The sequence below is a fragment of the Mariniflexile sp. HNIBRBA6329 genome (assembly GCF_043558645.1).
Lineage (GTDB): Bacteria > Bacteroidota > Bacteroidia > Flavobacteriales > Flavobacteriaceae > Mariniflexile.
In genome coordinates this window covers 1-57,671 of the sequence record NZ_JBIFXS010000010.1, presented here as the reverse complement: position 1 = coordinate 57,671, position 57,671 = coordinate 1, and the positions used below count along the sequence as shown (strand labels likewise).

Annotated in this window: 57 protein-coding genes and 1 tRNA gene (1 of these 58 running past the window's edge); 23 read left to right on the top strand and 35 right to left on the bottom strand. The window is 33.5% G+C overall.

All coding sequences use genetic code 11. The annotated features are described in order from the left end of the window. The 3 genes from ACGK9U_RS11770 to ACGK9U_RS11760 all read right to left on the bottom strand — a co-directional run. On the bottom strand, window positions 1-1,585 hold the 5' portion of the coding sequence (locus ACGK9U_RS11770; RefSeq protein ID WP_394466577.1) for a tetratricopeptide repeat protein. Its footprint begins 332 nt before the window's first position; only the first 1,585 of its 1,917 coding nucleotides appear in the window; the start codon lies at window positions 1,583-1,585; the stop codon falls past the left edge of the window. Window positions 1,586-1,799: 214 nt separating this feature from the next. Next, entirely contained in the window at window positions 1,800-1,940 is a 141-nt protein-coding gene (locus ACGK9U_RS11765) for a hypothetical protein (RefSeq protein WP_394466576.1), read from the bottom strand. A 352-nt stretch (window positions 1,941-2,292) separates the two neighbouring features. Continuing rightward, window positions 2,293-3,297: a LacI family DNA-binding transcriptional regulator gene (locus ACGK9U_RS11760; protein ID WP_394466575.1), complete on the bottom strand. Its 1,005-nt coding sequence runs from the start codon at window positions 3,295-3,297 to the stop codon at window positions 2,293-2,295. 122 nt (window positions 3,298-3,419) lie between these two features. Between ACGK9U_RS11760 and ACGK9U_RS11755 the strand changes: the two genes are divergently transcribed. Further along, the gene (locus ACGK9U_RS11755) at window positions 3,420-4,271 is read left to right on the top strand and encodes an HAD family hydrolase (RefSeq protein ID WP_394466574.1); all 852 of its coding nucleotides are present in this window, start codon (window positions 3,420-3,422) and stop codon (window positions 4,269-4,271) included. A gap of 129 nt (window positions 4,272-4,400) precedes the next feature. Here the strand turns inward: ACGK9U_RS11755 and ACGK9U_RS11750 are convergent, their stop codons facing one another. Continuing rightward, entirely contained in the window at window positions 4,401-4,541 is a 141-nt protein-coding gene (locus ACGK9U_RS11750; protein ID WP_162880137.1) for a DUF5679 domain-containing protein, read from the bottom strand. Window positions 4,542-4,969: 428 nt separating this feature from the next. Next, window positions 4,970-5,398 (bottom strand): hypothetical protein, encoded by a 429-nt coding sequence (locus ACGK9U_RS11745; RefSeq protein WP_394466573.1) that lies wholly within the window; start codon window positions 5,396-5,398, stop codon window positions 4,970-4,972. Between the two features lie 348 nt (window positions 5,399-5,746). Between ACGK9U_RS11745 and ACGK9U_RS11740 the strand changes: the two genes are divergently transcribed. Continuing rightward, window positions 5,747-6,316 carry a CHRD domain-containing protein gene (locus ACGK9U_RS11740; protein ID WP_394466572.1) on the top strand — a complete coding sequence of 190 codons (570 nt, stop codon included), beginning with the start codon at window positions 5,747-5,749 and terminating at the stop codon, window positions 6,314-6,316. A 277-nt stretch (window positions 6,317-6,593) separates the two neighbouring features. Here ACGK9U_RS11740 and ACGK9U_RS11735 read toward each other — a convergent pair whose 3' ends face one another. Beyond that, a complete protein-coding gene (locus ACGK9U_RS11735; protein ID WP_394466571.1) occupies window positions 6,594-7,946 on the bottom strand; it encodes a toxin-antitoxin system YwqK family antitoxin in 1,353 nt (450 codons plus the stop codon). Between the two features lie 375 nt (window positions 7,947-8,321). After that, window positions 8,322-10,166, bottom strand: a complete 1,845-nt coding sequence (locus ACGK9U_RS11730) for a helix-turn-helix domain-containing protein (protein ID WP_394466570.1) — start codon at window positions 10,164-10,166, stop codon at window positions 8,322-8,324. 228 nt (window positions 10,167-10,394) lie between these two features. Here ACGK9U_RS11730 and ACGK9U_RS11725 point away from each other — a divergent pair, with 228 nt between their 5' ends. Then, the gene (locus ACGK9U_RS11725) at window positions 10,395-10,997 is read left to right on the top strand and encodes a hypothetical protein (protein ID WP_394466569.1); all 603 of its coding nucleotides are present in this window, start codon (window positions 10,395-10,397) and stop codon (window positions 10,995-10,997) included. 324 nt (window positions 10,998-11,321) lie between these two features. Here the strand turns inward: ACGK9U_RS11725 and ACGK9U_RS11720 are convergent. From ACGK9U_RS11720 to trxA, 4 genes are all read right to left on the bottom strand, one after another. After that, window positions 11,322-11,395 (bottom strand) — tRNA-Asp (locus ACGK9U_RS11720). 80 nt (window positions 11,396-11,475) lie between these two features. After that, window positions 11,476-12,405 carry a DUF58 domain-containing protein gene (locus tag ACGK9U_RS11715; RefSeq protein ID WP_394466568.1) on the bottom strand — a complete coding sequence of 310 codons (930 nt, stop codon included), beginning with the start codon at window positions 12,403-12,405 and terminating at the stop codon, window positions 11,476-11,478. Between the two features lie 114 nt (window positions 12,406-12,519). Further along, complete coding sequence (locus ACGK9U_RS11710) at window positions 12,520-13,062, bottom strand: ClpP family protease (RefSeq protein WP_394466567.1); 543 nt, start codon at window positions 13,060-13,062, stop codon at window positions 12,520-12,522. A gap of 80 nt (window positions 13,063-13,142) precedes the next feature. Then, window positions 13,143-13,460 (bottom strand): thioredoxin, encoded by a 318-nt coding sequence (gene trxA, locus ACGK9U_RS11705; RefSeq protein ID WP_209656912.1) that lies wholly within the window; start codon window positions 13,458-13,460, stop codon window positions 13,143-13,145. 517 nt (window positions 13,461-13,977) lie between these two features. Here trxA and ACGK9U_RS11700 point away from each other — a divergent pair. The 3 genes from ACGK9U_RS11700 to ACGK9U_RS11690 all read left to right on the top strand — a co-directional run bounded on the left by ACGK9U_RS11700 (window position 13,978) and on the right by ACGK9U_RS11690 (window position 15,331). Continuing rightward, window positions 13,978-14,211, top strand: a complete 234-nt coding sequence (locus ACGK9U_RS11700) for a thioredoxin family protein (RefSeq protein WP_394466566.1) — start codon at window positions 13,978-13,980, stop codon at window positions 14,209-14,211. A 76-nt stretch (window positions 14,212-14,287) separates the two neighbouring features. Then, window positions 14,288-14,551: a DUF2024 family protein gene (locus tag ACGK9U_RS11695; protein ID WP_394466565.1), complete on the top strand. Its 264-nt coding sequence runs from the start codon at window positions 14,288-14,290 to the stop codon at window positions 14,549-14,551. Window positions 14,552-14,728: 177 nt separating this feature from the next. Next, window positions 14,729-15,331: a MarR family winged helix-turn-helix transcriptional regulator gene (locus tag ACGK9U_RS11690; protein ID WP_394466564.1), complete on the top strand. Its 603-nt coding sequence runs from the start codon at window positions 14,729-14,731 to the stop codon at window positions 15,329-15,331. A gap of 63 nt (window positions 15,332-15,394) precedes the next feature. Here the strand turns inward: ACGK9U_RS11690 and ACGK9U_RS11685 are convergent, their stop codons facing one another. The 3 genes from ACGK9U_RS11685 to ACGK9U_RS11675 all read right to left on the bottom strand — a co-directional run bounded on the left by ACGK9U_RS11685 (window position 15,395) and on the right by ACGK9U_RS11675 (window position 21,879). Continuing rightward, complete coding sequence (locus tag ACGK9U_RS11685; RefSeq protein WP_394466563.1) at window positions 15,395-16,555, bottom strand: hypothetical protein; 1,161 nt, start codon at window positions 16,553-16,555, stop codon at window positions 15,395-15,397. Between the two features lie 326 nt (window positions 16,556-16,881). After that, a complete protein-coding gene (gene dnaE, locus ACGK9U_RS11680) occupies window positions 16,882-21,270 on the bottom strand; it encodes a DNA polymerase III subunit alpha (RefSeq protein WP_394466562.1) in 4,389 nt (1,462 codons plus the stop codon). 159 nt (window positions 21,271-21,429) lie between these two features. Further along, window positions 21,430-21,879 carry a PA2169 family four-helix-bundle protein gene (locus ACGK9U_RS11675; RefSeq protein ID WP_394466561.1) on the bottom strand — a complete coding sequence of 150 codons (450 nt, stop codon included), beginning with the start codon at window positions 21,877-21,879 and terminating at the stop codon, window positions 21,430-21,432. A 218-nt stretch (window positions 21,880-22,097) separates the two neighbouring features. On the opposite strand from ACGK9U_RS11675, the gene ACGK9U_RS11670 reads away from it, so the two are divergent. The 3 genes from ACGK9U_RS11670 (at window position 22,098) to rimM (ending at window position 24,469) form a co-directional block, all read left to right on the top strand. Further along, entirely contained in the window at window positions 22,098-23,159 is a 1,062-nt protein-coding gene (locus ACGK9U_RS11670) for a lactonase family protein (protein ID WP_394466560.1), read from the top strand. Window positions 23,160-23,254: 95 nt separating this feature from the next. Beyond that, the gene (locus ACGK9U_RS11665) at window positions 23,255-23,794 is read left to right on the top strand and encodes a 30S ribosomal protein S16 (protein ID WP_394466559.1); all 540 of its coding nucleotides are present in this window, start codon (window positions 23,255-23,257) and stop codon (window positions 23,792-23,794) included. 150 nt (window positions 23,795-23,944) lie between these two features. Then, window positions 23,945-24,469, top strand: coding sequence for a ribosome maturation factor RimM (rimM, locus tag ACGK9U_RS11660; RefSeq protein WP_394466558.1), 525 nt, complete (start codon window positions 23,945-23,947; stop codon window positions 24,467-24,469). Window positions 24,470-24,548: 79 nt separating this feature from the next. Here the strand turns inward: rimM and ACGK9U_RS11655 are convergent, their stop codons facing one another. Further along, entirely contained in the window at window positions 24,549-24,998 is a 450-nt protein-coding gene (locus ACGK9U_RS11655) for a DUF2383 domain-containing protein (protein WP_394466557.1), read from the bottom strand. A 180-nt stretch (window positions 24,999-25,178) separates the two neighbouring features. Between ACGK9U_RS11655 and ACGK9U_RS11650 the strand changes: the two genes are divergently transcribed. From ACGK9U_RS11650 to ACGK9U_RS11625, 6 genes are all read left to right on the top strand, one after another. Next, on the top strand, window positions 25,179-25,895 hold the full coding sequence (locus ACGK9U_RS11650; protein WP_394466556.1) for a tRNA1(Val) (adenine(37)-N6)-methyltransferase: 717 nt from the start codon (window positions 25,179-25,181) through the stop codon (window positions 25,893-25,895). Between the two features lie 164 nt (window positions 25,896-26,059). Then, window positions 26,060-27,238 carry an acyl-CoA dehydrogenase family protein gene (locus tag ACGK9U_RS11645; protein WP_394466555.1) on the top strand — a complete coding sequence of 393 codons (1,179 nt, stop codon included), beginning with the start codon at window positions 26,060-26,062 and terminating at the stop codon, window positions 27,236-27,238. Between the two features lie 250 nt (window positions 27,239-27,488). Further along, a complete protein-coding gene (locus tag ACGK9U_RS11640) occupies window positions 27,489-30,935 on the top strand; it encodes a hypothetical protein (RefSeq protein WP_394466554.1) in 3,447 nt (1,148 codons plus the stop codon). Between the two features lie 351 nt (window positions 30,936-31,286). Then, a complete protein-coding gene (locus ACGK9U_RS11635; RefSeq protein WP_394466553.1) occupies window positions 31,287-32,186 on the top strand; it encodes a serine/threonine protein phosphatase in 900 nt (299 codons plus the stop codon). A gap of 28 nt (window positions 32,187-32,214) precedes the next feature. Further along, window positions 32,215-33,009: a DUF1853 family protein gene (locus ACGK9U_RS11630; RefSeq protein WP_394466552.1), complete on the top strand. Its 795-nt coding sequence runs from the start codon at window positions 32,215-32,217 to the stop codon at window positions 33,007-33,009. A 99-nt stretch (window positions 33,010-33,108) separates the two neighbouring features. Further along, window positions 33,109-33,573 (top strand): hypothetical protein, encoded by a 465-nt coding sequence (locus tag ACGK9U_RS11625; RefSeq protein WP_394466551.1) that lies wholly within the window; start codon window positions 33,109-33,111, stop codon window positions 33,571-33,573. Between the two features lie 126 nt (window positions 33,574-33,699). Here the strand turns inward: ACGK9U_RS11625 and ACGK9U_RS11620 are convergent, their stop codons facing one another. The 4 genes from ACGK9U_RS11620 to ACGK9U_RS11605 form a co-directional block, all read right to left on the bottom strand. Further along, window positions 33,700-34,017 carry an HpaII family restriction endonuclease gene (locus tag ACGK9U_RS11620; RefSeq protein ID WP_394466623.1) on the bottom strand — a complete coding sequence of 106 codons (318 nt, stop codon included), beginning with the start codon at window positions 34,015-34,017 and terminating at the stop codon, window positions 33,700-33,702. A gap of 144 nt (window positions 34,018-34,161) precedes the next feature. Beyond that, window positions 34,162-34,410, bottom strand: a complete 249-nt coding sequence (locus tag ACGK9U_RS11615) for a hypothetical protein (RefSeq protein ID WP_394466550.1) — start codon at window positions 34,408-34,410, stop codon at window positions 34,162-34,164. Beyond that, complete coding sequence (locus ACGK9U_RS11610; RefSeq protein WP_394466549.1) at window positions 34,407-35,162, bottom strand: HNH endonuclease; 756 nt, start codon at window positions 35,160-35,162, stop codon at window positions 34,407-34,409. Before ACGK9U_RS11610 ends, ACGK9U_RS11615 begins: the two co-directional genes overlap by 4 nt. Then, window positions 35,162-36,067, bottom strand: coding sequence for a DNA cytosine methyltransferase (locus ACGK9U_RS11605; protein ID WP_394466548.1), 906 nt, complete (start codon window positions 36,065-36,067; stop codon window positions 35,162-35,164). Before ACGK9U_RS11605 ends, ACGK9U_RS11610 begins: the two co-directional genes overlap by 1 nt. Window positions 36,068-36,544: 477 nt before the next feature. Between ACGK9U_RS11605 and ACGK9U_RS11600 the strand changes: the two genes are divergently transcribed. After that, entirely contained in the window at window positions 36,545-36,709 is a 165-nt protein-coding gene (locus tag ACGK9U_RS11600; protein ID WP_394466547.1) for a hypothetical protein, read from the top strand. Here ACGK9U_RS11600 and ACGK9U_RS11595 read toward each other — a convergent pair. The 6 genes from ACGK9U_RS11595 to trmB all read right to left on the bottom strand — a co-directional run bounded on the left by ACGK9U_RS11595 (window position 36,706) and on the right by trmB (window position 40,465). Further along, entirely contained in the window at window positions 36,706-37,035 is a 330-nt protein-coding gene (locus ACGK9U_RS11595) for a ferredoxin (protein ID WP_394466546.1), read from the bottom strand. The genes ACGK9U_RS11600 and ACGK9U_RS11595 overlap by 4 nt on opposite strands. Before the next feature lie 111 nt (window positions 37,036-37,146). Continuing rightward, on the bottom strand, window positions 37,147-37,392 hold the full coding sequence (locus tag ACGK9U_RS11590; protein WP_394466545.1) for a NifU family protein: 246 nt from the start codon (window positions 37,390-37,392) through the stop codon (window positions 37,147-37,149). Then, the gene (locus tag ACGK9U_RS11585) at window positions 37,393-38,532 is read right to left on the bottom strand and encodes a P-loop NTPase (RefSeq protein WP_394466544.1); all 1,140 of its coding nucleotides are present in this window, start codon (window positions 38,530-38,532) and stop codon (window positions 37,393-37,395) included. A 293-nt stretch (window positions 38,533-38,825) separates the two neighbouring features. Next, the gene (locus ACGK9U_RS11580) at window positions 38,826-39,155 is read right to left on the bottom strand and encodes an MGMT family protein (protein ID WP_394466543.1); all 330 of its coding nucleotides are present in this window, start codon (window positions 39,153-39,155) and stop codon (window positions 38,826-38,828) included. 3 nt (window positions 39,156-39,158) lie between these two features. Continuing rightward, window positions 39,159-39,788 carry a LysE family translocator gene (locus tag ACGK9U_RS11575; protein WP_394466542.1) on the bottom strand — a complete coding sequence of 210 codons (630 nt, stop codon included), beginning with the start codon at window positions 39,786-39,788 and terminating at the stop codon, window positions 39,159-39,161. 2 nt (window positions 39,789-39,790) lie between these two features. Then, a complete protein-coding gene (trmB, locus tag ACGK9U_RS11570) occupies window positions 39,791-40,465 on the bottom strand; it encodes a tRNA (guanosine(46)-N7)-methyltransferase TrmB (RefSeq protein WP_394466541.1) in 675 nt (224 codons plus the stop codon). Between the two features lie 247 nt (window positions 40,466-40,712). Between trmB and ACGK9U_RS11565 the strand changes: the two genes are divergently transcribed. After that, window positions 40,713-41,759 (top strand): glycosyltransferase, encoded by a 1,047-nt coding sequence (locus ACGK9U_RS11565; protein WP_394466540.1) that lies wholly within the window; start codon window positions 40,713-40,715, stop codon window positions 41,757-41,759. Here ACGK9U_RS11565 and ACGK9U_RS11560 read toward each other — a convergent pair. Both ACGK9U_RS11560 and ACGK9U_RS11555 read right to left on the bottom strand, forming a co-directional pair. Next, on the bottom strand, window positions 41,742-42,785 hold the full coding sequence (locus tag ACGK9U_RS11560) for a sensor histidine kinase (protein ID WP_394466539.1): 1,044 nt from the start codon (window positions 42,783-42,785) through the stop codon (window positions 41,742-41,744). The two genes, ACGK9U_RS11565 and ACGK9U_RS11560, sit on opposite strands and share 18 nt — an antisense overlap. Continuing rightward, window positions 42,785-43,465 carry a response regulator transcription factor gene (locus ACGK9U_RS11555; protein WP_394466538.1) on the bottom strand — a complete coding sequence of 227 codons (681 nt, stop codon included), beginning with the start codon at window positions 43,463-43,465 and terminating at the stop codon, window positions 42,785-42,787. The genes ACGK9U_RS11560 and ACGK9U_RS11555 overlap by 1 nt, the downstream gene beginning before the upstream one ends. Before the next feature lie 202 nt (window positions 43,466-43,667). Here ACGK9U_RS11555 and ACGK9U_RS11550 point away from each other — a divergent pair, with 202 nt between their 5' ends. The 3 genes from ACGK9U_RS11550 (at window position 43,668) to ACGK9U_RS11540 (ending at window position 45,706) form a co-directional block, all read left to right on the top strand. Further along, window positions 43,668-44,012, top strand: coding sequence for a T9SS type A sorting domain-containing protein (locus tag ACGK9U_RS11550; protein WP_394466537.1), 345 nt, complete (start codon window positions 43,668-43,670; stop codon window positions 44,010-44,012). Between the two features lie 227 nt (window positions 44,013-44,239). Continuing rightward, on the top strand, window positions 44,240-45,220 hold the full coding sequence (locus ACGK9U_RS11545; protein ID WP_394466536.1) for an acyl transferase: 981 nt from the start codon (window positions 44,240-44,242) through the stop codon (window positions 45,218-45,220). Between the two features lie 39 nt (window positions 45,221-45,259). Next, window positions 45,260-45,706: a YHS domain-containing (seleno)protein gene (locus ACGK9U_RS11540; RefSeq protein WP_394466535.1), complete on the top strand. Its 447-nt coding sequence runs from the start codon at window positions 45,260-45,262 to the stop codon at window positions 45,704-45,706. A 124-nt stretch (window positions 45,707-45,830) separates the two neighbouring features. On the opposite strand, the gene tyrS is transcribed toward ACGK9U_RS11540, so the two are convergent. After that, window positions 45,831-47,126, bottom strand: a complete 1,296-nt coding sequence (gene tyrS, locus ACGK9U_RS11535; protein WP_394466534.1) for a tyrosine--tRNA ligase — start codon at window positions 47,124-47,126, stop codon at window positions 45,831-45,833. A 190-nt stretch (window positions 47,127-47,316) separates the two neighbouring features. Here tyrS and ACGK9U_RS11530 point away from each other — a divergent pair, with 190 nt between their 5' ends. Next, the gene (locus ACGK9U_RS11530; RefSeq protein WP_394466533.1) at window positions 47,317-48,324 is read left to right on the top strand and encodes an NAD-dependent epimerase/dehydratase family protein; all 1,008 of its coding nucleotides are present in this window, start codon (window positions 47,317-47,319) and stop codon (window positions 48,322-48,324) included. Here ACGK9U_RS11530 and ACGK9U_RS11525 read toward each other — a convergent pair. The 3 genes from ACGK9U_RS11525 to ACGK9U_RS11515 form a co-directional block, all read right to left on the bottom strand. Continuing rightward, complete coding sequence (locus tag ACGK9U_RS11525) at window positions 48,284-48,814, bottom strand: DUF4296 domain-containing protein (RefSeq protein ID WP_394466532.1); 531 nt, start codon at window positions 48,812-48,814, stop codon at window positions 48,284-48,286. The genes ACGK9U_RS11530 and ACGK9U_RS11525 overlap by 41 nt on opposite strands. Then, the gene (locus ACGK9U_RS11520; protein WP_394466531.1) at window positions 48,814-50,160 is read right to left on the bottom strand and encodes a dihydroorotase; all 1,347 of its coding nucleotides are present in this window, start codon (window positions 50,158-50,160) and stop codon (window positions 48,814-48,816) included. The genes ACGK9U_RS11525 and ACGK9U_RS11520 overlap by 1 nt, the downstream gene beginning before the upstream one ends. 95 nt (window positions 50,161-50,255) lie before the next feature. Continuing rightward, a complete protein-coding gene (locus ACGK9U_RS11515) occupies window positions 50,256-50,978 on the bottom strand; it encodes a polyprenol monophosphomannose synthase (RefSeq protein WP_394466530.1) in 723 nt (240 codons plus the stop codon). Between the two features lie 118 nt (window positions 50,979-51,096). Here ACGK9U_RS11515 and ACGK9U_RS11510 point away from each other — a divergent pair, with 118 nt between their 5' ends. Together ACGK9U_RS11510 and ACGK9U_RS11505 are read left to right on the top strand one after the other, a co-directional pair. After that, window positions 51,097-51,744 (top strand): DUF4271 domain-containing protein, encoded by a 648-nt coding sequence (locus ACGK9U_RS11510; RefSeq protein WP_394466529.1) that lies wholly within the window; start codon window positions 51,097-51,099, stop codon window positions 51,742-51,744. A gap of 21 nt (window positions 51,745-51,765) precedes the next feature. After that, a complete protein-coding gene (locus ACGK9U_RS11505; RefSeq protein WP_394466528.1) occupies window positions 51,766-52,515 on the top strand; it encodes a uroporphyrinogen-III synthase in 750 nt (249 codons plus the stop codon). 141 nt (window positions 52,516-52,656) lie between these two features. On the opposite strand, the gene eptA is transcribed toward ACGK9U_RS11505, so the two are convergent. The 4 genes from eptA to ACGK9U_RS11485 form a co-directional block, all read right to left on the bottom strand. Continuing rightward, window positions 52,657-54,177: a phosphoethanolamine--lipid A transferase EptA gene (eptA, locus tag ACGK9U_RS11500; RefSeq protein ID WP_394466527.1), complete on the bottom strand. Its 1,521-nt coding sequence runs from the start codon at window positions 54,175-54,177 to the stop codon at window positions 52,657-52,659. Next, window positions 54,164-55,033 carry a phosphatase PAP2 family protein gene (locus ACGK9U_RS11495; protein WP_394466526.1) on the bottom strand — a complete coding sequence of 290 codons (870 nt, stop codon included), beginning with the start codon at window positions 55,031-55,033 and terminating at the stop codon, window positions 54,164-54,166. Before ACGK9U_RS11495 ends, eptA begins: the two co-directional genes overlap by 14 nt. Before the next feature lie 338 nt (window positions 55,034-55,371). Beyond that, window positions 55,372-56,988: a phosphoenolpyruvate carboxykinase (ATP) gene (gene pckA, locus ACGK9U_RS11490; protein WP_394466525.1), complete on the bottom strand. Its 1,617-nt coding sequence runs from the start codon at window positions 56,986-56,988 to the stop codon at window positions 55,372-55,374. Between the two features lie 61 nt (window positions 56,989-57,049). Beyond that, window positions 57,050-57,436 carry a DUF423 domain-containing protein gene (locus ACGK9U_RS11485; RefSeq protein ID WP_394466524.1) on the bottom strand — a complete coding sequence of 129 codons (387 nt, stop codon included), beginning with the start codon at window positions 57,434-57,436 and terminating at the stop codon, window positions 57,050-57,052. Window positions 57,437-57,671 lie beyond the last annotated feature (235 nt).

Sequence of the window (57,671 nt, the reverse complement as noted above, 5' to 3'; positions counted from 1 at the left end):
ATTTATATGCTAGCTTATATACTGTTGCTTGAGTTTCTACTAATGTTTTTATAATATCTATAAAACCAGAACCTGAAACAAAGTCGGTATTTAATTCGTGTGATACTTTTCTAATATCTTCTTCAATTGTTTTAAGCTCTCCTATGTATTGTTCTCTAGTTTTAATAGCTTCTGTTGAGTTATTCATATTCAAACTATCTAAACTCAGCCTGGTTCCAAATAAACGCCCTAATACACCATCATGCAATTCCTCCGAAATACGCTTTTTCTCAACAGTTCTAGCTTCTTCTATTTTTTCATTTTGAGAAAGCATTAAGTTGTAAATTTCTTCGTTTGTTGCTTGTTGCTCTTGTATAAATTGTAATTCTTTATTTTTATTTCTTTGTCTAATTACAAGATACAATAAGAAAGATGCAATAATTAAAACTACTGAAATCACCAAAAGCCACAACCTTTCTTTTGCTATTTGAATATTTTCTTGCTCAATTTGGTCTGTTTCGTATTGGATTCTGGTGAATTTATTTCTTATAGCACGTTCATTTTTTATGAGACTATCATTTAATTTTATATAGGCATCATAGTGCTTTACGGCAACACTATCATCTTCAATTTTTGAAAGGACCAACAAGGATTCTAATAAAGCATCCGTATAATTTGGTTCTGAAATATTTTTTGCGCGATAGGCATAATATTTTGCTGAATCTATTTGTTTATTATCGAAATAATAGTCCGCTAAATGTTGATTGATTACAATAGAATTATATTTATCACCTATACTATCACAAATTTTAAGTGCTTTAAGAAATAGTTGTGGCAATTGTTTATGATTTTTGGATAGATACAAAGTATGTGCATAATTATCGAGTACTAACGCATAAAAATCCGGCCTTTCTTTAATCAAGTTTTTATTAGCTAAAATCTGGTTATAGTAATCTAATGCCAAATCATAATGCTCAGAATTTTTATAAACGTTTGCCAAATTATTCTTTTGATTATCAATTGTTTCTTTATTATTTCCCTTCAATTGACTTTTTAAATCAAGGGCTTTCAAATTGTATTTTATTGATTCATCAAATTGACTTAGCTCCTTAAAAACTAATCCAAGATTATTATATAAAAATGATTTGTACTTTTTTACTTGTTCAGTATCATCTAATTTATCCAATAATGACAGTGCAGTTATAGAAGTAATTTCACTTCCAGTATAATCCTTATCGCTTTTCTGAAGTAATGCAATATCTAAAAGGACAACTGCGGTTTTAAAATGATCTTTTAATTCCCTGTACAATTTCTCTGCTTTACTATCGTAATAATAAGCACTATCTACAGATTTATTATAATAATAATATCCCAAACTCCTATTAATTTCGGCTAATGAAGGTATGCTCTTTATCTTCTTGGCTAACTTTAATGCGGAATGACTATAATTTAAAAATAGAACATAATCATTGTTTTCCTCATATATAGATGCCAATGTAGTGTAGCTTTTAATTCTTAGCGAATCCACTTTAAACTTTTCCGAGAGTTCCTTCGCATACAAAGCATTGTCTAATCTAGACTTAAAACTATAGCCCGATTTATCCATTGATTTATTCAAACACAGTTGTATACTATCAATGGAAGAATTTCTGTTTTCTTGCGAGAAAGAAACTGAATAAAATAATAAGAATAGGATAAAAATTTTGAGATTCAATACATTTAAATATTTATATATCAAATGTATCTATAATTTTTTAATTTTCTTAAAAGACAAAGCCCTTATCCAAGGATAAGGGCTTTACATTTAAATATATATTAAATTATCTTTCATTTACATCGCCATCTTTATAATAGGCATTAGTATCCAATAAAACATCATCTTCATTCAAATCTTGTTTTGTACAAGAAGTTAATGACGCGAAAAATAATGCTACGATTAAAGTAATTTTTAAGGTTTTCATAATTATTTGATTTTAGGGTTAAATTATTTTTTTTCTAAATTTTTAAACAAAACAGTAACCAAGACTTTGATAAACAAAATCTGAGTTAGAGGGAAAAAATGGATAATTAACTTAAAATCAAATGCATACAAAAACGCACAGATTTTTAAAACACTATTTTGAGGGAATATGACCTTACAGTCAAAATGGATTAATGTTACTTAAACAGCAGAGGGAATTTTTGGGGCGCTTATTAAGTAGAGCTAAATTAGCATATAAAGGTTCAAGTAAAAAAATAAAATCGATGAAGTGACATATTTTATCGATTAAATGCGAATTTTGATTTAAATTTACATTAAAAATATAACATTTCTTACAAGGTAGATTTGCTTTTTATAAGCGTTGTTCTTACTATTTTGGTTTTAACATCTGCATCTGCCGATTTGTTCTGAAGTCTATTAATAAGCATTTGAGCTGAACTTGCGCCAATTTCTTTAGCATGCTGCCTTATGGTGGTTAATTGAGGGATGGTATGATAAGAATCCGATTTGCTGGCATAGCCAATTACCGATATGTTTTTTGGCACTTTCAAACCTAATTTTACCGCGGTATTTATAGCAATAATTCCAGAGCCACTATCTGCCGCAAGAACACCATCTATAGCTGGGTTTTTTTTGAAAAAAGACATGATTTTTTTTTGCTGGTCATCTTTCTTCTTAATCTTTAAAACTAAAGGTTCACAAACATTACTTTCTAATATAGCCTTTTTATAACCACGTTCTCTAAGTTTACCTACGCTTAAACCATCTAGTGTACTTATAAATGCTATGTTTTTTCGCTTTTCAGACAAAAGACTCATAGTTGCATTATATGTTCCATCAAAATCATCTACAATAACCTTATCACACAAAACATCATGCGCAACTCTATCAAACATTACAATAGGTAAACCTTGCGAAATAGTTTTCTTAAAATGTTCAACTTCATTTTTAACCTGGGTTTCTTCTGATAAAGACAAAATAAATCCATCTACACTTCCATTTGCCAACAGTCTAAGACTTTCTTTTTCCTGTTCTAAAGATTCGTTAGAAATACAGGTTATTATATTATATCCATACTTAGCAGCCTCTCTTTCAATACCAAAAAGCACTTTTGCCAAAAAATGATTTAATATATCAGGAATAATGACACCAATGGTTTTAGTTTTACTCTGTTTAAGGCTTAACGCTACTTTATTGGGCTTGTAATTATATAATTCAGCAAGTTCTTTAACACGCTTAACTGTTTCTTCACCAATTTCCTCACTATTATTCAATGCTTTAGAAACTGTTGATATAGAAACATTTAACTCTTTTGCCAATTGTTTTAAAGTAACCATACTGTTATTGATGTGTAAATTAAATTCATTGCAATTTACAAAAATTCATTAATCAAAATAGATTCGTTTTAATTTGAACAAATAAAATATAAAGTAAATAAATAAAATAATGTTTATCTAACATGTATTCAATTTTAGAATGGTATTTTTGCGACTTAAATTATTATATGGATTTTTCAAAAGTAAAACTTGTAGTCTCAGACATGGATGGCACATTGCTGAATCCTAAAAGCGAAGTCAGCGCTCGGTTTTTCAACCAATTTAATGAACTAAAGAAAAAAAACATTCACTTTGCAGCTGCAAGTGGACGCCAATACCAAAGCATATTAGAAAAATTAGACCCCATAAAAAAAGACATTTCTATTATTGCTGAAAATGGAGGCATTATTAAATACGACAATTCAGAACGTATTTTATTAAAATTAAGTTCGGCAAACATCATAAAAGCAATAGAAACATTGCGCCAAATAAATGATGTTTATATTGTTTTATGCGGTAGAAAATCGGCTTATATAGAAACTAAAAACCAGACGTTCATTTCAAAATTCAGTAATTACTATTCAGAATATTCAATAGTTGAAGATTTAACAAAAGTAAGTGATGATGATTTTTTAAAAATAGCTGTTTATCATTTTGAAAGTTCAGAAGATAACATCTATCCCTTTATAGATGTTTTAAAAAATGATATGCAGGTTATTGTTTCTGGCCAAAACTGGTTAGATATTTCTCATGCCGATGCCAATAAAGGGTATGCACTTAAAATTCTACAAAAAGAATTAGGCATTACCGCTGAAGAAACTATGGCTTTTGGCGATTATAATAACGATTTACAAATGCTAGAACTTGCTCATTTTAGCTATGCCATGGAAAATGCTCATTCCGAAGTAAAAAAAATAGCACGATATAAAACTCAAAGTAATTCTGAAGAAGGTGTAGAATTCATTCTAGACCAACTTATTAACTATAAAGATTGATTTTCTATAGTTTTTTGTTTAAGAATCTAAATATAAAAAAGGAAGTGTTGGCTACAAAACATAACAAAGCACAGGTTTAATTTAAAAATACAAATTAAACCTGTGCTTTTGTTTAGACTTATAAGACTACTATTTGCCTAAAATTCTGAACATGCCAGTACCGCAAGATGGGCATTTACCCTTCATTGCTTTTCTACCATTTTTCATAGTAACTTCAGCAGCATCTTTTATCTCTTTTTTGTCTTTACACTTTACACAATATCCTTCCATGATTTGTTGAATTTGATTTTATTAAAATTATTTATTTATAAATGTAAGTTTTATTCTAAGTGCGTGCAAATAAAAAATAAATATTATCTGCTTTTTTTTTAAAAACCCGTGCTTAAAACCACTTTTCTAAGCACAATAATAATTTTACACCCTGTTTTTAGGTTTTATTTAGAAAATACTACTCATATAAATATTAAAGTATTTACTGTTTCTTTTTGAAATTTTAGCACATACGAAGTCTTAACTCTTATTCTAATCAGGCATTTAAATAAAAATGATACTTATATTAAAAAAAAGCATCCAAATTTTATTTACAAAAAAATGGACACTTTCTTTTGGATCAAATTGGAATAACTTAAACTTAATTTCATTTAAAAGATGCTTAAGCCTATTAAAAGCAAAACCACCAATGCAGCTGCATTAATGTACTACTTATTCTTATGCTTTTTCCCTTGTCCTTTTCCCTTTTTTGAACTAGCTCTATTTTTTAACTGGTGAAACTCTGCAGAACCAGGTTTTATACCAAGCTGTTTAGCTATAACTCCCCAGCCTTTTGATTTATGTTTCCTGTAAACAGTTAACACGTCATCCAATGAAACCCTGGCTATTCTGGAAATTTCCAATGATAAATAAATATCACCGGGTATCATGTTTAAGTTTGCACTCATGTAATCAAGTCTCTTCTCTGAGATATTATAGGACAATCGCATATCCGTTCTAAAAGAACTCATATTTGAACGGGCTTGTTTGTTTATTAGATTCAAATCAGCATCTAACTGTACACTTCCGGTATTGAATATTTGAGCTGAAACTAAATAAAAATTAAGCGTAAAAAGAAGTAAAAATAGGTTTCTCATAAGGCTAATATTTGGGTTAATACATACTAATGTACGTTTATATTTTGATTTTGGTTGATACAAGCTTTTCTAATCTGTAATTGTGCCCTAAAACATTTATAATTTCAAATCCCTAAACAAGCCTGTAGAAAACAAAAAAGCATCCCAATTCTCTATAAAGGTAAAAAGAAAAGTTTTCATTTAAACACATTTTACAAGTTAATATTATCATTACAACATACTGAATTTATCCTATTTTTAACTACCTTTATAGGTATTAACTTCTGTTCTAGGAGTATTGGCGTAAAACTTCCCCACAATCTTCTCTTTTTAGTCCAACAAGCTTCTAAACACTAAAAACTATTTGTTATGACTAAATTACTATTAAATTCGACAGGGTGCTATTTCCTGTTCTTAGCTTTAGGGCTAACATTATCAGGATGTAGTACCGAATCGCTTGCAGACCAGCAAGCAGAAAACTCACAAAACCTTACTTTGTACGCAAAACAAAGCACCTCAAAAAAGGACAAAATGAATTTTACAACGCACCTAAGTGGCGACAACGAAGTACCGGCAAGGAAAACCAACGCCACTGGACAAGTGATTGTTCAGATTAACAAAGATGAATCGTCCATTCATTTTAAACTTATTGTTGCAAATGTACAGACAAATATTACTGGAGCACATTTTCATATGGGTCCTGTTGGTGCTAATGCGGGAGTTGTTGTAAACCTGTTAAATATTAGCGATGTTACGCCCAATACTAATGCCCCTGTGAATGGCATTTTAGCCGAAGGCACCATTACCGCAAGCAACTTATCAGGAGCGCTTGCAAATAAACCTTTAAGCGATCTGATTTCGGCTATTAGAGCAGGTAACATTTATATTAATGCGCATACAACAACTTATCCTGGAGGTGAGATTAGAGGACAATTATAATTTAAATAACCAATAAAATTAAAAACCTAGCTGAAAATCAATGCTTCATGCTAGGTTATTTTTATTATATCTTAGGTTGGGAAAATTTTTATTGACAATTATAATTTAATACTAAAAACAAAAAAGCATCCCAATCTTCTAAAAAGAAAAAAGGAAAGCTTTCCATTGGTTTAACTACTTAAACCTTCCCATTTTACTGGGACAACACAACTTCTTTATATTGCCAAAAAAAAAATCAACTTTCATTAGCTTTTACATATGAAAGTGCTCATAGATTTTACTGCTTTCGCTTATTCTTTTTAGTCATTAGATTTCCATTTTTATCATAATATTTAGAATCACTTGTTGGCACTCCGTTTTTAAAATATTCCGTGGATTTTAAGACTCCCGTTTCGTAAAAAGTTCTTTTTTCACCTACTTGAATTCCTTTTTCAAAAATTTCTTCTTCATGTAATTGGCCATTTTCGTAATAGCTTTTTGCTTTTCCTGTTTGTTGACCATTTTTGAAATTTCCTATATACTTTACCTTTCCTGATTCATAAAATACTTTACCCTTTGTTAGCTGGCCGTTTTTGTAATTTTCTATTCGCTCTAATTGACCAGTTGGGTAAAATACTTTAAATTCGCCTACTTGCTTTCCGTTTTCATAATTAACTGTTTTATGTAGTTGTCCAGACTCATAATAGGCTTTAGCTTCTCCATGTTGTTGACCATTTTCATAATTAACTATTTCTTGTATTTCACCATTTTCGTAATAGGTTTTTGCTTCTCCTTTAAGCTGACCATTTTTAAAATTTACTTTTTTATGTAATTCACCTGTTTCGTAAAATTGTTTATTCGCACCCGTAGGCTTGCCATTTTCAATAATTCCTAATTCTTTTAATTGACCATTTTCATAATATTCTCTAGCCTCACCGTTCTGCTTGCCATTGGCATAGTTTAACATTTTGTGTAATTGTCCTGTTTCGTAATAGATTTTAGCTTCGCTAGTTTGCTGGCCGTTTTCAAAATAAGCTGTTTCATGTAGTTGTCCATTTTCGTAATATCTTTTACCTTCACCAGTTAGCTGTCCATTATCATAATTTGCTATTGCTTTTAATTGTCCGGTTTCGTAATAGGTATTAACTTCACCTACTTGAATTCCATCTTCAAAATTCCCTACTTGTTTTAATTGCCCATTTTCATAAAATAGTTTCCATTCACCTGTTCTTTTATCATCTGCATTATAATCTCCAATACCTTTTAATTGAGCAGTATCAAAATATTCTTTACGTAAACCTGTTAGCTTTCCATTTTCATAATTACCTATTTCTTGTAATTGGCCGTTTTTGTAAAACATTTTTGCTTCTCCTTGTAGTTGGCCATTTTTATAATTACTTATAACATGTAGTTCACCAGTCTCATAATATAATTTAGCTTCTCCATTTGGTTGACCATTTTCAAAATTTCCTGTTTTTTGTAAGTGACCATTTTCGTAATAGGTTTTTGCTTCACCTGTTTTTTTTCCATTGGCGTCGTAATGTTCAATACTTTTTAATTGGCCATTATCAAAGTATTCTTTCTTAATCTCTTGAGAATTTGTTAAACCGGAAGATAACACGACTATTAAAAATAATGCTGCCCTTTTCATAATTACTGTCTTTATATATGCTTGTTTATAATTTAAATTACAACCATTGCTTTGTTATTACAGGAATGTTTAATCTATATTTCACTGTTTAACAAATGCAATAAATAAACTTACACACTATGTATTTAATCCGTGTCCGAGAAAGTCTTCAGAAGAAAAATCTGGACAAAATAATTCTAAAACAATTGGTTTTAGTTTTTTACACTTCTCACCTAGTAGCAATCGGTTTATTTGTTTCCTAAATTGAGTTAGCTGCCATTTCACTTTTATAGTTACTTTAAAGACACTCCCTAAAAAATAATTTATAAAAACTCTCCTAAAATTAATGTTCTATTGTCATAAGGCCATATAACAAGTCACTGACCGCTTTAACCCTTATTCCATGTTAAGTTTATTAACGAGTGAAATAAACCTGGGCTCGGACTTAAGCGGTTCAAAGTCCAGAGAATGTTTTATTCTTGAAAAACTAGGGTTTCGATATTTGTAACTTTTTCCCAATAGATCCAATGCGCTTTTAGAATCCCCAATTAACATGTACAATCTGGCCTTGTTAAAACAACCGTTATTATCTGAGTCTGAAATCTTACTTATGTACCATTGTATAACCCCTTCAATTCCAGATGTTTTATATATCCCTTCAATTATTTCAGGTTCTTCTTTAAATTTAGAAAACTTTAATTTTAAGGTCTCAACGGCTTTATCGTATTCATGCAGCCTGACATAATTATAAAACCGATAATGAAGGCTAAACCCACCCAGCTCATAGGCTTTTTTAGTTTCCTCAATGGACTTTTCAAATTCACCATCATTATAATAAATTTGGCTGCTTGTAGAATATATAAGCGGTGCATTGGGATTATATTTCTTAGCCAAATCAATATGCTCTACAGCTTCTTCCCTTCTGCCTAATTTATTTAGCAGTTCAGCATAGAAATGATGAGCGGTTGCATTGTTAGGGTCAAGAAATATCGCTTGCTTAAATTGTTTTTCCGATTGATTCCAATGCCATTCTAATTCATAGGCCTCCCCCAAGGTAACATATGCAGACGATATATTTTTATTGATCAATAGCGATTTCTCCGCAAACATTTTACCCTTTTTAAATCCTTCTTCTCTTGGATACCATCCCCAAATCACCATAGTCAGATAGGCATCCCCCAATCCAGCATAAGCTGGAGCATACAACGAATCTAAAGCAATAGCTTGTCCAAAATATTTAATACTCCGCTTTAAATCTGCCTCTGTTCGTCTGTCCCAAAAAAAACGGCCTTTTAGGTATAAATTGTATGCTTCAAAATTTTTGGTCGGAGATTCACTAATTCTTTCCTCATCTTCTGTTGAAAGTTTTATTTCGAGCTGCTCCACAATCGCTTTAGCTATATCACTTTGTAAGGCAAAGACATCTTCATATTGTCTTTCATAATCATCTGACCAAACATGAACATCTGTCTTGGCGTCGATAAGTTGTACAATTATTCTAATTTTTCCGGTTTGCTTTTGAATACTCGCTTCTAACAAATGTGAAATATTCAATTCTTTGCCAATTTCTGGAATGGTTTTAGAAGTGCCTCGATATTGTTCCATGGTGGTTCTTGAAATCACATGGATCCCTTCCACGCCCGAAAGGTTGCTCAATATCACATCCATAACGCCATCGGCAAAATATTGGTCGGAACGGTTGTCACTAAGATTCTTAAATGGAAGAACGGCCAAAGTAACTTGCTTCGTGCTTTTACTCTCAGACGTTAAATATCCAATGGCAACATATGCACTAAATGCACTCAATAAGATCAAAAAACCAATCACAAGGTTCCTTTTAAGCCTAAATAGCATCAATTGGTTTTTCTTATTATCCGGTTCTGCAATAACATGCTCATCCTCTAGCTTATGCTTCAATTCACTGGGTAAAAAGCTATAGTGTTCATTAAAACACTTGGAAAAGTACGAGGGACTGTTAAACCCAACGGCATAGGCTATTTCAGAAACCGAAGACACATTGTTCTTTAACAGTAGATAGGCTTTTTGAAGCCTATAGGCCTTAATGTACTCACTAGCCGTTTGCCCCTTTAACTCGTTTAATTTTCTATGTAATTTTGAACGACTAACACCTGCCAATGAAGACAATTCTCTGACCCCAAAATGCTCATCTTGGTGATTCAATTCCAAAATTTCATCAAGCTTCGAAAGAAAAACTTGATCCATTGAGATCTGAGTATCCATGTCTTATTTGATCCTTTAATAAATAATGTATGTAATTTACATATAAAAAATATTTGGACAAAAATTTAGAGCCAAACAACCTCACTATCAGGATAATTGGATTTTGACACACCCTTTACAAAACTTAACACATAGTTTACAGGATTTGCAACATATCAATCCTATAAAGGTATAAGAAAGCTTTAATTTTAAATAGTAGCCTTTTGTTTAACTAAAATTTAAAATAAAATGAAAACTTTAAAATTATTACTTATTACATGCTGTTTAATTTTTACCGTAACTGCGTGCGAAGAAAACCAGGACCTAATAACTGAAGATAATTTATCCGAATTGAACATGCAGGCCAAATCATCTAAACAAGTGGAAGTGCCATTTAAAGCCAAATTGTTTACAGGTCAAGCTGAAGATGCCCTTACTGAAATGTGCTCATTCAATTCTCCTACAGATTTTTGGGGATTGGAACATCAAGTCGGTGGCGGTCAAGGAACTCATATGGGCAATTTCACTGTCGATCTAATGTTTTGCATCCATATTGTGCTAGATGACCAAGGATTCCCTGATTTAGGTGGTGGATTTGGAGAATTTTCTGGAGGAGAAGTATCTTCCATGGTAACCGCTAATGGCGATGAATTATTTTTCATACACCCAGGAGGTGATTTTTCATTATCCCCAAATGAGGGATATACTTTTCTATTCGAAGATGTTTGTACTATAACAGGAGGCACTGGACGTTTTGAAAATGCTACCGGCGAATTTGTGTGGCTTGGGCAAACAAAAGTTGATGGGTCAGGTAGCGATCATATTCTGGATGGTACCATTGTTTTAAAATAAGCATTGAGATATGAAGAAATGAACTTTATGGATATTTAATTGGAGAGGTTTTTTTAAAAGAGACTCATTTAAAACTTATAAAACAAAAAAGCCTTTCCTATTTTAAACCTCCAGCCAATATGGTTTTCTCAAGTTCAACTGCTCTTGATCCAAGAAAACTACAAATTGCCTAAAAACAAAAAAGCATCCCAATCTTCTAAAAAGAAAAAAGGAAAGCTTTCCATTGGTTTAACTACTTAAACCTTCCCATTTTACTGGGACAACACAACTTCTTTATATTGCCAAAAAAAGCCCTAATCTCTTAGAGCTTTTTAGCAATTTTCGCGGTCTGGACGGGACTCGAACCCGCGACCTTCGCCGTGACAGGGCGACATTCTAACCAACTGAACTACCAGACCGTTGCTTTATTGCGGTTGCAAATATACACGCCTTTTTTAATATCTCAAATCTTTTTTAATGTTTTTTTAAAATATTTTTGCTAAACAAATTTTTTGCGTTCTACCATATAGGTTGTCAATATGTTATTGAAATCTTTATTTACATCAGCCTCAACATATTTGATTTGATATTGCAAACATTTAAGCTTTAAAGCTTCAAAATAACGGCTTACTGCGATGCTGTAATTTTCCTTTATGCTATCGGCATACAGGTTAATATAATCACCCGTTTCAACGTCAATAAAGCGTTTTGGTTTGTTATCAAAATCAAAATTCAATTCCCTTTCCTTATCAAAAACATGAAATAATATAACTTCGTGCTTATTGTATTTTAAATGTCGAAGTGCTTCAAACAACTTTGCTTCATCTTCCGAAGTTTGAAACATATCGGTAAACAAGAAAATCATAGAGCGCTTATGTATTTTCTCAGCAATTTGATGCAGGTACTTATAAGTCTCCGTTTCTGTATTTATGGGTTTTGAAACAACCGCGTCACTTAAATGGTTCAACAACATTTGATGGTGGCGTTCGCTCCCCTTTTCTGGTGCATAATAATCGTAAGCATCACTATAAATACTTAAACCAACGGCATCGCGCTGCTTTTTAAGGATATGCATTAAAGATGCTGCTGCCAATGCCGAAAACCCAATTTTATTTAGATTTTCTAAGGAAAACGAACGCATTTCCGGATAATGCATCGAACTACTATTATCTAAAATAATGTGGCAACGTAAATTGGTTTCATCATCATAACGCTTGGTATATAGCTTTTCGGTCTTTGCAAACAGCTTCCAGTCTATATGACGGGTACTTTCTCCTTTATTATAAATTTTATGTTCTGCAAACTCTGCAGAAAACCCATGAAACGGACTTTTATGCATACCGGCAATAAACCCTTCAACCACTTGCTTTGCAAGTAATTCCAGATTTTTAAAACCTTCTGCTTTATTTAGTTCGTTTTGTATGTTCATCCCCTCCTAACCTCCCCTTCGGGGAGGAATTACTCATGTGGAAAAAAAATTATTAAAATTATTCGAAATCATTTGCAGCGACAATGGAATCCCCCCTTCGGGGGTTAGGGGGATTTAAACTATCCCATCAACAATACCGTAGTCAACCGATTCTTGTGCACCCATCCAATGGTCGCGGTTAAAATCTTTCATGACTTTTTCAAAGGTTTGTCCACAATTATCAGCTAAAATTTTAGCACTTAATTCTTTGGTTAAAACAATTTCTTTGGCTGTTATTTCAATATCACTTGCTTGTCCACGCGCACCACCACTTGGTTGATGTATCATAACACGCGCATGTGGCTGTATAAAACGTTTTCCTTTAGCGCCAGCAGATAAGATGATTGAACCCATAGACGCCGCAAAACCGGTGCAAATGGTTGAAACTTGACTGTTTAAAGACTTGATACAATCGTAAATAGCAAAACCAGAAGTTACATAACCTCCTGGACTGTTTATGTACAAATGAATATCATCAGTACCTAAAGCATCCAAATACATCAATCTATCAATCACATGTTTTGCCGATTGGTCGTCTACCTGACCCCACAAAAACACTTTACGTTGTTCAATTAATTTGCTATCAATAGCATCTTGCACTTTTATTTTATCACTCATTGTTGTTCTTTAATTTTTAACTAAAATAAAAAAAGGTTTACCATTATGGCAAACCTTTTTAGTTTCTTTTTCAATTTCTATTACAAAAGGGCATCAATAGCCTCTGTATATGCATTTTTAGGCGCTACACCTACTTGACGGCCAACAACCTCACCATTTTGAAATACCAAAACCGTAGGAATGTTACGTACGCCATATTTTGCAGCAAATTCTTGGTTTGCGTCTACATCAACCTTACCAACAACTGCTTTTCCTTCATATTCGTCACTTATTTGTTCAATAATTGGACCAACCATTCTACATGGACCACACCAAGCTGCCCAAAAATCTACCAAAACAGGTTTACTACTTTTTAATACTGTCTCCTCAAACGTTGCATCTGTTATTTCTAATGCCATAATATTTATATTTTAATTCGTACTTTATTTTAATTACACAAAATTAGTCAAAAAATTCTCTAAAGCTTACAACGTAACAATTTGTTTTCTTTATACTAACATTGTTTTGCACTATTGTAGGTTTCTTGGACGCATAAAACAGGTTTTCCGCTGTATCTTTTTTGTGCTGAACTTGTTTTCAGTATCCCATCAAGTTTTCAATATTCATGAATATTAAATGCTTAAATCAAATTTAGTATCAGCACAAAAAAGGATGCCTCTTCAAATGTGAAGCATTCACGATTTCCTTAATTTTAAAAAATAAAATCCAAAGAGTAACCCTTTGCGCAGGGGCTAACTTTCAAAAATCAATTTACTAATCATTACACTTTTAAACCATTTTTTAACTTTTAATTATACTATCCATTTTTCCTTCTAAACACATAGCGATTCAAAAATAAAACCTAAAATATTTTATTTTGTTAGGATTCCTTACTATATTTGTATTGCAATAGTGCTTTAATTAAAACTTAAAACCATGAGTAAATCCGTTTTCTATCACGCTGGTTGTCCTGTTTGCGTAAGTGCAGAACACGACATTGTAGAACTAATAGGTACCAACAATGTAGAAATTGTACATTTTGGCAAAGACAAATCTAGAATTGAAGAAGCAGAGAAAAAAGGTGTAAAATCGGTTCCTGCGCTGGTTACCCCAACCGGCCATGTACTACACATTAACTTTGGTGCTTCTATACAAGACGTAAAAGGCTAATTTTTTTTTCAACCTCACTAAAGTTAGGATTCCTAATTTTTTAAATAGAATCCTAACTTTTTAATTTTATTTGATTATGAAAGTTTCTGTTTGGGACACCTATGTAAAAAGAGACGATGGCAAACTCATGCATTTTGACATCCTTGTACCTAGTGATTTAAAAAATGAAAACACCATACTTCAATATGGTACCAGCTATTTAAAGAGCAAACCGTTTAAAACGGGCACGTTAACATCTAAAGAATGTAAATTTTGCCATATAGAACAGGCAACCGATGCCATAAAAGAACACATTGAAAACAAAGGGTTCTACATTATTGAAATGCAAAATTGCAGATAATTTCCAAATTCAATTATAAGCAAAAAAGTCAGTCTGAACTTGTCGAAGACTTCGTATGAGATGCATTTCGACAAGCTCAATGTGACAATAGGTATAAAATCGGCTCTGAAAATAATTTCATCCAACGGGCTAGGATTGCTAACTTTGTACAACCATTTTAATTCGGAAGTTTATATTATGAACAGTCCTTTATTTAACCCAAACAATCAAGAAACCGATTTAGCCAACAAAATAGTTGCCGGTTTAGAGCGTATTTCTGAAGCTTTTAAAGTACTTCTTTGGGAAAAAGCAAAGGCATTGGGATTAAGCCCTATTCAAATTCAAATACTTATTTTTATTGCCTACCATAAAGCTGAATTTTGCAACGTTACCCATTTGGCAAAAGAATTCAACGTAACCAAACCAACCATAAGCGATGCAGTACGGGTGTTGATTAATAAAGGTTTTATTGAAAAAATATTCCCTACTTCCGATAGCCGTAGTTACACCATACAATTAACCAATGAAGGCAAACACATGGTTTCTGAAACCGAAAACTTTGCACTTCCTATAAAAACGCAACTTAAAAATACAGAGGCATCCGATTTAAATGCTCTTTTTAAAACCATTAGCAATCTTATTTTTCAACTGAATAGAAGTGGTGTTTTAAAGGTACAACGTACTTGTTATGCTTGTAAATTCCATCAAAAAATTCAAGATTCAGATTATTGTAATTTATTGGAAAAGGAATTGATGAATTCTGAAATTAGAATTGATTGTCCGGAGTTTGAGGGGAAATAGGTTTTAGACTAATTTGACTTATACTTTCAGAAACAAATAAATATCAATGATTTAAATATACTTTTATATTTCGAACTTCATTTTTTGTAAATATTCTTCAAGACCAATTTCATTTTTTATTTTTTTTAAAGCAAGATGAATTGGAATTGTAGCTGATGCAATTTTTCTTGACTCATTGTCTACAATACTTATTCTTACATTTTCAAAATTATCCCTTATGAATTCGTCATCATAAATAGCACAAGATAATTTTTCTAAACATTGGGTAGCATGAATCAATGACGATTTTAAATCGTGATTTACTTTTCCTCTTACATTTAAACAAAATGTATCTGAAAGCTCTTCAGTTGACACAAACTCAAAACCAACAATTTGCATATTATGAATTATATGTAATAATGCCGATTCAAATCGAATATTAAAACTTTCAGCTCCCTCTAGTTCAATTATAATTTCTTTGATGTAATTCAAGTCTGTAAATACTTGTGAAAGTCTTAATGTCCTATAAATATCTTGTGTCCAATGAGTAATCTCATAAAACTCATCAATTGACATTGAAATAGATTGAATATTTGAACTCCCATATTTAACTTCTACACTATCCTTTTTAATAACATAAGATTTGTGTGCCGCAATATTCCGCCATTGATTAGTTGATATTGAGTATATTGGGTCTTTCAAAAATAAACTTATCTCATTCTCAAATCCATTAGGAAATTCCCTTATTATTTTTCCGAAATCAAAATTCGAATTATCAATTATATTTTGTCCTAATTTTATTCTAACTAGTTTATCTAACAATTTAAATCTCGGCTTAAAAACACTTTCAAGAGTCTCATCAATTACTTTGAAGTAATAACTGATTTTATCTCGATTTGAAAATTCTTTATAATTTGGCTGAGTTAAAACATTAGTCATCCATTTCATATCTGTATTGGTCATATCTTGAAAAGAATCTGCAAATACTTTAATGGTTTTGTTTTTATCAATCTTAATACAGTCAGCATGTAAGCTAAATAACCATTCAAACAAATTCAAATAACTCGGTTTCTCAGAAATCTTAATGAAGTTGATTAATTCCGTTCTTAAAACTTCCTTATTTTCCTCAAAAATCGTATTATCTGTGAAATATTTCCTTAGTTTGAATTTTATCACAGTGTTCCAATCTTCAACTGAAAATTCAGTAGAAAATTTTAAGCCTTCATATATTTTATCTCTTCTCAAAATATTTCTGGTTAAACAACACCCACTGCTACCGCTAAGTTATGCTTAGTAACGACAGGGGGCAAATGTAAAGTAATTTTAATTATAAATTTATGCGAGTTCTACACTCGCAATAGCGATTGAAACGGCATCCTTTTTTGTGCTGATACTAAATTTGAATTGAGCATTTAGTATTCATAAATATTTTAAACTTGATGAGATACTGAAACAAGTTCAGCACAAGAAAGATATAGTGGAAAGCGCGGTGCTTTAGCAATTGCCCAAATAAAAAAAATTAATAGGATATTATCGTTTTTACAGTTATAAGATTCCTGCTTTCGCAGGAATTAGTTTAGTTTAAACATGACCTGTTCGCTCTCCAACTCATGCAACAGCTCTTGCGAAACTTTTACTTTTTGCTTTCTGCTGGGCATGGTTAGTTTTATTTGTTCTTTATGATCGTAAACCACAAAATTGAGCATTTGGCTTCCTGGGTGCATTTGAAGCAATTCTTTTAATTTTAATATTTTGGATTCTTGCAGATCGTCTATATTAAGTTGTATGGATAGCTTTTTGGCATAGTTTTCCATAACGTCGTGCAGCAACTGGAAACTGTTGAATTGTAGCCTTGGTTCGCTTTTTTTGCCGGTATCTTTATTTACCCAACCTTCGCGCACAAACGATTTTACAAACACAAAGCTGTTTTGCAGTAAAAAATGCCTGAACTTTAAGTATTCTTCCCCAAAAATGCGGAACTCGAAGCTATCGGTATAATCTTCAATGGTAAACATAGCCCACCCTTTACCCTGTTTACTAACGCGGTGCTGCACATCGGTAACCACGCCTCCAAAAACAAGTTCGCGGTTTACATAAGGTTCTAAATTTTTAAACAAGGCTAAATTGGCATTGCAAAAAGTATTCATTTCTATTCTAAAATCATCCAACGGGTGTCCAGAAATATAAATACCAACCACTTCGCGCTCTTGCGCTAATTTTTTCATAGTGCCCCATTCTTCACAAGGTGGCACTTGTGGTTCTGCAATTTGTACATTGCTGGCATCGCCAAACAAACTTACCTGTGCTGAGTTTTCGTTTTCTTGATGTTTCGCTCCATAACGAATGGCTTTTTCCAGAAAGGTAATGCCATCGCCATCATCATGGAAATATTGTGCTCGGTGTGTTTCATTAAAACAATCAAACCCACCTGCTAAGGCTAAATTTTCAAAGGCCTTTTTATTGGCTGCTCGTAAATCGATACGCTTCGCAAAATCGAAAATTGATTTATAATGGCCGTCTTTTTTTCTATTGTCAACTATGGTCATAACCGCACCATGACCAACACCTTTAATGGCGCCCATCCCAAAACGTACCGCATTGTCTTTATTTACAGAGAATTTATAAAACGATTCGTTTACATCTGGACCTAGAACATCCAACTTCATACGCTTACATTCTTCCATAAAGAAGGTAACCTGTTTGATGTCGTTCATATTGTTAGAAAGTACCGCAGCCATATACTCCGCAGGGTAATGTGCTTTTAAGTAAGCTGTTTGGTAGGCTATCCACGCATAACAGGTGGAATGCGATTTATTGAAAGCATAACTGGCAAACGCTTCCCAATCTTTCCAAATTTTCTCAAGAGTTTTAGCATCGTGCCCATTAGCACTCGCCTGCTCTACAAATTTGGGTTTCATTTTATCCAGTACCGCAATTTGCTTTTTACCCATAGCTTTACGAAGTACGTCGGCTTCACCTTTGGTAAATCCTGCCAGTTTTTGGGAAAGTAACATCACCTGCTCCTGATATACCGTAATACCATAGGTTTCCTTTAGGTATTCCTCCATGGCATCCAAATCGTATTCAATAGGCTCATCACCATGTTTACGACGGGTAAAACTTGGAATATACTCCATAGGTCCCGGACGGTACAGGGCATTCATGGCAATTAAGTCTTCAAAAACGGTTGGTTTTAGTTCTTTGAGGTGTTTTTGCATTCCGGGCGACTCGTATTGGAACACCCCAACAGTTTCGCCTCTTTGGAACAACTCATAGGTTTTTTCATCATCCAACGGAAAATTATCTGGATCTAATAAAATACCATGTTTTGCTTTTACAATTTTAACGGTATCTTTAATAAGGGTAAGCGTTTTTAACCCCAGGAAATCCATTTTTAGCAAACCCGCTTCCTCTACCACCGAGTTATCAAACTGCGTGACATATAGATCGGAATCTTTTGCCGTTGCCACCGGAACGAATTTGGTAATATCATCGGGCGTAATGATAACACCGCAGGCATGAATACCCGTATTCCGAACCGAACCTTCCAATATTCTTGCAAGATTTACAGTTTCGGCTTCTAAATCGGTTCCTTCGGAAATGTTTAAAAGTTGATTGACTTTCTCTAAATCTTCCGCTCTGAATTTACTGCCCAATTCCTTTTCACTTAAACCGAAAATCTTGTTCAGTTTAGACATGGTAGGAATCAATTTCGCAATACGATCGGCATCAAAAAGCGGTAAATCCAATACACGGGCGGTATCTCGAATGGACGATTTGGCGGCCATAGTACCATAAGTAATAATTTGTGCTACCTGATTGCTACCGTATTTTTTGATTACATAATCCATCACGCGGCTTCGGCCTTCATCATCAAAATCGATATCGATATCGGGCATACTCACACGGTCTGGATTTAAGAAACGCTCAAAAAGCAAATCATACTTAAGCGGGTCTATATTGGTAATCCATAAACAATACGCGACCACCGAACCTGCTGCAGAACCACGACCCGGACCCACCGACACATCCATATTTCGGGCTTCGCGAATAAAATCTTCAACAATTAAAAAGTAACCTGGATAGCCTGTGTTTTGAATGACGTCGAGCTCAAAATCCAAACGTTCTATAACTTCTTCAGAAAGCTCTTCCCCATAGCGTTTTTTAGCTCCTTGATAGGTTAAATGGCGCAAATAGGCATTTTCACCACGTTTCCCTCCATCTACTAAGTCTTCTTCATGTTTAAATTCCTCTGGAATACCGAATGCAGGCAGCAACACCTCTCTTGCCAATTCGTAAGCCTCCACTTTATCTACAACGTCTTGGATGTTACTAATAGCTTCAGGCGCATCCTTGAAAAGCGATTTCATTTCCTCCGAAGACTTAAAATAATACTCTTGATTTGGTAATCCGTAACGGTACCCTCGTCCGCGACCAATGGGTGTTGCCTGCTTTTCACCATCTTTTACACACAATAAAATATCATGTGCATTGGCATCTTCCTTCTTACAATAATAAGTGTTATTGGTAGCTACAATTTTTACATCATGTTTTTTGGCAAGGTCAATTAATACTGGATTTACGCGATTTTCATCTTCTTGGTTGTGGCGCATTAGTTCCACATACAAATCGTCTCCAAACTGTTCTTTCCACCAAATTAAAGCTTCTTCAGCTTGATTTTCTCCTATATTTAATACTTTACTGGGTACTTCACCATATAAGTTGCCCGTTAAAACAATAACATCTTCTTTATATTTTTCAATTAAAGCCTTATCAATTCTTGGCACATAATAAAAGCCATCGGTAAACGCCAGTGATGATAATTTAGCTAAATTATGATAGCCCCTTTTATTCTTAGCTAACAGCACGATTTGATAACCATTATCTTTTCTGGTTTTATCGGTATGGTCTTCACATACAAAAAACTCGCAGCCAATAATGGGCTTAATTTCAACAGCATTTGGAGTTTCACCTCTTTCAATAGCAACATCATTCTTAGCTTTTACGCCTCTATTATGATTGCTAACCGCTTTTACAAAGTGAAAAGCCCCCATCATGTTCGCATGGTCTGTTAAGGCCACCGCTGGCATGTTATGTTCGGCAGCGGCGGATACCAAATCGGCAACACTGATGGTAGATTGTAACACCGAAAACTGCGAATGGTTATGCAGATGTACAAAATCGACTTCCTTTAAATCGGATACATTTTGTTTGATTTCTTCCGTTGAAATCATTTCAACCTGAACACTTTTTAGGCGCTCCCTAATTTTAGCACTTTCCTTTTTAAGGTTAATATGTTTTAACCCTATAAGCTGAATTTCAGCAGGATTTGCTTCCTTAAACTTTTGAAAATAATCGGGTTGAACATCCAATTGCTCTTTGGTGTATTCCTCTAAACGAATCAGTTCTAAAAAGCAACGCGTGGTCGCTTCCACATCGGCAGTCGCGTTATGCGCTTCCGCAAAAGGCTCATTAAATAAGAACTCGTGTAATTCGGTCAGTGTTGGCAACTTAAATTTACCATAACGCCCACCAGGAATCTGACATAAACTAGCCGTATGCTCAGTACAGGTATCTAAAACTGGAAGTTCTTGCAATGGGTTTGCTACATCACCTCGCACAAATTCAGCACCCATAATATTCAAATCGAACTTCACATTTTGCCCAACTACAAATTTCGTTTTACTTAAGGCTTCATTAAATTTCTCTAAAACTTCAGCTAACGGAATCCCTTGCTCTTGTGCCAATTCCGTAGAAATACCGTGAATTTTCTCAGCATCATATGGAATATTAAAACCATCCGGTTGCACCAAATAATCTTGATGATCGATACAATTTCCCAATCCATCGTGTAATTGCCATGCAATTTGAATACATCTTGGCCAATTATCGGTATCGGTAATGGGTGCGTCCCAACGTTTAGGCAAACCAGTGGTTTCGGTATCGAAAATTAAGTACATTTTATTGTTTAGATGTTTGTTGTTAAGCCGTTTGGAAATATCAAACGAAGATTATAAAAATACAGAATTACATAACCTTTAAAAGTTAAAGTTATTAAGAGTTTTAAACAAAAAAACGCAACCCAAATGGGCTGCGCTTATCTTAACCGAATGCCAATGTTACGACACCATTTTTTTATAAGATTTCTCCGTATTTATCGCTCCTTGTATAGCATTTTTATGCTTGAGCAACAACGAATCTATACTTGGCGGTAATGTTTTGTCTTTCAAAAGCTCATTGTAGTCTTCCAAAATACTTTCCTCAAACTTAATAGCAGCCTCTAAAACCAACTCTTCATCATTAGAATTCAATATAGATTTCAGGTTTAACCAATTTCTATTAAGAGTTTCTATTAGGCTACCCGAATCTTCGGGAATTTGACCATAACGCAATATCTCTATTCTTAATTCTTTCGCAAATTTACTACGGTCTGTAGCTCTTCTTTTAAAAAACATTTTCAACCTATCATCATTTACGTTATCAATAGCACTTAAATACCTTTTTTCTGCGTCAAAATTCTTTATTAGCAATTCGTTCAATTTGTTAGAAATTTTTTCTGTGTACTTCATAAAATCATTTTCATTTTTAAAATTTCAATAATTTATTTTAAGATGCGTATTGTTTCGCATCTGCATTCTTAATATAGTGATTATGATAGATAAAACCAAGCATTTAACGTAGTTTAACAGAACTTACAATAATTCATTTTGAATTCTAAACAAAGAAGAATTTAACATCAAAACTTTAAATTAATTCACTTATTTTTAAGCACTCTATTTTGACTCGTATGAAAACCATTTATTTTTATTTCGCCTTTTTAACAAGTTTTTTCATTTGCAACGCCCAAAACACCACATTATATGTGGGCACCTACACCGATGGATCCAGTGAAGGCATCTATAAATTTGATTTCAACCTTAAAACCGGAGAACTTAGCAATTTGCAATTGGCAATAGCTACCGAAAACCCTTCGTTTATAGCATACTCACCAAATAAAAAATATTTGTACGCCGTAAGCGAAAGCTCAGGAGGCACAGTTTCATCATTTAAAATTCAAGAAAATGGTCTGCTCAAATTTTTAAATAAAGTAAGTAGCAATGGTGAAGGCCCCTGCCATGTTTCGCTAAATAAACAAGGGAACAAAGCCGTGGTTTCCAATTATCGTGGTGGTAGTGCGGCCGTTTATAACATTTCAAGAGACGGAAAACTTAATGAGGCTTCTCAAGTTTTTAAATATAATACCGCAGACAAAGTATCGCATGCGCATTCGGCTCAATTTTTTAGAGACGAATTATATATTGCTGACTTAGGCCTGAATGCAGTATTCCAATACAAACTAAAAAACAACAACTACGAATTAGCCACACCTTCTATTTTCAAAACCACCGAAAACCCTGGCCCGAGGCATTTTGCTTTAACAAAAAATGGCCAATTTATATATATCATCAATGAACTTAGTAGTTCGATAACTTCGGTTAAAAAAACAGATTCTGGTTTTGAACAAATTGACTTCGATTCTACTTTAGAAGACACTTACGAAGGAAAAAATGCCTGTGCCGACATTCATTTATCTAAAAACGAGCTTTATTTATACGGCTCTAACCGGGGCGAAAATTCCATTGCTGTTTTTAAAAGAAGCAAGGTTGACGGTACTATTGAAAAAATCCAAACCATGTCTGTTCATGGGGATTGGCCCAGAAACTTTACGATAGACCCTTCGGGAAAATTTCTATTGGTTGCCAATCAAAAAAGTCAAAATATCTCCGTTTTCAGTATTAATGCCGCAAGCGGAATGCTCACTTTTTTACACGAAGTAAAAGCACCAAGACCCGTTTGCTTGTTGTTCTAAGAAAAGCGTAATTATTAATTGTTAATTGCTAATTATTAATTATATTTGCGCCCTCATTAATAACCGAGGTCGAGAACCTCAAATAATTAATTATTATGCCAGTAAAAATTAGATTACAAAGACATGGTAAAAAAGGGAAACCTTTTTACTGGATTGTTGCAGCCGATGTACGATCAAAAAGAGATGGTAAATATCTTGAAAAATTAGGTATTTATAACCCAAACACTAACCCAGCAACTATAGATTTAAATGTTGATGGTGCTGTACAATGGTTACAAAACGGTGCACAACCAACCGACACAGCTAAAGCTATTCTATCTTACAAAGGTGCTTTACTAAAAAATCACCTTGCAGGTGGTGTTAGAAAAGGCGCTTTAACCGAAGAACAAGCGGAAGCTAAATTTACTGCTTGGTTAGAAGAAAAAGCAGGTAAAGTTGGTGCAAAAACTGATGGTTTAGCAAAAGCGCAAGCAGAAGCTAAAGCAAAAGCTTTAGAAGCTGAAAAAGCTGCAAACGAAGCTCGTATTGCTGCCGCTGCTCCTGTTGTTGAAGAAGAAGCTGCTGAAGTTGTGGCTGAAGAAACTACTACAGAAGAAGCTCCTGCTGCTGAAGTAGAAACAAAAGAAGAAGAATAAAAAATATTTTTTTTATACTTTTAAACTCCGGTACTTGTATCGGAGTTTTTTATGCAAAATGGTTTTGCATTATGCTGAAGTTATTTCAGCATCCTAAAAATTTAATAATGAGATCCTGAATCCAGTTCAGGATGACAAATAAAATTTGTCATGAAAAAAGAAGATTGTTTTTACTTAGGTAAAATTGTCACAAAATATAGTTTCAAAGGTGAACTTTTAATTAAGTTGGATACCGACCAACCCGAATTATACGAAAACCTAGACGCTATGTTTATTGAAGTTCGCAATACGCTGATTCCATTTTTTATTGAAAGTTCCCAGCTTCATAAATCCGATTTGTTACGCGTACAATTTGAGGATGTTAACACAGAAGCTGATGCCGATGCCCTAATAAAAAGCGATGTGTATTTACCTTTAGAATTTTTGCCAAAACTAGAAGGTAACAAATTCTATTTTCATGAAGTTATCGGCTTTATCGTTGAAGATGTAAACTACGGAAACGTAGGAACCATTGTGGGCATTAACGATTCTACAGCCCAAGCTTTATTTGAAATAAAAAACGATGGCAGAGAAATCCTTATTCCCATGAATGATGAATTTATTGAAAAAGTAGATAGAAAAAATAAAATCATATTGGTTAAAACACCCGAAGGATTGATTGATTTGTACTTGTAATTCTTTTTTCAGAATTCTTTATAAAAACAAAGGCTAATTTTTAAAAAAAATTAGCCTTTGTTTTTTCGTTGTATTTGGGTTACACAACAAATTCGTCTTGTCTTTTCATCGCATTCATATTACTATAAATACTATCACGTTGTTTTACCAACAGCTTACATACCGATAATGGTAAATTAATCTCCATCAGCAATTCGTTGTATTTTTCGATACTTTTTGTTTTCAAATTATAAATCTCTTCCATTAAATCGTATTCGTTATTTAATAAAATATAGTTTTTAAAGTTTGCCAATATATTATCAAAATTACCACTCAATACATTCAAAGGTTTAGGTTTACCATTCAACTTTACTATTTCGTCTCTCAATTGTCTACCAAATTCATTTCTTTCAAAACCTCTTTCTCTAAAAAATGCTTTTAAATTATCATCTGTAGCTAAATCAAGAGCTTCCGAGTAAATTTTCTCAACCTCATAATTCATTATCAACAAATTATTGAGCTTTCCTAAAATTTTTTCCGAAGACTTCATATAAATAATCTTTAGTTTAGCACTTCAATAAATTCTTTTAAGATGCGTATTGATTTCACATCTATGTTACAATATTAATAACGTAAATAATACAAATTTATTTTTTAACACAGTTTAGCATATTTTGTGTTATTTTAACCGATTTTTCAATCTACTTTCTTAATTTTTTAACACACCAGCATGTCTAACAAACCATTTAAATTTAAACAATTCGAAATTCAACAAGATAAATGTGCCATGAAAATTGGGACTGACGGTGTGCTTCTTGGAGCTTGGAGCAGCATTGAAAAAAACCCTTTTTCAGTTTTGGATATTGGTGCAGGCACCGGTGTTATTTCACTTATGCTTGCACAACGCAGCAACGCAGAACTTATTGATGCCATTGAAATTGATGATGATGCCTACGAACAATGTGTTGACAATTTTGAAGCATCCCCTTGGGGCGACAGGCTCTTTTGCTACCATGCTTCTTTGGAAGAATTTGTTGATGAAATTGAAGACACTTACGACTTAATTATCTGCAACCCGCCTTTTTATTCTGAAGATTACAAAACAGATAGCCCACAACGTGACATGGCACGTTTTAACGACTCGATGCCTTTTAACCATTTAATTGAAAGCGTTTCAAAATTATTATCTGAAGATGGAATTTTTTCTGTAATTATCCCTTTTAAAGAAGAAGCAGATTTTATCAAGACAGCCACTGCCTTCAACTTGTTTCCTAACAGAATTCTGCAGGTAAAAGGCAACCAGACCTCTGAAACAAAACGAAGCTTAATAGAATGCTCTTTTATTGAAAGCGCCGTAAAAAAAGACACGCTGGTTATAGAAACAGAACGACATGATTACACTAAAGATTATATAAATCTCACCAAAGATTTCTATTTAAAAATGTGATTGAATACTAAGAATTAATTAAATTTGAGGAATTACAATGACAAATTCTTAAAAAAACATAGGTTTTACTAATTATTTTCTTTTGAATAAGTCATAAAACTCAAAATTAATGTCATAATCGGTAGTAAAACCCATCTGTCATTAATTTAAAATAATGTAACCAGATGAAACCAGATTTATTTGAAGCACCCGATTACTACCATCTAGACGATTTACTTTCCGAAGAACATAAATTGGTCCGAAATACTGCCCGAACATGGGTAAAACGAGAAGTCTCGCCCATTATTGAAGACTATGCGCAAAGAGCTGAGTTTCCTATGCAACTTATTAATGGTTTGGCAGAAATTGGCGCTTTTGGCCCTTACATACCCGTTGAATATGGTGGCGCAGGTTTAGATCAAATTAGCTATGGTTTAATAATGCAGGAAATTGAACGTGGTGATTCTGGTGTACGCAGCACCGCTTCGGTACAATCTAGCTTAGTTATGTATCCCATTTGGAAATACAGCACTGAAGCCCAACGCAAAAAATACCTGCCAAAATTGGCCACAGGAGAATGGATGGGTTGTTTTGGCTTAACGGAACCCGACCACGGTAGCAACCCTAGCGGTATGGTAACAAACTTTAAGGACATGGGCGACCATTATATATTGAACGGTGCTAAAATGTGGATTAGCAATGCGCCTTTTGCACAAGTAGCTGTAGTTTGGGCAAAAGATGAAGCAGGAAAAATTCATGGTTTACTTGTTGAACGTGGTATGGAAGGTTTTACCACTCCCGAAACCCACAACAAATGGTCGCTTCGCGCATCGGCAACCGGCGAACTTATTTTTGATAATGTTAAAGTGCCCAAAGAAAACTTATTGCCTAATAAATCTGGTTTGGGAGCGCCTTTAGGCTGTTTAGATTCGGCACGTTATGGCATTGCTTGGGGTGCTATTGGCGCAGCCATGGATTGTTACGATACAGCACTTAGATATAGTAAAGAACGTATGCAATTTGGCAAACCCATAGGCCAATTTCAACTGCAACAAAAGAAATTAGCTGAAATGATTACAGAAATTACCAAGGCACAACTTTTAACGTGGCGTCTTGGAGTATTACGCAACGAAAACAAAGCAACCTCGGCACAAATATCAATGGCAAAACGCAACAATGTGGATATGGCCATAAACATTGCCCGTGAAGCGCGACAAATATTAGGTGGCATGGGCATTACCGGAGAATACTCCATCATGCGACATGCTATGAATTTGGAAAGCGTTATTACTTATGAAGGCACGCACGACATTCATTTATTGATTACTGGATTGGATATTACAGGACTGAATGCTTTTAAATAGACTCCTTGTTTCCAATATAAACCAATACTTCTTTCAAGTTGGTCCATTAACCATTTTTGACGTTGAACTCATCTTGACTTTTTTGATTGAAGCGAAAAAGTAATAATGAGTTTCACTATACATTTGGGTAAAAAATTATGTTATCCCATTTTAAGCTTTGAAATAAAATTTAAACAATAACTGATTTTCGACAGGTTTTTAAAAAAACTCCTGACTTAACTTTGTTGTTGAATAACGAATTTTTAAAGCCATGCAAGAATCAAGAAAAGACATTGTACAATTTATCAATTTACAATTAGCAGCCCTAGGACAGCCGATTTACAAAGATTATGAGGATAGTGATGAAAAATTTTGCGATCCAAAATTTGAAGCGCTTACTTCTGGAATGATAAAAAGTATACGTGAAAAATCCAGATTACTGGCAGACCACCATTGTCCTGCAGATTCAAGAATTCAAAATTTTATAGACGACTACTTAAACAAGGTTATTATAAACAAATCCTATAAACTGCCCAACAATACATTAATACTATCTAAAAAAGGACACGCTAGAGAAGTGAGCTTACCACCAAATGGCAATACTTTTAAAAGTGAACTGGTTACATCCAATAGAATAAAACAAGGAATTTTAAACAATCCGCTAAACGACAAAAGAACCACAAAGGGCACTTTTCACATTGTAGAAGGTAATTTACCTGTACCATTAGATAAAAAAGAAGTGCCAAAAATTACTTTTGCCCACTTTTTGAACGCAGCCTTTAATCCATCTGACGACTTAAAAATACTTCCATTTACCAGTAACCAAGAGAACAAGGCAAAAACAATGGTATCAATGCTTTTAAGACCTATTGTATGCCCAGAAGTAAAAGGTGTTATTACCAAAAAATCTATGGAAGTTCGCTTTTTTGCACCAGGTAACTTGGTTAGTAATTTAGATTTTGTTGAGTCTATTTTTGGAAATGCAGGCGACCCAAATTTAGCACAAAACGATGCCGCATTGGACACCGAACATTGGACAGGTCATACCGGATGCATTATTTTGGCTCCCCAATTAACAACCCTTAAAAAGAAAGCTGTTGGATTGCCCCATTTTAACGACGCTACAGAACGTCAAAAAAGAGATGGTATGTATTGGAATGATGCCAACGACATTTATAATGATGGCAATGCTTTTAAAGTGACATGTAGGGACGACAGGGGTGTCGTCATTACACTAATAGCCGATAATTATTACGGCTATTCAAAAAAAGAGATCAAGACCCAGATCAGCTACTCTGCAAATTTATTTGGTTTAGTTGAAGAGGAACATGCCGGAGGCGCAATGGCTTTTGCAAGAAGAGTTATGGGTGACACCTTAGACGGAAGGGATTACTCAGAATTTCATAATAATAAGCATTCTTTTGAAGAAGTTAAAACACTATTAGCGAATCGTATAGAAGTCATGCCTGAAAACTATGCCATCGACAAAAAATACCCCAATATCGTTTACATTCCAGAGTTTTCTTATGTAAACACCAACACCAATAGCATTACCTGGAAACATGATGGAAAAGATCAAAAACTAACCATATCACCATACAAAACCTATGTGCACCCTACTGGTAATAAATTCAGATTGGAAAAACACAAAAGCATTAGCTTATGGCGTATTGTAGATACTTTTGCAGAGGGTGTTTTTTGCCATAAACCCTGTACTGTATCAGGTGGTGGAAAGTCTGAAATTTCAAAGTCTATGCAAAACGCCATTACTTACAGTACGTTTAACATTCATGACATTGATGAAGATTTCGAAAAAGCAGATGAAATCATAGAGTTCAATTATTCTACGCGTTGGAAAATCAAGGACCCGAATAGACCAAAATCGAGACATTTTTTAAGTGAAAACAGAAGCTTAAGCTCTGCGGTAAAACTGCTTACCCCATCAGAAGAAAATTCAGATGAATTCAACGAATTTTTAAGAAACATCCCTGTACATATCAGATCGTTGGTGCTTTTTGTAAAACGATTATACAGACAAGCACACGGCGCGCTAAACTGGAAAGATTACATGTCAGTAGAAATAATCAATGGACAAAAAGGAACAGGTCTTTTGTATAATAACACCCCAGTGGTGGGTAGTTATGTGCGTATTGGGTTCAACCAAAAAGGAAACTGGATGCTAAATAAATTGAGATCTGATTTTTCTCCTTGTGAAAAGATCCAAACCGAAGATGACATTACTGCTTCAATAACATTACCAAGAGAACAGATAAAAAACCTGAATCCAGAATACACCAACAAAAGTGTAAAAGTACTTACCAATTGCGAAGCGCATTTGTTCCAAAGACCTGATGAAGCTGTTGTAAGAGGCTACGATAAAAACGCAGAATTGGATATTGTTTCAAATGGCCGCTTTTTAACAAACTACGAATTGTTGAAAAAAACCGATGCCATTGCCATTTATGAGGACACCATCAACTTTGATAAATACACACAACCAGTTAAAGATTTCATAACCAATATCGTAAACAGCAACGATGACGAAGCATCTTTTGTATTGCCATCGCACACTAGGATTGTGAATGGCGAACCCACTGCAAATCCTCGATATTTGGAACCAAGCAGACATATTGAAGAAACTGAGGCCAGTTATTTAGCAGACACAGGGGTACGGTTACTTAGAAAAATAAAATTTGACGAACCCGTTATTCACGTTGTAAATGCAGTACTCCCTGGTAGACGAAATAACCCTGTTGACAAGGTTGCGAGCATTCGACCTTTGGCGGTATATAACCCCATTCACTACCAAGAAACCCCCGAATTGTTTATGGACTTTATTTGTAGCCTAACAGGTAAGTCACCATCAACAACCGGAGCAGGTTCTGAAGGGGCTTTAACCAAAGCCCCCTTTAACATGCTAACACCAACTACCGATTTGAATAATGCGCTATTGTCACACATTTTAACAGAATCAAATGGGTTTAGCACAGCAGCTGGATATGTAGGAGCTGAAAATAAGATTGACCATGACGTCAGTTTGCTTATTCCAGAAATCTGGGCACGATTGGAGCCAAAAGATAGAGATCCCAAACAGCTAATTGCAAATGGTTCATTAGAAAAATTAGACGATTTTGAGTACCGTGGCGAAACCATATTGGCAAGCAGGTTAGGCTATAGAATTACAAAAACATTTGCGCTAAGATGTATGAATAGATTGTTTGACGAACCTACGGCCGTTTTTAACGAACGCATGCTAAAACCTGAAATTCAAGGTATGGAAGATTATGTAGATGGTATTAAAAACATTGTTGAAGCACAACAAAAAGTGGCATTAAGCTATTTTGAAGATGGCAGTGTTAAAGCAGCAATACCACCTTTAGAAATATTATTGCACATCATGGCGTATGGCAACTATGAAGGAAAAACCATTGACAACCCAGAATTACGTCAGTATTTCGATAGAAATTACGTATTGCAGAGCGATTGGTACAAACAAAGATTGGTTTTAAAACAACAAAAAGACATTCGCTTTTATGATTCCCAATTAGCCTATTTGGAAGCGTTTATCGCAAACCCAAACAACGATATATTAATTCAAGAAATGAGCATTAAAGAGCGATTAAAATCAGTAAAAAAATCTTATGACCATGTAAAATCCCCTAAATATTTAAATGAATTGGTTGGCACCATAGGCGCTGACCCACTCTACAGAAAGTAGCATTCTAAAAAATTAAGGGATTGAAATTTAAATGCCTTGCGTCTTGCTACGCATATTTAAAATGCGTTTCGTTAAATATTTAATTTTTTGAAATGATTAGACTGGTATGGTTTTAAAACCTCACTGGTCTTTTTTCTAATATTTTGATTACATTTAATCCGTTGAGTGAAATTAATAAAATTCAATTTATAACGAATTTTGATTATAATTTAAAGTCAATTTAGTGCTCAAGTGTCAGTCTGAACCTGTCGAAGACACTAGAAAATACATTTCGACAAGCTCAATGTGACAATTTATATAAAAATTAGTATTGATAGAGCAATTATACCCAACGGGTTTACATTTACTCATATGTTTTCAACAAAAAAAAGGCTAGATAATGCTTATAAAAAGGCTAAAATCATCAATTTTGATGATGCTAGTAAATTTATTTTATTTAGTGATTGCCACCGAGGCGATAATAGTTTTGCCGACGATTTTGCTAACAACCGAAACATTTACTTCCATGCTTTAAAACAGTACTATACTGAAGGTTTTCAGTATTGCGAAATAGGTGATGGCGATGAACTTTGGGAAAACCTTTCGTTTGAACCCATTTTTGAAGCGCATAAAAATGTATATATGCTTATGCGCCAATTTCACAAAGAAAACAAGCTGCATATGATTTGGGGAAACCACGATATGGTTTACAGAAACCCTAATTATGTGAAGAAGCATTTATACACTTATTTTGATAAAACATTGGGCATTGATGCCGATTTGTTTCCCGGTATTGAATACCACGAAGGCATTATTTTAAAAAATAGAGATACCAATCAAGAAATATTTTTAACACACGGACATCAGGCCGATTGGTGGAATTATCTGTTCTGGAAATGGAGCCGTTTTATGGTGAGAATCCTATGGAAACCCTTAAATGTTATGGGTATTGCGGATCCTACAAGTCCTGCAAAAAACTACAGCGAACTTATACGAATTGAACGCAGAACCAAAAAATGGATTATTGAAAACAATAATTTAGTGACCATTGTTGGGCACACCCATAGACCACGATTTCCAGAACCTGGCGATATTGCTTTTTTTAACGATGGTAGCTGTGTACACCCCAGAAGCATTACGGGCATTGAAATTGTAAACGGTGAAATTTCACTAATAAAATGGCATATAGACACAAATGACGATGGTGTTTTACAAATTGTTAGAGTGCTTTTAGAAGGCCCTAGAAAATTGATAGATTACAAAACTGCTTGATGGGTTAAACCCAAACCTATACAAAATAATGATTCAAAAAAGATATGAAGGTTTTTTAAAAACACCCTGCTTATGGAAAAGTAATGATGTTTTTTCTTTACAACAATTTGAAATTATTTCTGAATCGCATACCTTAAATATTGAAATAGACGAACAACTTCGTTTGGGAAAATATGTAGAACGTTTAGTCGCTTGTGAACTCGAAATGCACCCTAATATTTCCATTATTGCGGAAAATATTCAAATTCAAGATGAAAAAACAACTTTAGGCGAAATAGATTGTTTGCTTTTAAAAGATGGTGAACCCATTCATTTAGAAATCATTTATAAATTTTATTTGTATGACGCTTCTGTTGGAACTACCGAAATTGATCATTTTGTTGGTCCTAATAGAAAAGATTCCCTAAAAGAAAAACTTACCAAATTAAGGGACAAACAACTCCCTCTTTTGTACAATAACAATACTGAAAAATATTTAACGGCTTTAGATTTAAACCGACATGAAATTAAACAGCAGGTATATTTTAAAGCCCAACTATTCGCTCCTTTTACTAATAAAAATATCCAACTTAAAGTTTTAAACACAGCATGTTTTGCAGGATTATATGTTAATAAAAATCAACTGCATGAACTTGAAGAATGCAAATTTCACATCCCTAACAAAAAAGATTGGTTGATGGTTCCACACCCTCATGTAAATTGGATGCTTTTTGATGCTTTCAACCACATGGCTACAGATTATTTTAAACAACAATTTTCCCCATTATGCTGGGCCAAATTTAAAAATGGACAGTTAACGAAAATATTCTTGGTTTGGTGGTAGATGTTAGCGGTAGCATAGAATAACCAACAAAGCAAATCGTCTGCAAGTTAACGCAACCTCACGGTGGTTTTTGCATCTAATCTTTATAAGACAACATACATGAAAAAAGCAGTTTTAATTTTATTAGTAGTTATTTACAGCTTCGGTTGCAGCTCAAAAAACGACGTTCCGGTATATGACGGTGATTATTTAATTTTTGGTCATTTTTACGGATTTTGTCTTGGGGAAAGTTGCATTGAAACTTTTAAATTAACCTCTGATACATTATATGAAGATACTAACGACCAATACACCCATGAGTCTTTTAATTTTGAAGTGTTGGCTGGCGATAAATTTGAACAGGTAAAAGATTTGGCAGATGCTTTTCCAACAAAATTACTTGAAGAAAAAGAAGGCGTTTTAGGTTGTCCTGATTGTGCCGATGGTGGCGGTCTTTATATTGAATATTCCAAAAATGGCGTTGTTAAAAAATGGAAAATAGACCAAATGAAAGGAAATGTGCCCAATTATTTACATAATTTTATGGATGCTGTGAATGAGAAAATTGCACTAATTAATAAATAATTAACCCCGATACCACTGCAATCCCAAACAGACTCATTTTTGCGGTTTACTCATACAATAGATTCAGAATATATTAGCTTATTACCTGCTGGATTTATTTCCGTTATACCTGATTTTCAGCGTTGGCTACTTTATAAACCTAATTTGCAAATTAAGTTTAAAATATAATTCTCCGTTTTCCTCATATATTTCCCCAAATCCGTGTCGAGAAGAACTTGCGGTATCGAGTTTAGTATTATTTAGTAAATAATCCTCAAATTCGTTTCTATTATAAATATGATAACACAAAACGTCTCCATTTTCTTTGACTATTAAATATCCACCTGTTGCATCATATTTACCTGTCCAAACTTGTGATGGCATCATTCCAAGTGCAACATCTGTCAAGAAACGCTTTATTTTATATTCGTAAAACTTATGTTCGTTTTCAATATCAAAGTTTATTGGGTTTTTGTTCGCTGTTTAGTTTACCAAATCGGTCAAATGTGAAAACTCACTTGAATAAAAATAAAAAACGATTTGTGATAAAATTTCAGGTAGTAAACTGTCAATAAGATAAGAGTGAGATTATTTGAAAGGAGCTTTAATTTATGTAGACAATTTTACTTTGGACAAAAAATGGTCGAGTTCAATTTCTGAATTGAAATGAAAATTGCTTTCAGTTTTATTTTGGAAGAAATGTATTAAACTCAATTGAGTTTCAAATACTCTAAATGAGCTGCCTTCATAATTATAAATAAAAAATACTTTACTTGAATTTTCTTTAGTAACAAGTATTGTTTCTATTGTTCTAGAAGCTCTTAAATAATCTGTATTAATGGTTTGAAAATTATTCATTTTATGAAAATATTTTGAAAGTGATAATCTAAAAACTCTTTTGTAGGTAAGAATCTTTCAGGCTTGATAATATTTTGGTTATTATATTTAATGAAGAAATCGTTAACAGATTTATCTTTCGAATAATCATTAAAAAATTCCGAAACTTTTATTTTAAAATCTGGTGTTACCGTAATAAACCCTTTATCAAAAGCTTTATCGTGAATTGAATTTAAACATAATCCATTATGAGGATTGGTTCTGTTTTCTATATCTTTTGACCAAGGTTTTATATGACTTGCCACTAAAAAATCAGGAATTGATAATCCTGTAATGCAACATTTTAAATTATAAGAAGATAAGATTGTGCTTCTGAAAAAATTTTGGTTTACTCTTGCTTTGATAGTTGTTTCTCTTTCTTTTCCCTCTGGAAAATTTTCCAAACTGATATCTTCAATTTCTTTGTTTTGAAATTTAGCAATCAATTCTTCACTTTCAAAGGCTAATCTGTCCCAATTGCCATTAAATTCATCCCAAATATCTTCTTCTAGTTTACTTCCATTAACCAAGCCTGTAATTCCTTGCTTTTTCAATTCTGGGTCAAGTCTTCCAAAGTTACCTATTTTCATATTTAAAGCAGATGGCGACCTTCCAATAATATTAGCATATTTTATAACAGTTGGATTTGTTTTACTACTATTTTTAAAAGGTATTTTGCAATACACATTAAAGGCTACAATCGTTTCTTCTCTTGCCCAATTGTTTTTTGCCATTATGCTGCGTTTTGCGTTAGGGATTGAAGAGGGAATTCTTTTTGAGAGGAACAAACAAAAAGATTGGAACGGAAAGTCCTGCCCGATAGGGTAACGCCCAAATGAATAATTCCTAAATCCTTACGGAAACCTACTATAAAAATTCGTTCACGATTTTGAGGAACGCCAAATTCTTTTGCATTTAATATTTGAGGTTCAGGCACATAATAGCCTAAATCTTCTCGAAGCACATTTAAAATGGTTGCTAATGTTTTTCCTTTGTCGTGGTTTCTTAAACCTTTTACGTTTTCGAAAAAAATTGCTTTCGGTTGTTTTCTTTTTATAATTTCTGCAACATCAAAAAATAATGTTCCTCTTGTATCCTCAAATCCGCCACGTCTTCCTGCAATTGAAAACGCTTGACAAGGAAAACCTGCACAAAGCACATCAAAATTGTCTGGAATATAATTTTTTGTCTCAGGTTTTGTTATATCTCCAAACGGAATTTCCCCAAAATTAGCTTTATAAGTTTGTTTTGAATACTTGTCCCATTCGCTTGTGAAAACACACTTTCCTTCTAGATTTTGAAGTGCTAAACGAAAACCACCAATTCCTGCAAAAAGGTCAATAAATTTAAATTTTGGTTTTTCTGGTGCTGGAAAAGGAACTGATTTATTGAGGTCAAAAATCAAATATTGAAGTGCTTCTTCTGCTACTTTATTTGTGACTTTTTCTGTTGGATATTCTTTTTCAAGAATTTCTTTTACGTAAGAAAGTGCATCTTTTTTATAAAATTGAGAAACTCCATTTTTATGATTATGCAAATAATGTGTAAAAGAAGCAGGTTTAGAATTATCTGGTTCAACTACTTTCATTTCAAATAGTTGTCCATCAATGTTTTCTATGTCAATTCCTTCTTTAACCATTATCTCTTATTTAACGTACAAGTTAATAAAGTTTGCTATTTTGGTTGGTTATTTTCTATATTTTTATTCACAATCTTTTCACTATGCTTTTCGATCGCAAAGGCAGAAAACAACTCTTTTGCTTTTTAGTTTTGGATTGTGTGTGTCATGTATTGTTTGTGTGGCTGGGTTCAGCTTGCAGGTAACTGGTTATATAGCAACCTTTACTACTCATATCCCGAAAATAGATCAGGAAATAATAAGTTTTCTGTTACTGTTATCCAATAAATATAAAATTTATTTCTATAAAAAAATACGCTAAACGTTAATATAGTAATACTACTAAAATTAACTTGGTTTACGGTAAGCTGCGTTAGGAATTACTCATGCATTTTATTTTAAAATCAAAGAAATCGTGAATGCTACGCATTTAAGGCGGTATCCTTTTGGTTTTCTTTGATGAGGAAATAAACTAAAAAGAAAGTTTTAACTTTAATTGTGGATTCCTGCCTTCGCAGGAATGACAAAAAGCCCGACCCAGTTCCTGAACTTGTTTCAGGATACGGGAACGCCCAAATGCTTCAATTAAAATTTGGAGTTTTTTATGGTGAGATTCCTGCTGTAATTTATCTTAAGTGGAGTCGAAAGACAGGAATTGGTTAACTCTCTGGAGCTAATTCTACCTCAAGACCATTCATATCAGGAGTCATTTGGATTTGGCATCCTAAACGGCTGTTATCTTTTACATCAAACGCTTCGGAAAGCATGGCTTCTTCGTCATCGCTCATTGGAGGCAATTCGGTATCGCTCAACACATAGCATTGGCAAGATGCGCACATAGCCATCCCACCGCAAACACCTATGGTACCTTCGGGCGCTAGCTCGTAACTGCGTACTACTTCCATTAAATTCATTGCCATATCGGTTGGTGCCACGACTTCGTGGGTAACGCCGTCTCTATCTGTAATTTTTATAGTAATATCTTGCATAACTCTATTTTACTTATACTACGGGTTGCTTAGCACGATGGATGCCAAAACCGCCCGACAAAAGTAGTATTATTTATGTGTTTTGATTTTATTTGGAAAGGTATTTATTTTTTAAGACAGAATATTTACCACTTTTTCTATTTGTGGCACATACTTTTTAATGGTCATTTCCACCCCCGATTTTAGCGTCATTTGGTTTACGCTACAACCTACACAAGCGCCTTGCAACTGTACTTTTACCAAAGTATTGTTGTCCTCTATGGCCAATAAAGAGATATCGCCGCCATCGCTTTGTAGAAACGGACGGATTTCATCTAATGCTTTTTCAACATTTAATCTAACTTCTTCTGTAGTCATTTATTTCTTTTTTACTGCTGAACACCCAGCCATGGTTGTAATTTTTATTGCTTCGGTTGGTGGTAAGTTTTCGTTACGGTTTACCACTTCTTGCACCACATTTTGCGTTATTTTTTCAAAAGCCTGCTCTAAAGCCGTAGCTGTTTGCAATGCTGCAGGACGACCTACATCGCCCGCCTCACGAATACTTTGTACCAATGGTAATTCTCCTAAAAACGGTACTTGCAAATCTTCGGCTAAATTTCTAGCACCTTCTTTACCAAAAATGTAATATTTGTTGTTTGGCAATTCTTCGGGTGTAAAGTATGCCATATTTTCTATTATTCCTAATACCGGTACATCAATGCTTTCTTGTTGGAACATGGCAACGCCTTTTTTAGCATCTGCCAATGCTACATTTTGTGGTGTACTTACCACCACAGCGCCTGTAATAGGTAACGATTGCATGATGCTTAAGTGGATATCGCCTGTTCCTGGTGGCAAATCGATAAGCATAAAATCGAGTTCGCCCCAATGTGCATCAAAAATCATTTGGTTTAAAGCTTTTGCTGCCATAGGTCCACGCCAAACAACTGCTTGGTTGGGTTGGGTAAAAAAGCCAATAGACAATACTTTTACATCGTAATTCTCTACAGGTTTCATTTTAGATTTACCATCGATGTTTACTGCCAAAGGTTTTTCAGCCTCCACATCAAACATAATAGGAATGGATGGCCCATATATATCGGCATCCAACACACCTACTTTAAAACCCATTTTAGCTAAGGTTACCGCTAAATTTGCTGTGACAGTAGATTTGCCCACTCCTCCTTTACCAGAAGCCACCGCTATGATATTTTGAATACCCGGAATTGGGTTTCCTTTTATAACATTCGCCTTTGGTTTTACCGGAGCATCTACTTTTACGTTAATAGTTATTTTGGCTTTTTCGTAAACCTGCTCGTGTATTGTTTTTAAAATATCGACTTCGGTACGTTTTTTTGCCTGTAAACTTGGATTTTTTATGGTAATGTCTACAATAACCTCATCTCCAAAAGTGACTACATTGGTTACAGCACCACTCTCTACCATGTTTTGCCCTTCGCCTACTACTGTAATAGTTTCCAGTGCTTTAAGTATATCTTGTTTTTTAAGCTTCATTTTTTTGAGATATGAGATATTAGAAAATAGATTAAAGAAAAAAGACACCGTTTCTAATGTTCTTTTTATTAATCTAAAATCGTTATTCTTTACATTTATTAAGAATCATTCTAAAACGCAAAGATACTGTGAATTATTTAAAATTTAAAGTGATTGAATTGAAATGATTGATGCTAATATTTGGATTTATTATGGCTGATGTAGATTTACTATTATTTGTAAATTTTTGAAGAATTAGGAAATACTATAGATTGGTTTTTGGTTTTTGGTTTTTGGTTTTTGGTTTTTGAAAACTACAATTCCACTGAAGGGTTCCAAAACACCTTTTCGAAATCTTGAATTTGGTTATCAACTACTTTAATCCCTTCACTTTCTAAAAGTTGTTGCATTAAATTGGTGCCTTCAAAATGATGCTTACCTGTTAGCAAACCTTTTCTATTTACTACGCGGTGCGCCGGTACATCTTTACCTACTGAACCATTCATAGCATACCCAACCATACGTGCGCTTCTTACCGCACCCAAATAAGTGGCAATAGCTCCGTAACTTGTTACTTTTCCATAGGGTATTTGTTTTGCAACTTCATAAACTTTATTAAAAAAATTTAAAGTTTCTTGTTGCATAAACTACATTTCTTTAATGATATTAATTAGGGTGATGATAGAAATTACCCCTGTAACCGCCCCTATAAGGTAGTTCATGCTTTTTTGAGAGGTAATTGATTTGTTCTTTATTTTATCAAAAAAAAACATATACACATATAGCATTACAAATGTTCCCATTGCTGCTCCAGCTACATACGATATAATACTGATTTGACTAAAATCCAACCAACCAAATGTAGCGATGGTTATCGTCATATAGGCTTGGTAAGGAATGGGAAATACATTAATAGCCGACATAAAAACCCCTTGGAAAAAACGGCTTTTTTTACTTCGTATTTCAGGTTCTGCAACCTCCTTCGGCTCATTTTTGGCTATAAATAAAAAATAGATGGTAATAAGAATGAAAATAACAAATGCAACCCGCTGAAGAATATCTACAATTTCTGAATGATGACTTAAATAACTTGCAAATATGGCTGCTATATAGGTTTGTACCAACACAATAGCACAAACCCCAATAGAAAACACCACACCTCTTGTATGCCCTTCTTTCAAGCTGATTTTAGCCGCCGTCATGTTTAATAATCCAGGAGGCACTACCCCAACTAAAGCTATCATTAAACCTAAAAAAAAGAGGATGGTTATATTCACAACTATTTAATTTTAAACCTAATATACGTAATTGGTTTGTTTTGTTCTAAATATTGCGATTCGTAAAATGTTTGAATGCTTGTAACCTCTTCCGGACTCCCTTCTTGTTTGTACACATTATGGTTGGCGTAAAGTACTTCGTGTCCTGCCCCATGCAATAACCCAAGGGTGTAGCCATGCATAAACTCACTATCGGTTTTTAAATTTACAATACCATCGGGTTTTAAAATGGTTTTGTATCGTTTTAAGAACTCAGCATTCGTCATACGGTGCTTGGTGCGTTTGTATTTTATTTGAGGATCGGGGAAAGTAATCCAGATTTCATCTACTTCATTTTGAGCAAAAGCATACTCAATGAGTTCTATTTGGGTTCGTAAAAAAGCCACATTAGGTATATTTTCTTCTACCGCTGTTTTAGCACCTCGCCAAAAACGCGCCCCCTTAATATCAATACCTATAAAGTTTTTGTTAGGATATTTTTTTGCCAATGCTACCGAATATTCGCCTTTACCACAGCCCAACTCCAACACTAACGGATTGTTGTTTTTAAAAAAAGTTTGGTTCCAGTTACCTTTTAAAGCATACTCATTATTAACCAACGCATCTCTTGTTGGTTGATATACATTGGCAAACGTTTCATTTTCTCTAAATCTCCTTAATTTATTTTTACTTCCCACAGATAATTTTTATAATAATTTGGCAAAATTAAGGAAATATAGTTTAGTGTATATATTCTTATCTTTGAATTTACTTTAAACTTGCGTTAGGGATTGAAGTGGCATCCTTTTTAAAACAAAAATTAGCAAGAAACATTGTAGAAGTGTTTTTTTATATACCGCTTAAGTACTTCACTTCTAGCACTAAATGTTTTAAAAAGATATAGCGTAAAGCCCGACCCTTGTGGTAACGCCATAATTCTAACTAATGAAAAAACGCATTTTAGTTGCACCTTTAAATTGGGGACTAGGACATGCCGCCAGATGCATTCCTATCATAAATGCATTGATAGAAAATGGTTTTGAACCCATGATTGCTAGCGATGGAGCGGCGCTTACTTTATTACAAAAGGAGTTTCCTCGATTATCATCGATAGAATTACCCTCTTACGATATTACTTATACAAAAAATGGCAAGTTTTTAAAATTAAAACTCCTTACTAATACCCCAAAACTGATAAATGCTATTAAAGCGGAAAAAAAATCCACTAAAAACATCATTGAAAACAACTCTATTTCAGGAATTATTTCTGACAATAGATTAGGAGTTTACAGCAAAAAAGTGCCATCGGTATTTATAACCCACCAATTGAAAGTTTTAAGCGGAAGCACCACTTGGTTTAGCACTAAAGTTCATGAAAAATTTATTAAAAATTTTAATGCTTGTTGGGTTCCAGATGTTGAAACCGACGTTAACTTAAGCGGAAAGTTAGGGCGTCCTGAAACTTTTGAAATTCCCACAACCTATATGGGGACTTTAAGCAGGTTTGAAAAGCGCTATGTTAATATAGTAAACGACCTATTGGTTTTACTTTCTGGTCCAGAACCACAACGTACGTTGCTTGAAAACAAACTTTTAGGTGAGTTAAAAAACTATGCTGGTAAAGTAGTTTTTGTAAAGGGCCTTATGGAAAAAGAACAAACCATTCAACTTATTGGCAACATAACCATTTACAATTTTATGACCTCTAGCTTATTGGAAAAAACCATAAATGAAAGTGCTTTGGTTATTTCGCGTTCGGGCTACACAACGGTTATGGATTTAGCTAAACTTGGTAAAAAAGCCTTTTTCATACCAACCCCGGGACAGTTTGAACAAGAATATTTAGCAACACGCCTTACAGAATTAAATCTTGTGCCTAGTTGTAGTCAGGAAACTTTTACTTTAGAAAAACTTAAAGATGTGAATGATTTTAAAGGACTGCAATCATTTGAACACGAAACCAATTTTGAAGAATTATTTAGCCTTTTCTAAGGTGAAAGAAAACTCGCTACCAACACCATATTCACTTTCTACATATATTTTTTCGTCGTGTGCTTCAATAATGTGTTTTACAATGGAAAGTCCTAAACCAGAACCACCTTCTTTACGCGAGCCACTTTTATCAACTCTATAAAAACGTTCAAAAATACGGGACAAATCTTTTTTATCAATGCCTTCACCGTTATCGGTAACCCTAACAATAACTTTATTTTTTATTAGGTTTTCTATACTAACTTCGGTAGTACCTTTTTCTTGTCCGTATTTAATGGAATTCACCATTAGGTTTGCCAAAACCTGTTGTATCCGTTCTTTATCCGCATTTACCATAATGGGTTTAGAATAATCGGTATCAAAAGTAAGTGTAATTCGTTTTTTTGCAGCCTTCATTTCAAGCATATCGAACACGTTCTCAACCAATTCAACGATATTAAAAACTTCAGGATTCAAACTTAAATCACCAACTTCCAATTTAGTTATCATGTCTAAATCTTTTACTATATACCCCAACCTTTCTACACCTTTACTGGCACGTTCTAAATATTTTTCTCTAAGGTTTTTATCTTCCATAGCACCATCAAGCAGCGTTAAGATATAACCCTGTACCGTAAATAAAGGCGTTTTTAATTCGTGGGAAACGTTGCCCAAAAATTCTTTTCTATATTGCTCCCTAACTTTAAGCGATTCTATTTCTATCTTTTTATCACGCGCAAACTTATCAATTTCCTGTGTTAGGGTTTTCATATCGGTAGTTATGGTGCCTTTTGTAATACTGGTTGATTCTAAAAGTGTTAAATCGTCGTATATTTTTTTTACGCGCTTATAAATAAAGCGTTCTACCCTGTATTGTGTTACAAAAAATGAAAATATAAAGGTGCTAACAGCCAATACTAATATGTACCAGATATTAAATGAATAGAAAACGAATAAAAAAACACTCGTTAAGAGCGTTACATATATAGTTAAATAAAGCGATGTTTTTACCGCAAACCTATATGATTTCTTAAATTTTGGTTGCATTAATCTACAAACTTATAGCCAACGCCTTTTATAGTTTTAAAGCTATCGTCTCCAATTTTTTCGCGAAGTTTACGAATATGCACATCAATGGTTCTACCACCAACTACAACCTCGTTACCCCAAACACTATCTAGAATTTCATCGCGCTTAAAAACCTTCCCTGGCTTTGATGCCAATAAAGATAATAATTCAAATTCTTTTCTGGGTAAAATTATTTCTTTTCCTTTTGAAGTAATCTTGTACTCGTCTCTATTAATTTCCAAATTACCTATTTTGAACGAATCGGCAACTTCTTCTTCTTTAAAACGTCTTAAAAGTGCTTTTACCTTGCTTACTAAAACTTTTGGCTTAATGGGTTTTGTAATATAATCATCGGCTCCAGCATCAAACCCTGCAACTTGGGAATAATCTTCTCCTCTAGCAGTTAAAAAAACAACAAGGGTATTTTGTAAATCGGGGTGTTTTCTAATGAGTTCACAAGCTTCAATACCATCCATTTCTGGCATCATCACATCCAAAATTATTAAGTTTGGAAGTTCTTTTTTAGCCTTTTTCACACCTTCACTTCCGTTTTCGGCAGTAATTACTTGATAGCCTTCGCTTGTTAAATTATAACCAACAATTTCTAAAATGTCTGGTTCGTCATCAACTAATAATATTTTTATGTCTTTGGTTTTCATTATTTAAAACAAATAAATGTTGTTTTCCTGAAGTAAAGATAAAACTAATAACAAGAATTTATTGATAATCTAATATAAATAACATTAAGATAACAAACAAGTTACAGTAATTTAAACTTTCGTTCAAACACATATATCTTTAACACTTTTTTGGCATCACTTTTGCAGTAATTCATTATCTTTACGTTGTTGAATAAAACTTATGAAAAAACACTACTTTTTAACTTTATTTTTTCTTTTAGCATTTTTTACAGCCTTTTCAGGGTTTAGTCAAAATAATGCTAATGTAACTTCTATTCAACAAAACAATATAGAAAACTTATCCATTTATCCTAACCCCGTTAGTAACGGAAAAACATTTATATACATTACATCGAAGCTTAATTTGACCAAAAAAATTGAGTTTTATGATGTTTTAGGGAAACAAATTTTCAGTACTGTTTTAACTGGCAAAGAGTTAAATATTTCAAATTTAAGCAAAGGTGTATATGTACTTAAAATTACTGAGAACAACATAAGTGAAACTAGAAAATTAGTGATAAAGTAAAGAAAACGTTATATTACAGTAAAAAGCAGCCATAGGCTGTTTTTTTGGTTTAAACTATCTCGACGCAGAGCGTCGGGGAATTTATTAAACCTTGGCATTTATGTTAAGAACGTTGCTCAAGAAGATGCAACCCTTACCAAAAATTAGTTGTTAAATAATTTAATCTACTTTATAATTTAAAGCGTTGCCGTTTGGTAACGCTTTTTTATTTTATCTACTTTTGCCTTATGACAAACGCAAACGCTATTTTCAACATACAAACCGAAGAACAATTTAATGCCATGGCATTAAAAACCTTTAAATTTCAGTTTGAAAACAATCGCGTTTACCGTTCATTTTGTGATTTAATATACAAACACCCCAGCGATGTAAAAACCATAGAAGAGATTCCATTTCTTCCCATTCAATTTTTTAAAACCCATAACATCCTAAGTTCAAAAGGACCCATACAAACCACTTTTACAAGCTCGGGAACAACTGGAAGCACAAGCAGCAAACATGTGGTTACCGATTTAAAAATTTATGAAGAAAGCTTCCAAAAAGGCTTCAATCATTTTTATGGCAATATTGAAGATTATGTAGTTTTAGCATTGTTACCATCGTACCTAGAACGCGACGGTTCGTCCTTAATTTACATGGTTGAAGCATTCATTAAACAATCAAACCATGCAGAAAGCGGGTTTTATTTGAATAATCTTTCGGAGTTAAAAGACACATTAATACGTTTAGATTCTGAAGGAAAAAAAGCGCTTTTAATTGGTGTTTCATTTGCATTGTTGGACTTGGTTGAAACGTATCAATTCAACTTAAAGCATACCATCATCATGGAAACCGGCGGCATGAAAGGACGCAGAAAAGAATTGATTCGCGAAGAACTACATAACCAATTGAAACAGGGTTTTGGTGTTGAAACCATTCATAGCGAGTATGGCATGACCGAATTATTAAGCCAGGGATACTCTCAAGGCAATGGTATTTTTAAAACTCCAAATTGGATGCGTATTTTAACCCGAGACACCGAAGATGCTTTAAGTATCCTGCCAAAAGGAAAAGCGGGCGGTATTAATGTGATTGATTTAGCCAATATCAATTCATGTTCCTTTATTGCAACTCAAGATTTAGGTAAAGTTTATGAAAACGATACTTTTGAAATTATTGGACGTTTTGATAATTCTGATATACGTGGTTGCAACCTAATGGTATTGTAAGTTCCCTTTTGCTTTCCGACTTATTATAAAAATAAATTTATGAAAAGTCTTATACTGTTATTTCTACTTTATGCATCGTTATCCTTTTCTCAAACCATTGACTACAATACTAAAAAAGGTTTCGCCATAGAAGGTTATGATGTGGTTGCTTATTTCAACAATCAAGCGGTTGAAGGCAACAAAAATTTCGTTTCACAATTTGATGGTGTGAAATATAAATTCGTTTCTAAGGAAAATTTAAACTCATTTAATAAAAATCCTGAAAAATATTTACCTCAATATGGTGGCTACTGTGCTTATGCCATAGGTGCAAAAGCAGACAAAGTAAGCATAAACCCCGAAACATTTGAAATAAAAGACGGCAAACTCTACTTGTTTTATAATGCTTGGGGCACAAATACTTTAGAACTATGGAGGAAGGAAAATCCCAAAGAATTAAAAGAAAAAGCTGATAAAAATTGGGAACAGCTTAAATTTAAAAAATAGTTGTTTGTTCTGTAAGTTTTAAAAATGAATTACGACAAAAAAACACTAAGAAAAAGAAAGATTAATTTTTTTAGTTTGGTTGGTTAAATAAAAGCCTGGGCTTTCGCTCAGGCTTTTATATTTTTTAAACAACTCTTAAAATGAAATAATTCTTTTTACCGCGCTGTAACAGTACAAATTTATTATTTATCAAATCTTTTGAAGTAATGGTATAATCATCTTTGACTTTTTCTTTATTTACCGAAATAGAATTTTCCTTTAAAGCACGGCGCGCTTCACCGTTCGATTTTAAAAAACCTCCTTTTTCAGCTAAAGCAGCGATGATATCCAATCCGTTTTCAACATTATCCTTAGCAATTTCTGTTAATGGTACACCATCAAACACTTCTAAAAATGTTTTCTCGTTCAATTGCTTTAAATCGTCACCTGTTGAGTTCCCAAAAAGAATTTCGCTGGCTTTAATGGCATTTTCCAATTCTTCTTTAGAATGCACCATCGTGGTTATTTCCTCTGCTAATCGCTTTTGTAATGCTCGTAAATGTGGTGCTTCTTTATGCGCTTCAATTAAACTTTCTATGTCTTCACGAGTTAAAAACGTGAAGATTTTTATATATTTTTCAGCGTCTTCATCACTAGAATTCAACCAATATTGATAGAATTTATAGGGCGATGTTCTATTGGCATCTAACCATACGTTACCTCCTTCAGATTTTCCAAATTTAGAACCATCAGATTTTGTTATCAGTGGACATGTAATGGCAAATCCTTTTCCGCCAGAAATACGCCTGATCAATTCTGTTCCTGTAGTAATATTACCCCATTGGTCGCTTCCGCCCATTTGAATGGAACAATTTCTTTCTTTAAATAGATGAAGAAAATCATAACCTTGAACGAGTTGATAAGTGAATTCAGTAAAACTCATGCCCTCGGAAGCATCTGATGAAATTCTGTTTTTTACCGAATCTTTTGCCATCATGTAATTTACGGTAATATGTTTTCCAACATCGCGAATAAATTCCAGAAATGAAAAATCCTTCATCCAATCGTAATTATTCACTAAAGCTGCTGCATTGGCTTCATTACTTTCAAAATCTAAAAAATGTGACAATTGCTTTTTTATGGCTTCTTGGTTGTGGCGAAGTGTAGTTTCATCTAACAAATTACGCTCGTTAGATTTCCCTGAAGGGTCACCAATCATTCCCGTAGCACCACCAACTAAAGCCACTGGTTTATGACCACAACGTTGGTAATGTGCCAATAGCATGATAGGTACTAAATTTCCAATGTGTAAAGAATCGGCAGTAGGATCGAACCCTACATAAGCACTTCTCATACTTTCCATTAAATGTTCCTCTGCTCCAGGCATAACGGTATGTATCATCCCTCGCCATGTCAATTCTTCTACAAAATTCTTTATCATCTTTTTTTCAATTTTCACAAAACTACGGCAAAGATAAAAATCCATGCATAATTCTATAGTTTTAAATTTGAAAGTTTTAAAGCACCAAAGAAATATAGATTCTAAGTTTCAAACATATTTTTAAGATATATAAATGAAAACTGAAACTGAAAACTGAGACTGCGACTTTATTTTTTACTATTTTAGGCGCATGATTTTAGTAACAGGCAGTACTGGTTTGGTGGGTTCGCATTTGCTATATAAATTAGCAAGTAATAATGAAACCGTTAGGGCTATTTATAGAAGTGAACGAAAACTAGAACAAGTAAAAAATGTTTTTGCTACCTATGGCGGCGATTACATGAAAGTTTTTGAGATTATTGAATGGGTACAGGCTGATATTTTAGACATCCCATCGTTAACCGAAGCTTTTAAAAACGTTGCTTATGTTTACCACTGTGCCGCACTTGTATCTTTTGAACCCAATAAATATCAACTTTTACGGAAAACAAATATTGAAGGCACTGCCAATATTGTCAATTTCTGCATTTCAAACCAAGTTAAAAAGCTTTGCCATGTAAGTTCTATTGCCACATTAGGTAAGCCTACAAATAATGAATTTATTACTGAAGCAACCCATTGGAATCCGGAAGATGATAACAATGTTTACGCCATTACAAAATACGGTGCCGAAATGGAAGTTTGGCGCGGTACCCAAGAAGGCCTGAATGCAGTAATAGTAAACCCAGGTGTTATTTTAGGCGCAGGTATTTGGAAGTTTGGAACAGGAAGCCTGTTTAAAAAAGCCCATAAAGGTTTTAAATATTATACTTCGGGAACCCTCGGACTTATTGATGTTGACGATGTTACTTCTATTATGATTGCCCTTATGAAAAGTGATATTTCAAATGAAAATTTTGTACTTATTGCTGAAAACTGGACTTACAAACAGTTTTTGCAAGGCTTAGCAGAATCTGTACAGACAAACCCTCCAAAAAAATTGGCAAGTCCTTTTTTATTAAGCCTAGGTTGGAAATTAGATTGGCTTAACCACAAATTAACGGGCAAACGCAGGCAATTAACCAAACACTTAACAACCTCTCTATCATCTGAAACATATTATTCCAGTGAAAAGGTTAAAGATGCTTTAAATTATAAATTTAAAGATATAAGAAAAACTATATTGGAGATTGGCGATTCATACTTGAAGCAGGACTAATTAAAACGCCTTCTTCTTCTTTAAGTTTCTTTTTCAATACATCTTCGGTTAAAGAATCTTTCTTTACATTAACATTTAAAGAGTCTTTTGCTTTTAGGGCATTAATAGAATCCTTTTCACGCTTTTTCTGTTCCTTTTCTTCTTTTATTTTTTGCTCGTTTAAGGCCGTTTTCAGCCTTTCCAAACTATCGGTAACTTTATTGTAAATTTCTTCGTAATCTTTTATGTAGTAGGCATAATAGGTATTGCTTTCCGCAAATTGCAAACTATCTATACCATATTTATCAAAAACATAACTATCTAATTTTAAACCACGCTGCTCCATAATTTCTTTACTGGCACTATTGGCAGAACTTAACAACCTAGCATCAATTAAAATATTAACCATATCATTTTTTGAAATTAGGTTTTTTGGCTTTTTAGGGCCTCCTGAGCCGCATGCTACAACAAGAACAATAACGCTTAAATATATAAGAACTTGTTTTATCATTATCTATCGAAAGTTAAGCGTTTCGCCGCTTTTACATCATTAAATTTAGAATTTTGATACACCAAACTTCCATTTACAAAGGTGTGGGTTATTCTAGATTTAAATGTAGTACCCTCAAAAGGCGACCAACCACATTTATATAAAATATTGTCTTTTTTTACTGTCCATGGGTTGTTTAAATCTACCAAAACCAAATCGGCAAAATAGCCTTCTTTTATATACCCACGTTTTTCAACCTGAAATAAAATAGCGGGGTTGTGGCACATTTTTTCAACAATTTTTTCTATTGAAATTTTATCCTTATGGTGCATTTCCAACATAGCTGGCAGTGCGTGTTGCACCAATGGCCCACCTGAAGGCGCTTTAGTATAAACGTTTTTCTTCTCAGCTAAAGTATGTGGCGCATGGTCTGTGGCAATGACATCAATTCTATCATCCAACAAGGCTTCCCACAGTTGGGTTCTATCTGCATCGGTTTTTACGGCAGGATTCCACTTGATAAATGTTCCTTTTTTATCGTAATCTTCATCTGAAAACCACAAATGATGTATACAAACCTCAGCAGTAATTTTTTTATCTTTTAAAGGAATTTTATTGCTGAACAAACTCGTTTCTTTTCCTGTTGATAAATGAAAAACATGAAGTCTCGCCCCTGTTTTTTCGGCTAATTTAATAGCTTGCGAAGATGACAGATAGCACGCTTCCTCACTTCTGATGATAGGATGAAATTTTACTGGAATATCTTCGCCAAATTTATCTAAATGTTCTTGGAAGTTCTTTTTAATGGTCGCTTCATCTTCACAATGTACCGAAATAAGCAAGTTGGTGCTTTTAAAGATTTTCTCTAAAACTTTAGTATCATCCACCAACATATTTCCTGTAGAAGACCCTAAAAACAGTTTCAATCCGGCCACATTTTTTGAATCGACCTTTAAAATTTCATCTAAATTATCGTTGGTGCCACCAAACATAAACGAGTAATTGGCAGATGATGTTTTAGAAGCAATTTCAAACTTTTCTTCTAATTTCTCAATGGTTGTAGTTTGCGGATTGGTGTTGGGCATCTCTATAAAAGAGGTTATTCCACCAGCAATGGCCGCTTTACTTTCCGTTTCAATAGTTGCTTTTTCGGTTAATCCTGGTTCTCTAAAATGCACTTGGTCATCAATAGCTCCAGGCAACAAATATTTACCTTCTGCGTCAATAACATGCACATCGGAAGATTTTGCACTTATAGAGTCGCTAACTTCTTTAATATATTCTCCTTCAATTAATAAATCGCCATTAAACGTAACCCCTTCATTTACAATATGAGCGTTTTTAATAAGTATCTTTTTCGGTTTCATTTGCTTATTCTATTATTTTTTAAGGTCAAATGGTTCATCCATATAATAATTTCCTTATGCATCAAAACTTAGTTATAGATGTTTCATAAGTGTATCTACTTTTTGAATAGACTTTTTATTTTCATGGAAATAACGCCAAAAATAGCTTCGGATATTATTCCAGAACTTAATTTTGATTCTCCTAATGTTCTATCTGTAAAAATTACAGGCACTTCTTTTATCTCAAACCCTTTTAAATAGGCTTTAAATTTCATTTCAATTTGAAAGGCATAACCAATAAATTTAATTTTATCTAAATTTATAGTTTCCAACACCTTACGCTTATAACACACAAAACCAGCCGTTGTGTCGTGAATTCTCATACCCGTAATAACACGCACATAGCGCGATGCAAAATACGACATAAGTACCCGACTCATAGGCCAATTTACCACATTTACTCCAGTTACATAGCGCGAACCAATGACTAAATCGGCGCCTTGTACATGGCATGCCTCGTGCAACCTAACCAAATCATTGGGGTTGTGTGAAAAATCGGCATCCATTTCAAAGATATATTGGTACTTGTTCTTTAAGCACCATTTAAACCCATGTATGTAAGCGGTACCCAAACCTGATTTTTCTTTCCTAACCTCTAAAAACAACCTTTTTGGAAACTCTTTTTGAAGTTCCTTTACCTTTAAGCCTGTTAAATCTGGCGAGCTATCATCTACAATTAAAATATGTACATCATCCGACTGAGAAAATACTGCTTTTATTATAGCTTCAATATTTTCTATTTCATTGTATGTAGGAATGATAACAATTGTATCAGTCATTCGTTTTTAAAGAAAATGAATTAATTTTTAGCAAATGTACATTATTAGAGTTTTATTTATTTTAAATATTCCTTAATAATTAAAGTATCTTCTGAAATATTTATAATAATTTTACACTATGCTTAGGGATACAATATCAAACGATTTTTTCACCATCTTGCTTTTAGTAGGGCTTGCCACTGTTGCTGCGGCAAAATTAGCATCTCCCAAACGCTTTAATGACTTTATCACTGTTTTAGGCAACTCAAAGTATCTTAAAATTTATTCGCGCGAGCAAAAATTTTTCGACAAGTTTGACGCTTTACTTTTTACCAATCTCATTGTTTCCGTATCTCTTTTTTGCTTTATAAGCTTTAAGTTTTTTACAAACTCAAGTACCATTTCGCCAGATACCATGTTTAAAATTTCGTTTGGCATTTGTATTTTCATTTTAATAAAAGTATTTGTTGAGCGTCTAATAGGAAGTCTTTTTGAAATGGATGCCATGATAGACCAATACCTATTTCAAAAAATAAGTTACAAAAACTATTTGGGTATTGTACTCATTCCTATTAACGCCTTATTACTGTTTAGTTTTGGTCCCACATTAACCTTTTTTTACGTAACCGTTATATTATTGTTTATTGTAATCTTAATAGGACTATTTACTTCGTTCAAAACGTATCAAAGTTTAATTAAATACAACTTTTTTTATTTTATTTTATATCTTTGCGCACTTGAAATCGCGCCTTGTATTATTTTATACAAAGTAATCATTTCAAAATAGAAGAATTAACTACCTGCGCCTATGAAAGTGAAAACCATTTTAGTATCTCAACCAGAACCTAAAATAGAAAACTCGCCTTATTTCGATTTAATAGAGAAACAAAAAGTAAAAATAGATTTTAGGCCATTCATTCATGTTGAAGGTGTTTCTGCAAAAGAAATCAGACAACAGAAAGTTGACCTTAACAATTATACTGCTATTGTTTTAACCAGTAGAAATGCCATAGACCACTTTTTTAGAGTTGCTGATGAAATGCGCTTTAAAGTACCAGATACCATGAAATATTTTTGTCAATCGGAAGCTGTTGCTTTTTATCTTCAAAAATATGTTGTGTACAGAAAGCGTAAAATTTATGTTGGAAAACGCACCTTTTCAGAGCTTTCTCCTTTAATTAAAAAATATAAAGACGAAAAGTTTTTAATGCCAAATACCGATAAAGTTAAGGATGAAGTACCTGACACTTTAAATGCTTTGGGGGTTGATTGGAAACAAGCTATTTTTTACAAAACCGTTATTAGCGATCTTTCTGATTTAGCTGATGTATATTATGATATTTTGGTATTCTTTAGCCCTTCGGGAATCGATTCTTTATTCCATAATTTCCCAGATTTCAAACAGAATGACACGCGTATAGCCGTATTTGGAGATACCACTATTAAAGCTGCTGAAGAAAAAGGATTGCGCATTGATATTGCGGCACCTACACCTGAAACACCATCGATGACGATGGCTTTAGAAAAGTATATTGAAAAAGTAAATAAAGTCAAATAAGAGCTTTTATTTAACTTAATAAATTAAAAATGTCGTCTGAAAACAATTTTCAGACGACATTTTTTTATCTGTTTTTTTAATTTTTTTTTAGGACTTGTAATAAGTTTGAATGTAAAAATGTACCATAGTAGTAACAGCCAATTATTCAAATATGTTCATATTTTCATCATAAATAGGACTTTCTATTGCTAAAAAATTTAAGACACTATGAAAAACATGATTTTGAGATAATGTTTCGTTAGACTTCAGTTTTTTAGAGCCATCTGATAACCATACTATAAAAGGAATTTCTAATTGTTCTTTAGGCGCAAAAGTTGCTGGTATTCCGTGCATGTATAAATTATTTTCCCCTAAAGATTCACCATGGTCTGAAACGAATAGCATTGTACTGTTATATTCCTTTAATTCCTTTAAATCTTCAATTAGGCTTGCAAGTATATAATCTGTATAAACAATGGTATTGTCATACGCATTTATAAGCTCTTCTTGTGTACACTCCCCCAATTCAACACTTTTACAAACTGGTGAGAATTTTTCAAATTCGGGTGGATATTTTGTATTATATGATGGTCCATGGCTTGTACTCGTATGTAAAACAATTAATATTTTGTCTTTTTTACTTGCTAAAATTTGCTCTTTTAATCCTTTTAAAAGAATTTCATCATAATTACAAATTTCTCCCTCACACGCTCCTTTTAAATCCCCTTTATTAAAAAAGTTTTTAATATGAACTGGAGGTTCACCCCAATTTGTGGTTTTCCATATAACTTCTACATTATTTCTGTATAAATAATTAGGCAAAATTTCATAAAGTTTATTAGAATTTGTATGTTCCAATATGCACTTTACCCCTGCTGTTGTGTACGTAGCACAAGAAGTAGCGTTAAAACTGTGAAGATTTTCAACCTTAGACAATAACGGATTGGTAAGTTTTTCATATCCATAAAGTGAAAAGTTTTCACTTCTTGCAGATTCTCCAATAACTAAAACCGCAACAGACTTTACATTATCTTTTATTTTAGCATCAGGCAATAAAATTTCTTTTTCATTTTCTTTACTCTTTTTGATATAAAATCTAGAAGTATTTACCATATAAGACCAAGGCATTGCCAATGCGCCTAACTTGGTTGAATTTTTATCAATCCATCGCCAATTCCCACCATTTACAAAAACAAAAACGACAAGGAAAAGCAAGGTTAAAGAAAAATTAATCAAAAATCTCTTTACTGTTCCTTTTGCAATTTTAACCTTAACAATAAAGAATACAGGAATAAGACCTAAAAAAAACAAATATAATATCAAGCTAAAAGAAAAGAAACTACTAGCTTCTTCGTAATTGGTATTCAGGATATTACCAATCATTGTAATATCCATTATAACCTGATAGGTATTTATAAAATAGGCAACAATGGCATTAACGATGAAAAAGAAAATCAATAAAATTTTTCCAACCAATCGAGAAAGAAAAAATATAAGATATAATACAAAAGCATTTACAACCAGTAATGCTATCACTAAAGAAACAATAATGGTAATACCGCTAAAACTTTTATAATCGAGGGTATTAAAAACGTACTTAAAAAAAGGATAATGAAATAATAGAAAATTAACAAAACTTGCTATTAATACAAAATGGACTAATTTGATACTATTTTTTAACATAAATACGTGTAATTATAACTAATGTTGCGACCAAACTAACTAATGAAAAATAAAATACCAGTAAATTCATAGCAACTATTTTGTTGATTAAAGCAATCGCCCAAACAGAAAACAAAACTATTGATATAGGATAATATTTTTTATTTGTTAACCAAGTCCATGGATTAAATTTTTTGGTAATAAAAATGCCGACAATGGCTGCTAAATAGCCCAAAATACTTCCAACGACAATATCTAAAGGATAATGTGCTCCCACACCAACTCTTGTTAATGCAATAAACAATCCTGTGCTAAAAATAAAAAGGAACCATGCTATTTTTAACTTCGTTTTTTTCGGCATAAATGCAAAGAATACAGATGCAACTATGGTGAAAGTAGCAATTGAATGCCCTGAGGGCAAACTGTTGCTTCCGGTAAGTGTTCTTCCAATAATTACAAAACTATCTTGATCAAACATGGCGGCAGGCCTTGGAACAGCAAATATTTTTTTAAATAGGTTTGAAAAAACAGCCGAAACAATTAGAGATGTTATTAATGACTGCCAAAACTTAGGTGCTTGAACCATAAATAAAGTCAAAAAAGGTAAAAGTATAAGTACGTCTCCTAATTGAGTTAGGTTATATTGTAAACTTGGAAATTGTGATAATTTAGAATTTAGATATAAGAATAAATCTTTTTGAACATAAGCATAAGCCTCAACAGAAAAAGCATCTTTTGTAAAGAGGAACAAAACAATTAGCAGTAATAAAAGAAGAGGAAGAAAAAGAATTTTTAATCTTAAACTATTAAAATTATTACTTACATAAGCATCCAGTTCTGGATTGTTTAATACTAAAGAATTTAATCTTTTTTTCATCTTAAAAAAAAACCTTTTTTCATCATCATTAAAAACAAATCATATTTAAAAAAAGGCTAATTACCAATCAATTTCACTTACTTTTACCTCTAAGAAAAAGAAAAATCGTGTCTGTAATTTTTCTTATATTCTTTTCGAATGATGACCAATATGGAAAGGGCGAAGATACAAAAATTTGCGACTTTAATTACCCGCCCATACAGTTTTACACCACCAAGTAAGGCAACGTTAAAAACAGCGATTATTCCATTGCAAAATATAATATTTCGGAATGGAATAACCATTTGAGTAACTTAAGAAAAGTCGGTTGACTTATAGCTGTATTTTTTAATGAAACATTAAAAGGCATAACGTTGCGGTCCGCCTCGTCTAATTTCCTCACTGGCATAAGCTTCAAATTTCTTGAAATTTTCACGAAACGCATTGGTAAGTTTAAAGGCTGTGGTATAATAAGCTTCATCATCGTTCCATGTAGCTCTCGGACTTAACACACTTGTTGGAACGCCTGGGCATTCTCTAGGTTGTGCCACACCAAATACGGAATGGATGTGATAATCATCATAATTATACAAGCCTAAATCGCCATTCAGCACCGCATTAATCATGGCTCGAGTGTATTTTAATTTCATTCGAGTTCCTACGCCGTATGGACCACCTGTCCACCCCGTATTTACCAACCACACGTTCACACCAGACTCTATCATTTTTTTGCTTAACATTTCTGCATACTTAGCGGGATGCAAGGGCATAAAAGGCGCACCAAAACACGCCGAAAAATTAGGTGTTGGTTCTAAAACCCCCGCTTCGGTTCCTGCTACTTTGGCGGTATATCCTGAAATGAAATGATATGCTGCCTGACTTGGCGTTAATTTAGAAATGGGAGGTAATACTCCAAAAGCATCGGCTGTTAAAAAGAAGATGTTTTTTGGATTCTTACCTATGGAAGGCACTTGAACATTATCAATATGATTAATAGGATAACTCACCCGTGTATTTTGAGTTATGGACGTGTCTTCAAACTTTACGTTTCCCTTTTCATCTAAAATAACGTTTTCAAGAATGGCTCCTTTTTTAATGGCATCATAAATTTCGGGTTCATTATCTCTTGAAAGATTAATTACTTTAGCATAACAACCACCCTCAAAGTTAAAAACGGTATTTTCAGCAGTCCATCCATGCTCGTCGTCACCAATTAAACTTCTATGGGGGTCGGTAGAAAGCGTTGTTTTTCCTGTACCAGATAATCCGAAGAAAATAGCCGTATCGCCATCTTTCCCAACATTGGCACTGCAATGCATGGGCAAGGTGTTTTTATATACGGGTAGAATAAAATTCAATGCTGAAAAAATACCTTTCTTAATTTCACCGGTATAACCCGTACCACCAATAAGCGCCATTTTTTTGGTGAAGTTTAAAATAGCGAAATTATGTTGGCGTGTTCCATCAACCTTTGGATTTGCCATAAACCCAGGTGCGTTTACTACGGTCCATTCCGATTGGAAGTTTTTCAACTCATCATCCGTTGGGCGCAAAAACATGTTGTATACAAATTGGTTGCTCCAAGGATACTCGTTAATAATACGAATATTCAATCGATAATCTTCATCGGCACATGCGTAACAATCTCGAACAAAAATTTCTTTGTTTGACAAATAATCTGCCACCTTATCATACAAAGCATCAAACTTATCGGAATCGAAAGGGATGTTGATATTGCCCCACCAAACTTTGTCTTTGGTAATGGCATCTTCAACAATAAATCGGTCTTTTGGGGAACGTCCCGTAAATTCACCGGTATTAACTGCTAAAGCCCCTGAAGACGCCTCAACACCTTGACCTTTTTCTATAGCAATATCATGAAGTTGCTCTGGTGATAATTGATAGTTAATTTTTGCATTTTTTATTCCATATTTTTCCAACGAAATCGTCTTCGTAATCTGGTCATTGTTTATCATAATACGTAGTTGAATTATATTTAATGTAAAAATATAATAATCTTTTTAAATTTTTCTTATTTTAATGTTTCATTTTTAAGAAATTAATAAAAAGTAGTGCCCATGAAATTATTAGAAGTAATCCGCCAATAGGTGTTACAAAACCTATGATTTTAAAATCGAAAGTGGTTAATGCATTCGTAGCCAACCCATATATAGAACCTGAAAACAGCAGGATTCCTATCAATGTAAAGAAATAAATTTGCTTTTTGAATTTAAGCCTCACATGCACCGTAGTGCCGACAAACAAAAGCAAAATGGCATGATACATTTGGTAGCGCACACCTGTTTCAAAAGTTTGTTGTGCTTCCGGTACGATTAATTCTTTTAAACCATGTGCACCAAATGCCCCTAAAATAACACTTGTGATTCCTAAAACTGAGGCTGTAATTAATATTGCTTTATTCATAGTTGCATGTTGTTTAATAAATACCTACTGTTCATGAGTTCTTACAAAATTACTTAACAAATCCCACTATGCGAAAGATTTTGATTGTAGGTTGTGGAAAAAATATAACCAATAAAAAAAAACCAAACAATTATGCTTGGGTTTTGTGTTTATGAGAATGTCCCGTCCTGAAATAGCGATACACTAAAACCTTAGTGTAATGAAAACACCAGAAAACAGTGGGTATGTAAAGCGT

Coding starts and splice junctions, on each gene's coding strand:
- ACGK9U_RS11650 (WP_394466556.1), top strand. CDS start 25,179: ATGTCTAACAAACCATTTAAATTTAAACAATTCGAAATTCAACAAGAT.
- ACGK9U_RS11495 (WP_394466526.1), bottom strand. CDS start 55,033: ATGAAAAAAAGATTAAATTCTTTAGTATTAAACAATCCAGAACTGGAT.
- ACGK9U_RS11735 (WP_394466571.1), bottom strand. CDS start 7,946: ATGAAAAGGGCAGCATTATTTTTAATAGTCGTGTTATCTTCCGGTTTA.
- ACGK9U_RS11645 (WP_394466555.1), top strand. CDS start 26,060: ATGAAACCAGATTTATTTGAAGCACCCGATTACTACCATCTAGACGAT.
- ACGK9U_RS11590 (WP_394466545.1), bottom strand. CDS start 37,392: ATGACTACAGAAGAAGTTAGATTAAATGTTGAAAAAGCATTAGATGAA.
- ACGK9U_RS11555 (WP_394466538.1), bottom strand. CDS start 43,465: ATGAAAACCAAAGACATAAAAATATTATTAGTTGATGACGAACCAGAC.
- ACGK9U_RS11765 (WP_394466576.1), bottom strand. CDS start 1,940: ATGAAAACCTTAAAAATTACTTTAATCGTAGCATTATTTTTCGCGTCA.
- ACGK9U_RS11675 (WP_394466561.1), bottom strand. CDS start 21,879: ATGAAGTACACAGAAAAAATTTCTAACAAATTGAACGAATTGCTAATA.
- ACGK9U_RS11560 (WP_394466539.1), bottom strand. CDS start 42,785: ATGCAACCAAAATTTAAGAAATCATATAGGTTTGCGGTAAAAACATCG.
- ACGK9U_RS11520 (WP_394466531.1), bottom strand. CDS start 50,160: ATGAAACCGAAAAAGATACTTATTAAAAACGCTCATATTGTAAATGAA.
- ACGK9U_RS11505 (WP_394466528.1), top strand. CDS start 51,766: ATGAAAGTGAAAACCATTTTAGTATCTCAACCAGAACCTAAAATAGAA.
- ACGK9U_RS11510 (WP_394466529.1), top strand. CDS start 51,097: ATGCTTAGGGATACAATATCAAACGATTTTTTCACCATCTTGCTTTTA.
- ACGK9U_RS11695 (WP_394466565.1), top strand. CDS start 14,288: ATGAAAGTTTCTGTTTGGGACACCTATGTAAAAAGAGACGATGGCAAA.
- ACGK9U_RS11580 (WP_394466543.1), bottom strand. CDS start 39,155: ATGCAACAAGAAACTTTAAATTTTTTTAATAAAGTTTATGAAGTTGCA.
- ACGK9U_RS11760 (WP_394466575.1), bottom strand. CDS start 3,297: ATGGTTACTTTAAAACAATTGGCAAAAGAGTTAAATGTTTCTATATCA.
- ACGK9U_RS11670 (WP_394466560.1), top strand. CDS start 22,098: ATGAAAACCATTTATTTTTATTTCGCCTTTTTAACAAGTTTTTTCATT.
- ACGK9U_RS11730 (WP_394466570.1), bottom strand. CDS start 10,166: ATGGATACTCAGATCTCAATGGATCAAGTTTTTCTTTCGAAGCTTGAT.
- ACGK9U_RS11615 (WP_394466550.1), bottom strand. CDS start 34,410: ATGAATAATTTTCAAACCATTAATACAGATTATTTAAGAGCTTCTAGA.
- ACGK9U_RS11700 (WP_394466566.1), top strand. CDS start 13,978: ATGAGTAAATCCGTTTTCTATCACGCTGGTTGTCCTGTTTGCGTAAGT.
- ACGK9U_RS11640 (WP_394466554.1), top strand. CDS start 27,489: ATGCAAGAATCAAGAAAAGACATTGTACAATTTATCAATTTACAATTA.
- ACGK9U_RS11625 (WP_394466551.1), top strand. CDS start 33,109: ATGAAAAAAGCAGTTTTAATTTTATTAGTAGTTATTTACAGCTTCGGT.
- ACGK9U_RS11745 (WP_394466573.1), bottom strand. CDS start 5,398: ATGAGAAACCTATTTTTACTTCTTTTTACGCTTAATTTTTATTTAGTT.
- ACGK9U_RS11565 (WP_394466540.1), top strand. CDS start 40,713: ATGAAAAAACGCATTTTAGTTGCACCTTTAAATTGGGGACTAGGACAT.
- ACGK9U_RS11725 (WP_394466569.1), top strand. CDS start 10,395: ATGAAAACTTTAAAATTATTACTTATTACATGCTGTTTAATTTTTACC.
- ACGK9U_RS11485 (WP_394466524.1), bottom strand. CDS start 57,436: ATGAATAAAGCAATATTAATTACAGCCTCAGTTTTAGGAATCACAAGT.
- ACGK9U_RS11740 (WP_394466572.1), top strand. CDS start 5,747: ATGACTAAATTACTATTAAATTCGACAGGGTGCTATTTCCTGTTCTTA.
- ACGK9U_RS11540 (WP_394466535.1), top strand. CDS start 45,260: ATGAAAAGTCTTATACTGTTATTTCTACTTTATGCATCGTTATCCTTT.
- ACGK9U_RS11665 (WP_394466559.1), top strand. CDS start 23,255: ATGCCAGTAAAAATTAGATTACAAAGACATGGTAAAAAAGGGAAACCT.
- ACGK9U_RS11715 (WP_394466568.1), bottom strand. CDS start 12,405: ATGAACATACAAAACGAACTAAATAAAGCAGAAGGTTTTAAAAATCTG.
- ACGK9U_RS11525 (WP_394466532.1), bottom strand. CDS start 48,814: ATGATAAAACAAGTTCTTATATATTTAAGCGTTATTGTTCTTGTTGTA.
- ACGK9U_RS11635 (WP_394466553.1), top strand. CDS start 31,287: ATGTTTTCAACAAAAAAAAGGCTAGATAATGCTTATAAAAAGGCTAAA.
- ACGK9U_RS11550 (WP_394466537.1), top strand. CDS start 43,668: ATGAAAAAACACTACTTTTTAACTTTATTTTTTCTTTTAGCATTTTTT.
- ACGK9U_RS11605 (WP_394466548.1), bottom strand. CDS start 36,067: ATGGTTAAAGAAGGAATTGACATAGAAAACATTGATGGACAACTATTT.
- pckA (WP_394466525.1), bottom strand. CDS start 56,988: ATGATAAACAATGACCAGATTACGAAGACGATTTCGTTGGAAAAATAT.
- eptA (WP_394466527.1), bottom strand. CDS start 54,177: ATGTTAAAAAATAGTATCAAATTAGTCCATTTTGTATTAATAGCAAGT.
- ACGK9U_RS11610 (WP_394466549.1), bottom strand. CDS start 35,162: ATGGCAAAAAACAATTGGGCAAGAGAAGAAACGATTGTAGCCTTTAAT.
- trxA (WP_209656912.1), bottom strand. CDS start 13,460: ATGGCATTAGAAATAACAGATGCAACGTTTGAGGAGACAGTATTAAAA.
- ACGK9U_RS11655 (WP_394466557.1), bottom strand. CDS start 24,998: ATGAAGTCTTCGGAAAAAATTTTAGGAAAGCTCAATAATTTGTTGATA.
- rimM (WP_394466558.1), top strand. CDS start 23,945: ATGAAAAAAGAAGATTGTTTTTACTTAGGTAAAATTGTCACAAAATAT.
- ACGK9U_RS11755 (WP_394466574.1), top strand. CDS start 3,420: ATGTATTCAATTTTAGAATGGTATTTTTGCGACTTAAATTATTATATG.
- ACGK9U_RS11585 (WP_394466544.1), bottom strand. CDS start 38,532: ATGAAGCTTAAAAAACAAGATATACTTAAAGCACTGGAAACTATTACA.
- dnaE (WP_394466562.1), bottom strand. CDS start 21,270: ATGTACTTAATTTTCGATACCGAAACCACTGGTTTGCCTAAACGTTGG.
- tyrS (WP_394466534.1), bottom strand. CDS start 47,126: ATGATAAAGAATTTTGTAGAAGAATTGACATGGCGAGGGATGATACAT.
- ACGK9U_RS11710 (WP_394466567.1), bottom strand. CDS start 13,062: ATGAGTGATAAAATAAAAGTGCAAGATGCTATTGATAGCAAATTAATT.
- ACGK9U_RS11515 (WP_394466530.1), bottom strand. CDS start 50,978: ATGACTGATACAATTGTTATCATTCCTACATACAATGAAATAGAAAAT.
- ACGK9U_RS11630 (WP_394466552.1), top strand. CDS start 32,215: ATGATTCAAAAAAGATATGAAGGTTTTTTAAAAACACCCTGCTTATGG.
- ACGK9U_RS11595 (WP_394466546.1), bottom strand. CDS start 37,035: ATGCAAGATATTACTATAAAAATTACAGATAGAGACGGCGTTACCCAC.
- ACGK9U_RS11750 (WP_162880137.1), bottom strand. CDS start 4,541: ATGGAAGGATATTGTGTAAAGTGTAAAGACAAAAAAGAGATAAAAGAT.
- ACGK9U_RS11530 (WP_394466533.1), top strand. CDS start 47,317: ATGATTTTAGTAACAGGCAGTACTGGTTTGGTGGGTTCGCATTTGCTA.
- ACGK9U_RS11545 (WP_394466536.1), top strand. CDS start 44,240: ATGACAAACGCAAACGCTATTTTCAACATACAAACCGAAGAACAATTT.
- ACGK9U_RS11690 (WP_394466564.1), top strand. CDS start 14,729: ATGAACAGTCCTTTATTTAACCCAAACAATCAAGAAACCGATTTAGCC.